This is a genomic window from Aquimarina sp. AWH4_224, assembly GCF_056160245.1.
Window position 1 is genome coordinate 230,687 of sequence record NZ_JBSWWU010000009.1, and the last position, 46,382, is coordinate 277,068.

45 protein-coding genes (1 of these 45 cut by a window edge) are annotated in these 46,382 nt (G+C 35.1%); 29 read left to right on the plus strand and 16 right to left on the minus strand.

Annotation, left to right across the window (positions count from 1 at the left end; genetic code table 11):
- The 6 genes from ACXAGJ_RS18370 to ACXAGJ_RS18395 form a co-directional block, all read right to left on the minus strand.
- A protein-coding gene (locus tag ACXAGJ_RS18370) for a PKD domain-containing protein (RefSeq protein ID WP_474841774.1) crosses the window boundary here: on the minus strand, window positions 1-1,412 show its 5' portion. The gene continues 868 nt to the left of window position 1, outside the view; the window shows 1,412 of its 2,280 coding nt (coding positions 1-1,412); it begins with the start codon at window positions 1,410-1,412; its stop codon lies off the left edge, out of view.
- Between the two features lie 107 nt (window positions 1,413-1,519).
- Entirely contained in the window at window positions 1,520-2,377 is an 858-nt protein-coding gene (locus ACXAGJ_RS18375) for a glycoside hydrolase family 16 protein (protein WP_474841776.1), read from the minus strand.
- 11 nt (window positions 2,378-2,388) lie between these two features.
- A complete protein-coding gene (locus tag ACXAGJ_RS18380) occupies window positions 2,389-3,846 on the minus strand; it encodes a glycosyl hydrolase family 16 (RefSeq protein WP_474841778.1) in 1,458 nt (485 codons plus the stop codon).
- Window positions 3,847-3,856: 10 nt separating this feature from the next.
- Window positions 3,857-4,765, minus strand: a complete 909-nt coding sequence (locus ACXAGJ_RS18385) for a hypothetical protein (protein ID WP_474841780.1) — start codon at window positions 4,763-4,765, stop codon at window positions 3,857-3,859.
- Window positions 4,713-7,043 carry a glycoside hydrolase family 2 TIM barrel-domain containing protein gene (locus tag ACXAGJ_RS18390; RefSeq protein ID WP_474841782.1) on the minus strand — a complete coding sequence of 777 codons (2,331 nt, stop codon included), beginning with the start codon at window positions 7,041-7,043 and terminating at the stop codon, window positions 4,713-4,715. The genes ACXAGJ_RS18385 and ACXAGJ_RS18390 overlap by 53 nt, the downstream gene beginning before the upstream one ends.
- A 356-nt stretch (window positions 7,044-7,399) precedes the next feature.
- The gene (locus ACXAGJ_RS18395) at window positions 7,400-10,210 is read right to left on the minus strand and encodes a triple tyrosine motif-containing protein (protein WP_474841784.1); all 2,811 of its coding nucleotides are present in this window, start codon (window positions 10,208-10,210) and stop codon (window positions 7,400-7,402) included.
- Between the two features lie 760 nt (window positions 10,211-10,970).
- On the opposite strand from ACXAGJ_RS18395, the gene ACXAGJ_RS18400 reads away from it, so the two are divergent.
- A complete protein-coding gene (locus ACXAGJ_RS18400; protein WP_073319282.1) occupies window positions 10,971-12,566 on the plus strand; it encodes an isocitrate lyase in 1,596 nt (531 codons plus the stop codon).
- A 118-nt stretch (window positions 12,567-12,684) separates the two neighbouring features.
- Here ACXAGJ_RS18400 and ACXAGJ_RS18405 read toward each other — a convergent pair whose 3' ends face one another.
- The 3 genes from ACXAGJ_RS18405 to ACXAGJ_RS18415 all read right to left on the minus strand — a co-directional run bounded on the left by ACXAGJ_RS18405 (window position 12,685) and on the right by ACXAGJ_RS18415 (window position 15,576).
- Window positions 12,685-12,831, minus strand: a complete 147-nt coding sequence (locus tag ACXAGJ_RS18405; protein WP_474841786.1) for a hypothetical protein — start codon at window positions 12,829-12,831, stop codon at window positions 12,685-12,687.
- A gap of 116 nt (window positions 12,832-12,947) precedes the next feature.
- Window positions 12,948-14,387, minus strand: a complete 1,440-nt coding sequence (locus tag ACXAGJ_RS18410) for a S41 family peptidase (RefSeq protein WP_474841788.1) — start codon at window positions 14,385-14,387, stop codon at window positions 12,948-12,950.
- A 94-nt stretch (window positions 14,388-14,481) separates the two neighbouring features.
- A complete protein-coding gene (locus tag ACXAGJ_RS18415; RefSeq protein WP_474841790.1) occupies window positions 14,482-15,576 on the minus strand; it encodes a helix-turn-helix domain-containing protein in 1,095 nt (364 codons plus the stop codon).
- Between the two features lie 229 nt (window positions 15,577-15,805).
- Between ACXAGJ_RS18415 and ACXAGJ_RS18420 the strand changes: the two genes are divergently transcribed.
- The 26 genes from ACXAGJ_RS18420 (at window position 15,806) to ACXAGJ_RS18545 (ending at window position 39,363) form a co-directional block, all read left to right on the plus strand.
- The gene (locus tag ACXAGJ_RS18420; protein WP_474841792.1) at window positions 15,806-16,369 is read left to right on the plus strand and encodes a TetR/AcrR family transcriptional regulator; all 564 of its coding nucleotides are present in this window, start codon (window positions 15,806-15,808) and stop codon (window positions 16,367-16,369) included.
- A gap of 53 nt (window positions 16,370-16,422) precedes the next feature.
- Complete coding sequence (locus ACXAGJ_RS18425; protein WP_474841794.1) at window positions 16,423-16,833, plus strand: DUF1348 family protein; 411 nt, start codon at window positions 16,423-16,425, stop codon at window positions 16,831-16,833.
- Window positions 16,834-16,866: 33 nt separating this feature from the next.
- Entirely contained in the window at window positions 16,867-17,865 is a 999-nt protein-coding gene (locus ACXAGJ_RS18430; RefSeq protein ID WP_474841796.1) for an alpha/beta fold hydrolase, read from the plus strand.
- A gap of 8 nt (window positions 17,866-17,873) precedes the next feature.
- The gene (locus ACXAGJ_RS18435) at window positions 17,874-18,293 is read left to right on the plus strand and encodes an OsmC family protein (protein WP_474841798.1); all 420 of its coding nucleotides are present in this window, start codon (window positions 17,874-17,876) and stop codon (window positions 18,291-18,293) included.
- A 40-nt stretch (window positions 18,294-18,333) separates the two neighbouring features.
- Window positions 18,334-19,614 carry an acetyl-CoA C-acetyltransferase gene (locus tag ACXAGJ_RS18440; RefSeq protein ID WP_474841800.1) on the plus strand — a complete coding sequence of 427 codons (1,281 nt, stop codon included), beginning with the start codon at window positions 18,334-18,336 and terminating at the stop codon, window positions 19,612-19,614.
- 56 nt (window positions 19,615-19,670) lie between these two features.
- Window positions 19,671-20,288, plus strand: a complete 618-nt coding sequence (locus tag ACXAGJ_RS18445) for a pyridoxamine 5'-phosphate oxidase family protein (protein WP_474841802.1) — start codon at window positions 19,671-19,673, stop codon at window positions 20,286-20,288.
- Between the two features lie 609 nt (window positions 20,289-20,897).
- The gene (locus tag ACXAGJ_RS18450) at window positions 20,898-21,449 is read left to right on the plus strand and encodes a YceI family protein (protein WP_474841803.1); all 552 of its coding nucleotides are present in this window, start codon (window positions 20,898-20,900) and stop codon (window positions 21,447-21,449) included.
- Window positions 21,439-22,335 carry a DUF5777 family beta-barrel protein gene (locus ACXAGJ_RS18455; RefSeq protein WP_474841805.1) on the plus strand — a complete coding sequence of 299 codons (897 nt, stop codon included), beginning with the start codon at window positions 21,439-21,441 and terminating at the stop codon, window positions 22,333-22,335. Before ACXAGJ_RS18450 ends, ACXAGJ_RS18455 begins: the two co-directional genes overlap by 11 nt.
- Window positions 22,336-22,585: 250 nt before the next feature.
- Window positions 22,586-23,938: a hypothetical protein gene (locus tag ACXAGJ_RS18460; protein ID WP_474841807.1), complete on the plus strand. Its 1,353-nt coding sequence runs from the start codon at window positions 22,586-22,588 to the stop codon at window positions 23,936-23,938.
- Between the two features lie 585 nt (window positions 23,939-24,523).
- Window positions 24,524-25,363, plus strand: coding sequence for a hypothetical protein (locus ACXAGJ_RS18465; RefSeq protein ID WP_474841809.1), 840 nt, complete (start codon window positions 24,524-24,526; stop codon window positions 25,361-25,363).
- A 374-nt stretch (window positions 25,364-25,737) separates the two neighbouring features.
- A complete protein-coding gene (locus ACXAGJ_RS18470; protein ID WP_474841811.1) occupies window positions 25,738-27,705 on the plus strand; it encodes a TraM recognition domain-containing protein in 1,968 nt (655 codons plus the stop codon).
- 138 nt (window positions 27,706-27,843) lie between these two features.
- Entirely contained in the window at window positions 27,844-28,278 is a 435-nt protein-coding gene (locus ACXAGJ_RS18475; protein ID WP_474841813.1) for a M23 family metallopeptidase, read from the plus strand.
- A gap of 29 nt (window positions 28,279-28,307) precedes the next feature.
- On the plus strand, window positions 28,308-29,483 hold the full coding sequence (gene traM, locus ACXAGJ_RS18480; protein ID WP_474841815.1) for a conjugative transposon protein TraM: 1,176 nt from the start codon (window positions 28,308-28,310) through the stop codon (window positions 29,481-29,483).
- A gap of 1 nt (window position 29,484) precedes the next feature.
- Entirely contained in the window at window positions 29,485-31,833 is a 2,349-nt protein-coding gene (locus ACXAGJ_RS18485) for a TraG family conjugative transposon ATPase (protein WP_474841817.1), read from the plus strand.
- 13 nt (window positions 31,834-31,846) lie between these two features.
- Window positions 31,847-32,692, plus strand: coding sequence for a DUF4138 domain-containing protein (locus ACXAGJ_RS18490; RefSeq protein ID WP_474841819.1), 846 nt, complete (start codon window positions 31,847-31,849; stop codon window positions 32,690-32,692).
- 2 nt (window positions 32,693-32,694) lie between these two features.
- Window positions 32,695-33,231: a hypothetical protein gene (locus ACXAGJ_RS18495; protein WP_474841821.1), complete on the plus strand. Its 537-nt coding sequence runs from the start codon at window positions 32,695-32,697 to the stop codon at window positions 33,229-33,231.
- A gap of 20 nt (window positions 33,232-33,251) precedes the next feature.
- Entirely contained in the window at window positions 33,252-33,929 is a 678-nt protein-coding gene (locus ACXAGJ_RS18500) for a hypothetical protein (protein WP_474841823.1), read from the plus strand.
- 75 nt (window positions 33,930-34,004) lie between these two features.
- Entirely contained in the window at window positions 34,005-34,547 is a 543-nt protein-coding gene (locus ACXAGJ_RS18505; protein ID WP_474841825.1) for a hypothetical protein, read from the plus strand.
- 7 nt (window positions 34,548-34,554) lie between these two features.
- Window positions 34,555-35,103 carry a hypothetical protein gene (locus ACXAGJ_RS18510; RefSeq protein WP_474841827.1) on the plus strand — a complete coding sequence of 183 codons (549 nt, stop codon included), beginning with the start codon at window positions 34,555-34,557 and terminating at the stop codon, window positions 35,101-35,103.
- Window positions 35,090-35,677, plus strand: a complete 588-nt coding sequence (locus tag ACXAGJ_RS18515; protein ID WP_474841829.1) for a hypothetical protein — start codon at window positions 35,090-35,092, stop codon at window positions 35,675-35,677. Before ACXAGJ_RS18510 ends, ACXAGJ_RS18515 begins: the two co-directional genes overlap by 14 nt.
- A gap of 7 nt (window positions 35,678-35,684) precedes the next feature.
- The gene (locus ACXAGJ_RS18520; RefSeq protein ID WP_474841831.1) at window positions 35,685-36,572 is read left to right on the plus strand and encodes a hypothetical protein; all 888 of its coding nucleotides are present in this window, start codon (window positions 35,685-35,687) and stop codon (window positions 36,570-36,572) included.
- A gap of 2 nt (window positions 36,573-36,574) precedes the next feature.
- Window positions 36,575-36,856 carry a hypothetical protein gene (locus tag ACXAGJ_RS18525; RefSeq protein WP_474841833.1) on the plus strand — a complete coding sequence of 94 codons (282 nt, stop codon included), beginning with the start codon at window positions 36,575-36,577 and terminating at the stop codon, window positions 36,854-36,856.
- Window positions 36,857-36,892: 36 nt separating this feature from the next.
- Complete coding sequence (locus ACXAGJ_RS18530; RefSeq protein ID WP_474841835.1) at window positions 36,893-37,258, plus strand: hypothetical protein; 366 nt, start codon at window positions 36,893-36,895, stop codon at window positions 37,256-37,258.
- A 241-nt stretch (window positions 37,259-37,499) separates the two neighbouring features.
- Window positions 37,500-38,126, plus strand: a complete 627-nt coding sequence (locus ACXAGJ_RS18535) for a hypothetical protein (RefSeq protein ID WP_474841837.1) — start codon at window positions 37,500-37,502, stop codon at window positions 38,124-38,126.
- A 6-nt stretch (window positions 38,127-38,132) separates the two neighbouring features.
- Window positions 38,133-38,570 (plus strand): PH domain-containing protein, encoded by a 438-nt coding sequence (locus ACXAGJ_RS18540; RefSeq protein WP_474841839.1) that lies wholly within the window; start codon window positions 38,133-38,135, stop codon window positions 38,568-38,570.
- A gap of 34 nt (window positions 38,571-38,604) precedes the next feature.
- Window positions 38,605-39,363, plus strand: a complete 759-nt coding sequence (locus ACXAGJ_RS18545; protein ID WP_474841841.1) for a LytR/AlgR family response regulator transcription factor — start codon at window positions 38,605-38,607, stop codon at window positions 39,361-39,363.
- Between the two features lie 67 nt (window positions 39,364-39,430).
- Here ACXAGJ_RS18545 and ACXAGJ_RS18550 read toward each other — a convergent pair whose 3' ends face one another.
- Window positions 39,431-40,060, minus strand: a complete 630-nt coding sequence (locus tag ACXAGJ_RS18550; RefSeq protein ID WP_474841843.1) for a hypothetical protein — start codon at window positions 40,058-40,060, stop codon at window positions 39,431-39,433.
- A 585-nt stretch (window positions 40,061-40,645) separates the two neighbouring features.
- Between ACXAGJ_RS18550 and ACXAGJ_RS18555 the strand changes: the two genes are divergently transcribed.
- Entirely contained in the window at window positions 40,646-40,960 is a 315-nt protein-coding gene (locus tag ACXAGJ_RS18555) for a hypothetical protein (protein ID WP_474841845.1), read from the plus strand.
- 82 nt (window positions 40,961-41,042) lie between these two features.
- On the opposite strand, the gene ACXAGJ_RS18560 is transcribed toward ACXAGJ_RS18555, so the two are convergent.
- The 5 genes from ACXAGJ_RS18560 to ACXAGJ_RS18580 all read right to left on the minus strand — a co-directional run bounded on the left by ACXAGJ_RS18560 (window position 41,043) and on the right by ACXAGJ_RS18580 (window position 44,126).
- Window positions 41,043-42,146: a LytR/AlgR family response regulator transcription factor gene (locus ACXAGJ_RS18560; RefSeq protein ID WP_474841847.1), complete on the minus strand. Its 1,104-nt coding sequence runs from the start codon at window positions 42,144-42,146 to the stop codon at window positions 41,043-41,045.
- 96 nt (window positions 42,147-42,242) lie between these two features.
- Complete coding sequence (locus ACXAGJ_RS18565) at window positions 42,243-42,716, minus strand: hypothetical protein (protein ID WP_474841849.1); 474 nt, start codon at window positions 42,714-42,716, stop codon at window positions 42,243-42,245.
- Between the two features lie 174 nt (window positions 42,717-42,890).
- Window positions 42,891-43,385: a hypothetical protein gene (locus ACXAGJ_RS18570; RefSeq protein ID WP_474841850.1), complete on the minus strand. Its 495-nt coding sequence runs from the start codon at window positions 43,383-43,385 to the stop codon at window positions 42,891-42,893.
- A gap of 24 nt (window positions 43,386-43,409) precedes the next feature.
- Complete coding sequence (locus tag ACXAGJ_RS18575; RefSeq protein ID WP_474841852.1) at window positions 43,410-43,691, minus strand: SemiSWEET family sugar transporter; 282 nt, start codon at window positions 43,689-43,691, stop codon at window positions 43,410-43,412.
- A 27-nt stretch (window positions 43,692-43,718) separates the two neighbouring features.
- Entirely contained in the window at window positions 43,719-44,126 is a 408-nt protein-coding gene (locus ACXAGJ_RS18580) for a hypothetical protein (protein ID WP_474841854.1), read from the minus strand.
- Between the two features lie 304 nt (window positions 44,127-44,430).
- Here ACXAGJ_RS18580 and ACXAGJ_RS18585 point away from each other — a divergent pair, with 304 nt between their 5' ends.
- A complete protein-coding gene (locus tag ACXAGJ_RS18585) occupies window positions 44,431-45,432 on the plus strand; it encodes a hypothetical protein (protein ID WP_474841856.1) in 1,002 nt (333 codons plus the stop codon).
- Between the two features lie 485 nt (window positions 45,433-45,917).
- Here the strand turns inward: ACXAGJ_RS18585 and ACXAGJ_RS18590 are convergent.
- On the minus strand, window positions 45,918-46,382 hold a 465-nt coding region (locus ACXAGJ_RS18590; RefSeq protein ID WP_474841858.1), incomplete at its 5' end, for a hypothetical protein.

A 46,382-nucleotide genomic window follows, 5' to 3' on the forward strand; every position in this document is an offset into this window, starting at 1 on the left:
TGCCCTACTTTACAAGAAGTATTCACTGCATTGTCAAAATCTGGATTATCCACAAAGGATAGACCTGCATCAAAAGAAGCTATGCTAGCTGTTGGATCTGTTTGGAAGGTTAAATTAAAATCTGCAGCATCCAAAGATTGAGTGGTCTCTGGAGTACAAGGATCTGGAACCATTACCGAAACCTGGTCGATATCGTCTACAAAGAATGTTCCTGCTGCCGTACCCGGACCATCTACAAAAATCACCATGTCATTATACGATCCCGAAGAATTAAGGGTGAAAGTCAATTCTTCCCATCCAGAACCACTGTGGTTTTGTACATTTTCAACCGGTGCCTCTGTACCATCTTCAAATTTCAATAAAATAGGTAAGGCCTGATCTGAATATAATTTCAGTCTTACCCCTTTATCCATAGCAAAGTCGATAGCCGTATCCAAATTAAAGAAAGCATTCTCCCAGTTTACTCCTGCATTTGTAATTTGCCCTACCATAGTAGGATCGCTGTTTATTCCTGATAACTGTGGATTGTCTACTACTGTAAATGATACATTACCTATAATCTTGGTTACATAATCAATCCCTTCACAATCAAAATCTATTGGTATTTCTAATAAAGTATCTGTACAAGGGATATCTGCGGTATTAATTTGTGAGATATCATCTATATAAAACGTGCCTGCTGTGGTACCCGGACCATCCACAAATAAGGTGAATCTTGAAAAAGCATCTGGAGAATCGAAAGTAAAGTAGATTACTTCCCAACCTGTTCCTCCGTGACTAGCAGTAACCTCTACATCGGCTCCGGTACCTTCCTCTAGTTTTAGTAAAACATCTATTGGAGTATCCGACCAAAAAAGCACTCGTACTGATTTTTGTTCTGCTAAATCTAATGGATCACCCAAATTAAAGAAGAAACCTTCAAAAGCAGCTCCGCTATTTGTGATTTGCCCCACATTTGAAGTACTGGCATTAGCTCCCGTAGGATCTGGGTTTTCTACAATCGCAAATGTAGCGCCATTAAATACACTTACTTCATAATTTACATTAGCATCATCAAAATTAACCGGAAACGTAATTGGAAGAGGAATGTTAATACGAATTTCATCTTCAAAAGTACCTTCTGCTCCTGCTCCATTTTTTGCAGTTAATATTACGGTGTAATTACCCGTAGGATATGTTTTTACAGGGTTGATCTCTGTAGAAGTCGTACCATCTCCAAAATCCCAGGTATAACTATCTGCATTTTCTGAGAGGTTGATAAAAGATACTCTTCCTGTATCTTCATTTATAGTTTGCGCAAAGCTTGCTACAACTTGCGGTAAATTGTTATCATCATCATCTTCACACCCTAAAAAGGCAACTGTTATTACCAAAAGACAAATTATCCCGGTTCTTGTTATTAATTGTTTCATGAGTGATATTATTGTTTTAGAGGTTATATGAAACTTACCGTATACTCATTTCTTTGTGAGTCAACACAATACGCTATGGCTCGTTTCATCATTTCTTCTTAATTGGTTTAATTAGTTTCTATATTTTCATATACGCGAACATAGTCGACGACCATGGTTTGAGGGAATACAGTTTCTGCATTGGGTGGACCTGGCAAGTTGCCCCCAACAGCCAGGTTTAAAATGATGTAAAACGGTCTATCGTTGAATACCCATTCTCCTTCCCCATTAGTCTCTTCTGCCAAAACTTCGGGAGTCATTTGGTAATACAACACATCATCTACATAATAATTGATATAGTCTGGTCCCCATTCTATCCCATAAATATGAAAGTCGGTATCCACTCGGCTATCCTGGAAGGTGTACGTCTTAGATATAGAATTTGCGCCAGAGTACCCAGGTCCGTGAACAGTACCGAATATTTCTGTCGGGGCATCCCCCGTATTTTCCATGATATCTATCTCGCCTATCTGAGGCCAGATGTTGCCATCACTATCATCACCTAACAACCAAAAAGCTGGCCACATGCCTTTACCAAAAGGCAGGCGTATCCGCGCCTCAAAACGACCATACTGCTGTTGAATTTTTCCTTGGGTCTGTAATCTTGCAGAAGTGTATTGCGCTCCATTAAAATCTTCCTGGCGAGCAGTGATTAATAAAAAACCATTCTCTACAGTGACGTTTTCGGTTCTATCTGTATAGAATTGTAACTCATTATTTCCCCATCCTGGAATTCCTTGTTCTGAGCCATCGCCAATATCAAAATTCCAAAAAGAGGTATCGATTTGCCCATCTACATCAAAATTATCTTCTGCTACCAAACTAGTGAATGTAGCAACTGTTTGAGTATCATCGGTCCCACAGCCTGTAATACAAAGACTGGAAACAAATAGAAATCCAATTATTTTATTTAAACTCTTATTCATTTTTCAATTTTTTATTCTCTGTAGAAGTATATATTATCGATTATAAAAGAACTCCCATTTGATATAAAGGCAACTCTTGCGATGTTATTCAAATTAGGTGAGCCTAAAAACCCACCACCTGTTGCTTGGGTAAAAGCATTAATAGGTATGTCTATCCCGACCCATGTTCCTTCTGTTAGGTCTGAACTAGGTACAACAAATCCTCCTCCCGTATCGTCTCCTCCACCATCAGCGTTATCCGCTCCAAAGTCGATTAATTCAACCGTAAGTGCTGGATTGGTAGAACTAGTCAGCTGTACATCTACATGCAGGTGAGTCATCCCTGATACGTCATTTGTACCATCCCAACCTAATCCTACAAAACCTAAATTATCATAAGTAACAATCTGATCCCCATTAAAGCTTTGGGTTTGGACCTGTACATTTGGATCATTGAATATTGCGAAGTTCAAATTAGTAACACTAGTATAGGCATCACTAAATATGGATATTACATCTCCCGGATCTCTAACCGGAGGTGTTTCTGCACCTACAAAACTGCCAAGTACTTCTAAGTTCAAAGATCCTTGGGCCAAAACCCCGTCGAGTTGCCCTGTAATGGTTGTGGTACCTTCGCCAACAATTTCAATCAACCCGAGTTCATTCACAAACGCTACGTTTGTATCGGATGACGAAAAATCAAAGTAACGAGGTGCTGGTATAACAGTAATATTTTCACCACTAGGTGCATTAAATATGGCTTCTAAACCAACCACTGGTAAGATGGTTCCCGTAAAGCCCTGCTCTGTTAAATCTTCTCCAGAAAATATTGCAGGCCTTAATTGAGCTATTGTACTTAAGTTTTCAAACCGTAATTCATCCATCCAAAAGGTAAAACCAATCTCATTCCCGTTAGGTTCTGAATCGATGATATCTAAGCCTCCGGCAGAAAAAACAAACATTCCTTTCTCTTGCACCAATTTTGAAGGATCTGGAATTGGTACAATGTATTTTCGCCAATCTGTTGATAGTGGAATGTTTCGTCGTTCGACTGCAAATTTGTTTTCTTCAAAATCTGTCCCAAAGCCTACCAAACCTATACTAGCGGTGATAGAAGCCCGAGCCCAAAAAGTTAAGGCCGTGTATTCTGTTAAATTCCTTCCTTCTCCTCTATCCAGGAATATGCCTCCTACAAAATTTCCATTAGGATCATTTGGAGCTGGTACATCAATTCTTATGGAAGAATTCCCTTCAAAGGCCACATCATCATCTGTACCAAAGGCTTCAGGATTAGCGCCAAGTGCGGGATCAAATGATCTAAAAAATTCGTCTGTTAAACCTACTGGGCTATCTGTGTAAATTTCGGCGGTATTTGGAAAAGTCGCAAAGACTGCTTCGTCTGAGAGTCCCCTCTCGCAGCTCGATAGTAGTATTAAAACCAATGTCAAAGAGAATATGGTTTTCACGTTTATATGTTTTCTATTCTTCATTTTCATTGTATTATTTTCCTATGTTAATGTGTAAATACGTTCTTATCTCCCATTCATTACCATCATCAAATCCGACTGGACTTAATACGGGTACTGGTGGAAAAGTGCCTGGTGGAACCGCTGTTGGTGAATACCTAGGAGAGAATTCATCTAATGAACGCCATGTACCTCGAACCCCTATTCTGGTGTTCGGTAAAATAAACCAGTCCGGCTTCCCTATAGAAGTAGATATATCCAACATTAATTGGACAGGATACGTTAAATTGAAATCACGATGATAATCATAAGGTCCCCAATCGTTTATTTGAAACGTATGTTGAAACTTCCATTTTTTGTAGATCACTCGAATATCTCCCCCAATTCTATCAATGGCTCTGGGATCACTTCCGTTAGATTGCCCCTTACCAGCAAACAAGTTGGCTACTAATGCCAAGTCTGGATTCATTTTGGAGACAATACGGGAATTTACTTCCCATAAATCCTTAGCAGGCACAGAATTAGGAAACGCAAATATGGTACGATCTGCTAAAAAACCGATATGTGCATCCATTGTTGTTGGCAGATGCCAGTACACGAATCCTAAATTAAATGCAAGTTTGGCATCTTCGGACCTATCACTATCCCATTGATAAAACCATGAACCAGGGGTTGGATCGTAGGTAAATAATATTTCTCCCGCTGTTGTTTTTCTGTTGGCTCTAACTACGAAAGGATCGACAAGTATATTTCTTAATCTTCCTGCTCCGCCAACATCATTGGGTATGGCATCCACTAATGGTTCTTGCCATAAAAAGTTAGGCGCTATTTGCCAGTCTCCTATGGTATAGGTAAACCCTGTTAAAAAACTATTTTGATTTCCGCTCCCATTATCTTTCAGTTTCCATCCGGCAAATGATTGTGTTTGATCGACCCCCCCCATTGGCGACCAATCCTGTGACACCTCCTAGCGCGTACCAATTAAATTTTCCTTTTGAATAGGTGACTCTCGCTTTAGCTCCCCAATTGTCGTCACTATTTACCTTATCCTGATATACTACATAATTCCCTGGTTCGCCTCTTACATCTTGATATGTAATATCATTTAGTGGGCTACCTGCCCATATTCCTCCCAGTGTCACTCCAAATGCACCAAAGTCCTTCTCTACCACTAATGTAGCTCTCTCCGTAGGCCAAGGCGGAATTACACCACTTCGTACCTGATTAGCATCCAGGATACGGCGACCATTTTCATCCAATTCTACATCCGTTTCAAAATCTCTGTGGTAAATACCTGTAATATCGAAGTCTTTGATCTTGGTAGTATACTTAAGTATTGCTGTAGGATTAGCTCCCCACCATATTTGAGGTCCAAATGCTGCTTTTAACCCGTTTAGATCTCCTTTACCATCGATTTCCATTCCCAAAATTTCACCATTATAGATATCTAGATTAGGACCATAGTTAGCCTCGGGATATAAGCCAAAAAAATCACCTTCATATCCCCAATGATAATGCCCTGTTCTGTAGAATCCCTTTATATCGGCAATTTTTGTGTTCCATTCGTATTCAGCATTATACACTCGAAGCCTGTTAAAATCTTCTATTTCAACATCCAGGTCATTCCCTCCTTCTACACCTTGCACCATAACTGGTCTACCTACACTTTCATAAAACAATTCATTGATAGGGTTTTCAGCAACATTACCGAGGATGTTAAAATTAACATTGGCCCGCATACTAGGGGAAGGTCTTCCTTCTACACCTATGTAATAGGATTCCATATGATCAAAACCCAATTGATTTGGAAATACATTTGCATTTGGATCTTCATTTTCTGGAGTTGTGATTAATGATCCCCCGGTATTAAATGTTGTGAATTCGGCTCGAAGCTGGCTCAACCTTATTTTCCCTCCTCTTTTGGATTCGAGGGCGGCTTTATCGCCACGAGCTCTAAGCACAGCATCAGTAATTTGAATATTGTTGAAATAATTAATTACAAAATCCAATGTCATTCCATCATCGTATGGATTCAATCGATGCGCCTCTTTTAGTGCGTAATATGCTGCACGCGGATATAATTCGTAAAGTCCTCTTTCGTTGGTTGGTCCTTTGGCACAGATCCCAAACCATTCTTCATTCATATTATTATCGTCGCTTTTTTCCTGGTCTCTGCTATATCCCCCATTAGACCACGAAGCGGCATTGTCATGCACATCCAAATTTTCGGTTTGCTTATATTTCCACCATCCATCACTAAATTGAAAGGTGAACCCTCCTATGGAGTTTTCTGCTCTTCCAAGTCCGGCGGCGTTTTCATAAATTTCTTTCCAATTCCCAAGATTATAGTATGCCTGAGAGTATTGATCTTCTTGGTTATCCCTAGCATTGAAAGCATCTCCTCCAAACTCTGCAAAAAGAATAGGTAATCCAAGTTCGTCTTTTACCCGTTGAAAAGCATCTCCAAAAGATATCCCACGGTACATATTCGTACCATAAATATCAATATCGGTGCATTCTTCTTTTACAATATCAGCATATAATAGATCCCCATTACAAATTGCGATGGGATGTGATTGGTCTATTGCTTTCACTTCTTTCGCTGCATCATTAAATGCTTTGTACAATGCTCGGGCGGCCAATTTAATTCCTGCACTCGTATCATTGATAGGTATGTCTTCGGTTTCTGCTCCAGTCCACGATAAGTGATAATTATTTTCGTTTCCTATCATGTAGAGTAACAACCCTGGCGTGTTTTTGTAGGTATTCGCCATAGTTCTGGCCTCTTCCATTAACACCTTTCTTGTATCGGGATCGGCATAGTCTGTTTGTGGTACCCAAGCACCGTTTATGGTAAGTCCATACGCTCCAAAAGTGATATTGAGCATGGTATAAATCCCATAATTTTCATAGATATACTTGATCCATTTGGGCTTAAGATTATACGTACGTATAGCATTAACCCCCATATTTTTCAAAAGGGTCATTTCGCCATCGATCGCAGCTTTAATAATGTCGTCGGATTTTGCCCATATTCCCGGGTCAGTAATGGTGGTACCAATGGGAACATAATCCCAATTTACCCCGTTGACCATGAAATCTTTTCCGTTGACTACCAACTTGATCCCACTATTATCGGTAACCACTGATACCTGATCAGCTTGTGCGCTTACAATTACGGTACCCAAAAACAGTATGAATTGTAGAAAATTAGTTCTCATAGAGTTTATTGACTTTAAGAATGACTTTAAAAAAATGTGAAGAAATTTTGTTTAGTGATGGTAACTAAAATCATGCTTCAAGTGATGTTCAGCATATCAATTTTGTTATTGTTTGTTTTTTTGTTAAAAATTTCCCCGATAGAGTAAACTTATCCTAAAAAGGTAGGAGATCCACAAAATACACCTCAACAAAAAACATACATCGCAACAAAAAAGGTGTTTTATTGCGTTATTCTCATTCTTAAGGCTATTGTTTAAAGGATCTCGCAACGGTGATTAAACAAGCGTTAAAAATTGTCTCCCCACTCTTGTTGTATAGGTAATGTATAGGTGATTGTTTGATCCGTATAGGTAGTCTACAACTCTAGAATGTAGTTAACCAGGTTTTCTTCGTGCTGAAGATTTAGTTTTTTCCGAAGCCTGTAGCGTTTAATTTCTACACTTCGCGCAGAGATATTAAATAAAGGTGCGATTTCTTTTGAAGAAAGATTAAGGCGTAAATACGCACAAAGTTTAAGATCGTTTGGGGTTAGGTCTGGATGAGTTTTTTTGAGTTTTTTCAAAAACTTTCTATCTACATTGTTAAATGCTTCTTTGAAAAATTCCCAATTATCGTGATGATTTAGATTTTCATCAATAATATCTACAACAGGTTTCACTGATCTCTCATCTGAAATCGCAACGAGATGATTCTTAATTTGAGTAAGTAGTTCATTCTTTTTGGCTACATCGATAGTGGACGCCGCTAGTTCTTTGCTCTTACTCTCAAACTCTTTTTTGAGCTGTTCATTCTTGATGCGAATGATTTCCTTTTCGTTTTGGATATTGGTTAGCTCTATTTCTCGCTGGTTGTTTTCAATTAATTCGGTTTGTTTTCTTTTATAGTATCGCTTGTACATGATATGCATAAACACAGAAAACAAAAGAACTGCTAACACATAAAAACCTAACATAAGATTCGTAACATACCAGGGTTTAGCTATTGTAAACGAATAACTTCCAACATTGGCAGATACTTTATTACCTATTCTGGACCTCACATTAAATGTGTATCCTCCAGGTGGTAGGTTTTGAAAGGATACCAAGGAGGTTTCTGACCATTCGCTCCAATCATCATAAATCCCCTGTAATTGAAACTGATATCTTGGTTTCAAATATCGATTATACTCTGGAGCATAAAAGGAAATCCTGAAGTTATTCTCTGAACTCTTGAAATCTCCTTCTAAAGTATGATCGACCCTAGTTATCCCTTCCTGCTGTTTTTTGTTGGATGTTGGAATAACACTTTCTAAATAGACCTTAAAATCTCTAACACTTAATTTATCGATATCAACAGTTATATACCCAGAACTGGTACCAAACAAATAAGTGCTTTTGTCACCCAAACTCATCGCACTTTCGTATCCGGTAACACTATTTCTTTCTTCTGTGGTAAAAGGGATATTACCAATCTTTGGGGTTTTGCTCAAAGTCCCCTGAGTAACAAAACTAATATTGGATTTGGTAAAAACCCATAGATTATCTTGTTGATCCAGAACCAACTTCCCAGAAGTATAGTCTTGCTCTGTATATATAGAACTTAAAAGGCTATCTCTATTAAATCTTGTATTTTGGGAATCATATTTAAAGATTCCATCTTTGTAGGCATACAGCAGATCTCCCTTGTAAGTTACCAGTCCAGAATTAGATCCTATTATCGTAGTATCAATTGTGATGTTCTCTATTTCTGAAAAGTTAGGATTCACAGCGATCCTAAATACTCCTTTATATTCGTGATTCACAAAAATATCCTTTTCAACAACTTCAAAATACCGTGAAGAGTTATTAAAGCCTTCAATTTTGTTCTTTAATTCCCAATTCCCATTCACGTTTTCCAAAACATACAAACCGTCATAATTTCCTTGCAAGATTGTATTGGGATATTTTTCGAGAGCGCTGATTTTCCAGGTTCCTGGCACATTAGATATTTTGGTTACCTCATCATTTTCAACCAAAAATGTTCCCGCATTATGCCCACAAAAAAGCACATCATTAATCTTTTGCAAACACCAGACTTGTCCTTGAGTTCCTTTTACAAATTCAAAATCATCCTTGCTCTCAAGGTTTTTATAAAATAATCCTTGATTAGTCCCTAGATATAAGTTATTGCTGTGGATAGCGGCCGCATAAACACTCCCCAAGATTCCTCTTTTATTGCTATAAATTCTAAAGGGTGAATCTATATTGATATAACTGATACCGCTGTCGAGTCCTAACCAAATATTGTTATCCGTATCCTCAAAAACAGATAAGACGGTATTATTTATCAAGCCTTTATTCTGATCGATTTGATATACTAACTCTCCTTTACCATCTAGATAAATAAGCCCATGAGAAATCGTTCCTAAAACAAAACTTTTATCTGATAACCTAATCGCATTATAGATACTTATTTCGGACAACAAGGGATTATTAAATGTGTTCCAGGAGGCAACTTCATCATTTTTCAAGCGATAAAAACCATTATCTCTAGTCAGGAACAATAGTTCATTATTTTCAGGAAAGAGAGCAACTACTTCGTTATTTTTAACAATAGGATCATCGGTAACCAGAATAGCTTTGCCATTCTCAATTCGAAATATTCCTTCTTTTAAGATTTGGAAATAAATATATCCGTTAACCTCTACCACTTTGGTGATGGTATTACTAGCATCAATAATGTTTACAGAACTATCATTTAGATCATAAATGTAGATTCTGTTTAGGGATTGAAACACGATCCAATTTTCGATATCTATAATATTCCAAAACTCTTCATCTTCTAACAGACCTTTATTGATCTTTTGAGATATCGAGGTGTACTGCAACATCCCGTCTCCTGCTCTTGTCCAATATCCAAACTCCATGTAGCAACCCGTATAGATTTTATCATTTACTACTTTAACTGACCTAAGAATGGATTCATTTGGTGAAGGATATAATTTCCAAATCGCTCCGTTGAATTCTAACAATCCTTTATTGTTAGCCACATACATGAGTTTATCTGAAGCTTGAGAAATGGACCAATTTTGGTTTTCGGCATTGTATTCCTTTGGAGAAAAATTTTGTATAGGGGGTAACTCCTGTGCATTACCAAAAGTACAGAAGCAAACCAATAATAAGAGTACTATGCGTTTATACGATCCCAATTAAGAAAAGAAATATATTGTTAATACAATAATACAAATTATTAATTCAACGACTATTTTACTCTTTTTAAGACAGTTGAAACACTTCATCCATGAAAAAAGGGTAATCCTTGTGCACACAACTATATTTTGTTTTCATGGTGGGTATTGAGAAAATTCCTTTTTAAAGAATACCCCTCAAATCCTTTTTATTAATTTTTTGATGCAACAAAAACGGATACAAAAGTTCATCAACATCGTTCAAAAAGATAAAAGGAACTATTTTTCCTTACGTCACTCTATTTTTTTTCATCTTTTTTCAAAAATAAATTTCAGCAAAAAACTCACAGTTCAAAAAAATCAAAAAAAACAAATAAGCACCTGATTACTAAAATATTACACTATCATTCGATATCAAAATCTACTTTCCAAAAACTTCTTTTCTGCATTTCGCGAACAATCATTTTTTATATTTTTATAACATTTTAGCGAACGTTCGCTTTTTTAATCAAAAACTTTTTTTTAATATTGTCCTGTAATTAATTTACTGCGATACAATAAGAATCGTATTTCAAAAAGAGAATCTGGGAGACGATGTTAAGTATCTATTTGCATTCTAATTATTAATAAAAACAAAAATCTAAAGGATGAAATCTCAAGTAAAAACTAAAACACTGGTTACAAGTTGGGCTATTAATAATACTATTGATTACAACACAGAGAAAACCAACAATTCGAAATAAGCATTAACCCTTAAAATAAAATTTTAAAAAACTTAATTATGACTACTTATAATTCAGCTCTTGATACGGTTCGTAGATTAAAAGCAAAACATGGAAATACCTGGACTACTATAAGTCCAGAAAATGCAGCTCGTGTTGCTACGCAAAACCGATTTAAAACCGGATTGGACATCGCTAGATATACTGCCGCTATTATGCGCAAAGACATGGCAGAATACGATGCAAACCACGTAAACTACACACAATCTTTAGGTTGTTGGCATGGTTTTGTGGCCCAACAAAAAATGATCGCAGTAAAAAAGCATAGAGGGACCACAAACAAAACGTATTTATACCTTTCGGGTTGGATGGTTGCCGCATTACGTTCTGAGTTAGGACCTTTACCAGATCAGTCTATGCACGAAAAAACTGCTGTACCTAAATTGATCGAAGAGATCTACACTTTTTTACGCCAGGCAGATGCAGTAGAACTAAATGACCTTTTCCGTCGTTTGGATGCTGGTGAAGATGTGCAAGATCAAATCGATAATTTTGAGACTCACGTGGTGCCAATTATTGCTGATATAGATGCTGGTTTTGGTAATGAAGAAGCTACCTACCTTTTGGCTAAGAAAATGATTGAAGCTGGTGCATGTGCACTGCAGATCGAAAATCAAGTATCTGATGCTAAGCAATGTGGTCACCAAGATGGAAAAGTAACCGTTCCGCATGAAGATTTTATCGCTAAGCTAAATGCACTTCGATATGCATTTTTGGAATTAGGAGTAGATGATGGTGTAATTGTAGCCAGAACTGATTCTGAAGGAGCTGGTCTTACTCAAAAACTACCGGTTTCTGTAGAAGAAGGAGATTTGGCATCACAATACATGGATTTTATTGATGCTGAAGAAGTAAGCCTGGAAGAAGTAAATGAAAATGATGTACTTTTTAGACGTAACGGTAAATTGGTTCGCCCAGTAAGGTTACCAAACGGTTTATATAAATTTAAAGAAGGATCTAATATTGATCGTGTAGTATTGGACTGTATTACGAGTTTACAAAATGGTGCTGATCTACTATGGATCGAAACACCAACACCAAATGTGAAGCAAATCGCTCACATGGTAAATAGAGTGAAAGAAGTGGTACCAAACGCAAAGTTGGTGTATAACAACTCACCATCTTTTAACTGGACGATCAACTTCCGTCAGCAAGCATTTGATCTAATGGTAGAAAATGGTGAAGACACTACAGGATATGAACGAGCAGAATTAATGGATGCTAAATACGACGGAACTGAATTAGCAGATAGAGCAGACGAAATGATCCGTATGTTCCAGGCAGAAGCATCTCGTGATGCAGGGGTATTCCACCACTTAATCACACTGCCAACATACCACACTACTGCATTGCATATGAATGATTTGGTAGAAGGATATTTTGGAGACATGGGTATGCTAGCGTATGTTGGATCGGTACAACGTCAAGAAATCCGTAAAGGAGTATCTTGTGTAAAACACCAACGAATGGCAGGTTCTGACCTTGGTGATGACCACAAAACGTTCTTTGCTGGTGACAAAGCCTTAAAAGCAGGCGGTGCCAAAAATACCAGTAATCAATTTGAATTAAAACCAGAATCGGTTCTTGATAAATAAGAACAAATTACATAACTACAACAAAAAGCCAGCTTCGATGAAGCTGGCTTTTTTATTTATTTTATAAAGAACTAATTAAAAAATCTTCAATAATAAAACTACAACTATTGCATTCTTATTATTCTTCAAAAGGATCCTCTGGTTCATCGGGTTTTGGATCAGTAGATCCGCATCCAGCCATTGGACAACCTCCACCGTGTATGATTTGTAATTGTTCTCTTCCTAATCTCTTCGTTCCTTCTAAATTTAAAACTTTGCGTAACATAAGCTTCATTTTTTATTAAATAGTACATCCCTGAACCTTTATAGACACTCAGGAAATATGTCTCATTGTACGAGAATATACTTATGAGTTCCTCAAACCATTGTTATGTTACCTGTTCACATGTTTAATAATTCCAAAGCCCTTTCGATTCCGCTATCTTTTTCTTCCTGAAAATCTATAGTTGAAAAGAATGGCACTTGATTTTCCTGATTTTCGGGTCCTATTCCAACTACTTCAAACACTTCGCCTTGTGCATCACTATATATTTCATTAGACAACCCTACTTCTGCACCATTGGGTAATATATGAGTGAGAATTGTAGAAAAAGCACCATTCGTATTTTCTCCTACAATGGTGACATACGGTAAATCTTTCATACATAGTGTAAAAAGCTCGGCCGCACTAATCGTATAAGGACTTGTGAGCAATACAATATCGTCGGTAAATTGGAAATTGCCCTTAGGCCCCACTGAAAAGGGCATATTTTCTGTAAAACCATCCCCTAGTCTGGCTTTTTTGAAATATGATACCCGTTCCTGATCTACAAATCGAGATACTATATCCAGCGCTACCGTGTCAAACCCTCCATCATTAAAACGCATATCAATAACCAATTTAGAAACCCCCGATTCTTCAAGGTCACTCATCATTTGGTCTAACACAGTATTTAAAGCTGTCAATTCATTGTCAAAACTTGTTCCATATCCTTCCATCGATCCGATAATGATATATCCAACATCATTACCAATCATCCCCCATACCATTCTCTGATTATCATCTATTTCAAAATTGCCTCCTAAGTATTCCCCGATTATAGTATTCACTTTTTGATCTACAAGATTTGAATAATCGGTTTCACTCTCTATGAGCAGTTCTCCACTTAAGTTCGCATTTAGTCTTTCTAATAGTTTTGGGTCTCCAGAATTAATTTCCACATTATTCTCTTCATCAAAAATGCTTACATGACCATCTTCTAATACATAGGCAAGCTCTTCTATCACATCATAAAAATTTTCTTCTGTAACTTGATCTCGTAAACCTTCATATTGAGACCAATCGATATTCCTAGCCTCAAAAAAGGCGTAGTAATCATTAAAAATATTCCAGAAATGATCAAAATTAACCGTTGGATCTTCGGTTTCAGAAATCATATCTGGAAGGCAGTTTGGATTCGGATTTTGCACCCTGGTAAATATGATTTCAGAATCTGATAGCTCTGAAGTCCCAATTATTTCATTTTCATTCACTTGATCCAAGGTAAATCCGAAAAAATTTTCTGGTACAAAATTGGCATCCTGTATAGCGCATCCAGCCGAATTAAAATTGTAAAACACATCTGTGCCGTTCGTAAATTCGAATACCCAACCTTTCTCGGCTACTTCCCAAAATCCATCATCTATTGAATCTCCGGATGAAACGGTATCATCATCATCAGATTGACAGGATACGATAAAAAATAGCAGAAAGACCAAACTTCCTGTTATCACCCTGGGTAAGTTGATGTTTTTAAGCAAAATGAAAAAAAAACGAATTGATTTTTGGAATGACTTTATCATTATATATCTTTTTGATTAACTCGTATAAAAGTATGTGTATCAAAAAAATAAATATGTGATTTTGATGCTCAAGAAGTACTAAAACGTAAGTGTTTTACGAATTAGGACCTTTTTGAAGTTTTCTGAAAGCCCCCGGAGACATCCCCAAACTCTTTTTAAAGACGCTATAGAATGTACTCTTAGATTTAAAACCTACCTCCATCCCAATGGCTTCGAGAGAATATTTATTGAATATTGGATTATGCAACAGATCTTTGGCAGCTTCAATTCTATATTCGTTTACAAATTGGATGACACTTTTATTGGTTTCTTGATTGATAATTTGGGATATGTACCCTTCACTTGTTTCTAATTGTGTGGCTAAGTCCAGCCTACTCAAAAGAGGGTTTTTGTATAACTCTTCCTCTTCCATTAATACATATAGCTGGTTGGTGATTTTAGAAACAGTGTCTTCGTTTATTTTCTTTTTGATCTGAGTACCGTTTGTCGTTTTTGCAACCAAATATTGGTGTATTTCTTCTTTTTGAACAACAATCTGCAGTCTAAATACTCCGTAATACAATATCCACCATGATAAGATAGAAAGCACTATCCACATCAAATTTGTAGCATATTCTGAATTGAGTATATAAAACTCTATACTCGACAAAAGCCAACACATAATAATACTTATTATGAAAAGGTTCAATCGTAATAACCAACGTTTTTTATCTTCCGAAATGGCAGCGTCTTTTATTAGTTTTCTCCCCCAAAAAATTAAAAATACATTGTACACAAATGAAGTATTATCCATAATGAAGAACACCAAATCATAATATTCTGAATCGTAAAAGTCAAAAACAGTGTTTACATAAAGAATAGTCTCTATAATGAAAGCAGCTATAAAAGGAAGATAAAGCCATTTATACCAACTTTTTTGAAGATACTCATGTTGCATTTGAATTAGAAAATAAGTAAATAGAGTAACTCCACACAGATACTCCCATACTGGATTATCTAAGACTTCTAAAACCGTATCTACTACATCAAACCACCCTAATAAGGTCAAACTGGTGAGTAAGAACAATGATAGTGAAAGATAGTTGTTGGCACGATTTCTATAAAAAGAAGTGGTGACCAAAGAGATACTTATAAAATACCCTACAATTCCACTGGCCATAATTGCAACATCTAATACAGTTTTATTCAATCTTTATAATAATTAATGATTCTCAAACTATATAACGGATTCTAAGTAAACTATGTTACAACTTTGTCATGGCTATTTACAAAATAGATTCCAAAATACGTATTAGAAGTCAATTCAAGCAAATGCTTTTGACTAGAATAAAGTAATTTTAATGCAGAGGTGTGAAATCGAAAAAACAAGTTTTTTACCAAACGTTTGGTAACTTTAATGTGTTTTGTATATTTGTCCCATGAGACCACAAAAAGTTTTGGACATCGATATGATCACTAAGTTAACGGAAGTCTTCCGTGAACGAGGTTATGAAGGAACAAGCCTGGCCGAAATTGCCAAGGCTACAGGTCTTAAAAAAGCAAGCTTGTACCATAGATTTCCTAATGGTAAACAAGAAATGGCCGAAGCTGTGTTATCTCATGTTGATGAATGGGTAGAAACTCATATTTTCAAAGTTCTTTTAGACGAAAGTCGAACACCAGAAGAACGTTTGATAGCCGGATTGGATAGCATAAGAAATTTTTATAATAATGGTGAGCAGGTTTGCGTTTTTCGTGCGTTATCGATGAAATCAGGCCTAGAACTTTTTCAGACACAAATTGAAAATGGGATGAAAAGATGGATTGAAGTTTTTGAAATTGTTGGTAAGACATTTCAAATTTCTCCGTCTAAAGCTAAAGAAGAAGCCATTCAAACCTTAGTAGAAATTCAGGGAAGTCTTATACTGGTAAAAGGACTATCCGATTTAAAAATATTTGAAAACACCCTACAAAAAATTAGAAACAGATACATAACAGTATAAAATTTTTTAACCAAATTATTTACCGTTCGTTCGGTAAAAAATAAATCATAATTATGGAACAAAAACATCCTTTACCTCCTTTTAACGAAGAGACCGCAAAACAAAAAATCCAGATGGCCGAAGATGCCTGGAATAGTCAAGATCCTGTAAAAGTATCCAAAGCATATACTTTAGACACGGAGTGGCGTAATCGAAATCAATTTATTAATGGCAGAGAAGAAGTACAAGCTTTTCTAGCCGATAAATGGAAAAACGAGTTAGACTATAAATTAAAAAAAGAATTATGGGCATTTAAAGATAACAGAATAGCCGTAAGATTCGAATATGAGTATCGAAATAAGGATAACCAATGGTTTAGAGCTTATGGTAACGAAAACTGGGAATTCGATGAAAATGGACTTATGAAAAAAAGATATGCCAGCATCAACGATCTAGCTATCAACGCATCGGATCGAAAATTATAACCAAAAACTATAAACCATTAAAAAATAGAAAACATGAAAAACTTAATGCTAACTGCTCTGGCACTACTAGTCATAGTCGCCTGTAATCAACCTGCTAACCAAAGCGACATCAATAAAGAAAATGCAACTGAAATAAGTACAGAACATCAAACTAATGGTGATAAAAAGGAAACAAATCCCACTATCGCGTATAAAAAAATGAATATTGATGGTGTAAACGTAGCCTATCGTGAAGCCGGTAATCCAAATAATCCAACCATTGTTTTACTACATGGGTTCCCTGCTTCTTCTCATCAATATCGCAAAGTATTAACACAGCTATCAGACGAATTTCATCTGGTTGCACCAGACTATCCAGGATTTGGAAACAGTGATTTTCCATCTAAAAAAGAATACACCTATACTTTTGATAATTTAGCCAAAACGATCAATACATTCCTAGAAAAAAAGGGACTAACGTCCTATGTACTTATGATCCAGGATTACGGAGCTCCCATAGGATTTAGAATAGCTACTGCTCATCCTGAACGAGTTGTAGGAATAATTAATCAAAATGGTAATGCATACGAAGAAGGATTAGGTGAGGCCTGGGCAGGTATAAGAGCACTTTGGGCAAACCGAAATGCAGAGACAGAAGCGGCTTGTTTACCAGCTTTTTCACTAGAAGGATTAGAATGGCAATATACGCATGGCACCCGTAATAAGGAAAATGTAAATCCGGACAATTGGAACTTAGATTATCTTAGACTTTCCAGACCCGGCTCTCACGAAGTAAACATCGATTTGTTTTATGACTATCAAAACAATCTAACGCTCTATCCAAAATGGCAAAAATACCTACGAGACAATCAACCACCTTTATTGATTGTATGGGGAAAAAATGACCTGTTCTTCCCGGAGAGTGGTGCAGTTGCCTTTAAAAAAGATGTCAAAAACATTGATTATAACATTTATAACACCGGACACTTTGCTCTAGAGGAGGATGGAAATGAAATTATTCAAAAGATGAGAATATTTGTAAGAAAATTATAAGCAAAATCATGAAAGAAGTCACAGCAAAAATAGGAAAAGATAAGTATCGAACTGTTTTTAACGATGGTACACATCAAATCATTGGAGACGAACCACTACCTTATGGTTCGGATCAAGGCCCAGACCCATATAGTTTTTTACTCATGGCATTGGGTGGTTGCGTAACGATGACCGTAAGGATGTATGCAGACCGAAAACAATGGGATTTGGATAGTATAGAAGTGAGTTTATCCCAGGAACGTATTCATTCAAAAGATTGTGCTGATTGTTCTTCAGAAGATGGTTTTGTGCATATTATCAAAAAGAATGTAAAATTATCTGGTAACTTGTCAGAAGAACAACGTTCAAGATTAATGGAAATCGTAGATAAATGTCCTGTTCATAAAACGCTTCAGAATGAAATAAAAATTGAAACTGTAGCAATATAATTGATCAAACGTAAGATTTTACCACTTAAAACTTAAGATTATGAGAAATGAGACCAAAAAAGTAGCCATTATAGGAGGTAGTAGAATTCCTTTTGCCAAATCGTTTAGCACATACAGTAGAGTAAGTAATAGTGAGTTGATGTCAGCTGCCCTAAATGGTTTGGTAGACAAATATCAACTACAAGGAAAACAGTTGGGCGATGTTGCATTAGGTACATTAATCCACTATCCAGGAGAATGGAATTGGGCCAAGGAGAATGTACTAAACACTTCTTTAGACCCACATACACCAGCTCATTTCATTTCTCGTGCTTGTGGCACTAGTCTTGACGCTGCAAATACCATTGCTATGAAAATTGCGCTAGGACAAATTGAGGCTGGTATTGCCGGAGGAAGTGATACCAACAGTGATACCCCTCTTGCTTTGAGTCGTAATTTTGCCCATGACTTAATAGACATTAACAATAGTCGTTCTTTCGGAAAAAGATTAGGAAAGGTGTTCAAAACAAATTGGATAAAAATGTTCAAACCTATTTACCCTAACGTGAATGAGCCCAGAACTAATCTAAGCATGGGAGATCATACAGAAGTAACCGTGAAAAACTGGAATATCTCCAGAGAAGAACAGGATGAATTGGCTTTAGTAAGCCATCAGCATGCAGAAGCTGCATACCAGGCAGGTTTTTATGAAGATCTTGTAATCAATTTTAAGGGTAATAATAAAGATACTATTATTCGTGGCAATACTTCTTTAGAAAAACTGTCTAAGTTATCTCCTGCATTTGACAAAACCCCTACTGGAACACTTACTGCAGGTAATAGCTCACCATTTACTGATGGTGCTTCTGCCGTGTTTTTAACTTCTGAGGCCTATGCAGAAGCCAACGGTTACGAAATACAGGCTTATCTGACAGATATTCAAAATGCTGCTTTTGATTATGTATACGGAGAAGACTTACTGATGGCTCCTACCCTCGCCGTGGCTAAATTGTTAAAAAGAAACAACTTAACTCTACAAGATTTTGATTTTTATGAAATCCATGAAGCCTTTGCAGGACAGGTTCTAGCTACTCTTAAAGCTTGGGAAAGCGAAGAATTTTCCAAAAATCGATTAGGAGCTACAAAGGCACTAGGATCAATAGATAGAGGTAAATTAAATATCAAAGGCGGGAGCTTGGCTATTGGACACCCCTTTGCAGCAACAGGAGCAAGAGTATTGGCAGGTGCTGCAAAGATTTTACAAGAAAATGGAGGCGGTAGATGTTTGGTATCCGTTTGTACTGCAGGAGGAATGGGAACTGCTGCCATAGTAGAAGTCTAAGATTAGAATAACAGTATTAAAAATTATATATCGATTAAATCATAAAAGCATTAAAAATGCCTAAAAAATTTATCAGTGATATCGCTTTTAGTGAATCCGTCAAAAAACAGCAAGAAAAAATGGGGTCTAGAGCGATTTACCAAAAAATGGCTGAAAAACGCGATTGGCAACAAAAACTCACAATGATTATGCCTTTTATAAGAGATAGAGACTCTTTCTATATGGCTTCGGTTAATGCAGATGGACAACCTTATATTCAACATCGCGGAGGGCCAAAAGGGTTTTTAAAAATAATTGATGAGCACCATTTAGGATTTGCTGATTATTCGGGTAATCGACAATACATTTCTGTAGGAAATTTTGACGACAATAATAAAGTACATCTGTTCTTAATGGATTATCCTAATCGAACTAGAATTAAAATATGGGGAGAAGCAACAGTAATTGATAAAAATGACCCGGAATTACAGTTTTTATATGACGAAAAATACGGTTCTCAAGTAGAACGGTTTATAAAGATTAAAGTAACCGCTTGGGATGCTAATTGCCCACAACATATTCAACAACGATATACTGTAGAAGAAATGAAACCGCATATTAATACTCTAAATCAAAAAATACAAGATTTAGAAAAAAAAGTAGAGGATTGTTGTCCTAAAGAAAACCAACTCTAATTCAAATAAATACCCAAAAAAACAGGAACATCTTTTTACATGTTATAAGATTAAACCCTTCTTCGTAAAAACTGCACAAACCTATTGTTTTAATGAGGTAAATTGAAATTTCCATGAAAAACTTCAGAACTCATTTGCAACTTTCCCTGAATAATTAGAGAATAACTTGAACCTGAATTATTTAATTAATAAGGAATAAAAAATCATGAGTTTGACTATTTGTTGATAAAGAAGTCATGTTTTAACTACAAAAACCGTAATTCTCTTATGGTCAATCTTTTGTTTTAATTGACTTTCCCTGTTGTCTACACATTGTCTATACCTAAAGTTGGATTGTCTACGCATTGTTCTGCCAGAAAACCTGTTGTTCACGTTATACACTGGTAATTACGTCCATTCTTAAATTTAATTTATTTAAATTCGCCAAAATTGTGATAGGTATATTTGGTGCCAAAACCATAAGTTTCTTGGTCCAACGAATAAAAGAACACAATATATATCCCCCTTTTCATATTAGTTAACCTTATAACAACCAAAATACTTAAAAGAGATTAGCGTTTTTTTTAAAAGTAAGCTACTATTTCTAAAGAATGTATTTATACCTAAGAGATGAATAAACTACTATTTTTTTGTTATTTGTTAATGGCATCGGTTAGCACTAGTGATGATACATCCAATAGATATATAACTCGACAGGGGCAGGTCACTTTTTTTTCCTATACCAATGTAGAAAACATTGAAGCCAAGAATAATCAGGTGTTAAGCGTTATCGATTTTGATAAAAATGAAATAGCTATAAGTATGCTGATGAATGCTTTTATTTTCAAAAAGGCATTAATGCGTGAACATTTTAACGAGAGCTATATCGAATCTGATTTATTTCCTAAAGCTACCTTTGAAGGAAGTATTGTGGATTTTGATCCTACCAACACTACTTTCCAAACCAAATTGATCAAAGGCAAACTCACCATCCGGGATATTACTAAAGATATAGAGATTAAAACCAATATTGAATATGCGGATGGCAAATATATCTTAGCTGGAGAATTCGATCTTACTGTTAAAGATTTCGATATTAAAATTCCTCCTTTATTAGCTCCAAATATTGCTAAAACAATCTCAGTAACATTTAGACTTGAATATCAGGCTTATGAAATCTAATATATATATCTTCTTTATAGTCTTAGTATATTTTGGAAATGGTATGCAAGCCCAAAGCTTATTGGATGAGCTCAATGAATCTTATACAGATCCTCCACAGTTTGAATCTGCAGTATTTAAATCATCAAGAATTTCTATTGGTCATTCTACAAAAACGTTACAAAAAGGAGTACTGGAAATCGGAGCAAGGAATCGATTTTGGAATGTAGCTGACGCAGATATACAAAGCTTTGTAGCCGATAAGATGAGTACTCGTTTTTCTCTGGAATATGGGATCAATGATCGACTTACTTTTGGTCTTGGAGGTACTACCCTGGATGGTATTTTTGACGGTTTTTTAAAGTACAAACTGGTACGGCAACAAAAAAAGGGATTCCCTTTTACCATTACATTATTACAAAATAGTGCTTACCAAAGTGAAAGACCTTCTATCCGGGATGTTCCTAAGAGTGATACCTTTGGTGATAAACTTTCTTTTACAAGTCAACTTTTGATGTCTAGAAAGATTACCTCACAATTCTCTTTACAACTCTCCCCTACTTTTATCCATCGAGCTTGTTCCAACTTTGAAGAAGATCCTAATAATCATTTTGCATTAGGTATAGGAGGCAGATATAAAGTTGGTGGCCACATATCCATAGTTTCAGAATATTACCATCTATTCAACCCATTAGAATCCAGAGATACTTACGATGCATTTGTTCTTGGAGTGAATTGGGAACTTAGCGATGTGATGTTACAATTCCAGATGACTAATGCTCAAGGTGTAGAAGAACATAACTTTATCACTCAAACCCCTAATAATTTTAACTTTAACGACGGGAATTTTGTGTTTGGGTTTACAGCTATTTTCATTTTACATACTCGTAATGGATTGAAAAAATAAGTGGTTGGTCAATCCATAATTTACTATTCCGCTATTTGCGTGCGATTTAGAGTTTCTTTTCTATACTGATTAAACATATCATAAAAATCAACATATCCCTTTTCTGATCTTTTAGGCATGGGGTTATACTCTTGATTTCCCATTTATTACCCCATTCTTCCCATTAATTACTTTTAATTAAGAAACGCATGTTTCTCAATATACATTAGTATCATCATTAATGTATCATTCATTTTAAAAACAGGTAATTATGGCACTATTAAACGATTTGCAATTAAAAAGTAAAACCAGAAGAAAACTTTTTTGGGAAATCTACAATCAGGAACGATCGAGCGATCCAAAAGACATGATAAAAACTCAAAAAAGAAGAGAACGATTGTGGCAAGAAAAAGCTATTGATGCACTACATCCAGAAAAGATAAAACAAGAGACATTAGCTAAAATAGAGTTCCTAACAAAAAATATTGAAGAAAAAAAGAGCGCCGCTATGTCTCTTGTCGCCAATTATGAACCTAATAATGGCAAGGTTTCAGAGGAGATGGACAAAATATTATCTAAAGAATTACTGGAGCTAAACACCTTAAAATTAAAGATCAAAAACCCAGAAGGAGATGATTTAAGCAATGATGAAATTCTTAAAAAAGCAATAAAAGATTTACGCAAACCCATTACCAGTGATGACGCAAAGCTATTAGAAACCCAGGATAAACTGGTAAAAGAACGCTGGAAAAAATGGGAAAGAAGATCTGTTAGAATTGGAGCAGCAACGGGCACTCTAATTGGTGCTGCTATCGGAACAGCCTTATTTCCTGGAATGGGTACCCTTGGGGGTGCGGCTATTGGAGGGGCAATAGGAGGTGTTGTTGGTGTTTTCCCGGGAGCATCTATCATAAATTCATTTATTAATAATAAGATTATCCCCTATAGAAAAGCAAAAAAACAGGCCAAATTGATTGCTAAAATCGCAAAAAAGGAAGAAAAACGATTAAACCCAAACAGACAACCTAAACATTGGAGAAAAACACGGGAAAGATATAATAAAGTAAAAGAATGGTATTATAACCGATTACACCCTACAACTGTATTAGGTTGGCGAAAACCTATAGGTACTTTTTTCAGTAATGTAAGTCAGGGGATTGCTTCAGGTACAAGCTTAATAACTGGCGGTATTTCTACAGAAATATACAATAGTGTTGGTGATTATTTTAACCCACGCATTCCAGATGTTTTAGTTCAAAATGATGATAATCCAAATCCAGATATAATGGATTCCATCAATGTCGCTTGGCAAAATCCAACTCAACCGACTCCCGTTACCAATAATGATAACGAACTAACTGAAGAAAGAAATCTCAATCCAGTACGAGAGGAAGTCAATCTCCAACCTACAACAGAGGGTGTTGTGGAACTTCGTGAAACAGTAACCCGAGAAGTAGAAGTACCGAAACAGGATGAAAAAGAAAACACCCAATTATTAGAATTTACAAAAGGTCCTGATAGAAAAGGACAAAAAAATAGAAACATATTTCCTCGTAACCCATTTAGAAAATCAAAAAAAGGAAAAACACCTAAACCAGGAGGTTTCTCGAATAACCATATCTAATATCTTTCCTAGACTGTTGAATTTCTAGATTTATCTTTTTCAAAAGAACAGTTTTTTGACAGATCTATATTATCAATTTTCATAGTACAAATTAGACAAAAGCACCGCTAAATAATAGTGGTGCTTTTTAGTATACTCTCCTTCTCATTCCCTATTTTCCATTTACGTAAGCTATTTTGATTGCTCCTCCATATATTTCTATACCGTACACAAGAGATAAACATGAATACGAAATACAGTACGCTATGGAAACCTCGATTGATTCGTACTGATGGATAAACAAAGTATAAAAAAACTCTCAAAGAGATACTATTAAAAGTTCTTTTAGATCAATAAGGCACTTAAATTTAGTTCAAAATCTCTATCTCTAACCATTTATTACCTCATTCGTACCATCTATTACTTTCTACGTTCATAATGATAATTACCTATATACATTAGCCATATAAATAATGAATAAGGAATCATATCTTATCATAATGCCTTTTGAGAGCAGATCTTGCAAAGCCGGCAAACCTAAATAACTGCTCATACACTTTAAACGTGTAAACAAGGATACTCAAAAAAAACTAAAACTTAAAAGTCATGAAAAAACTACGAGAAATATTTGACGCCATTTTTAGAAGAAGACGAAACAGAAATAACAATGTCAACGTTCAAAACAACGATAACATGGATGTTTTAAATAACATTCCAGATCTAGATCAAGCATTTACAAATAGACAAAATCCCAATCTTTATCTTTCTACACGAACAGATCTAACACGAAACAGTATGTTAATGCCCTCAGCTCCAGCTGTAGGTTCTGATAGAGAGGAAGCATTAGACCAAACGAATATAGAGAATCGAGACAACATACAAGCCGCTTTGCGGGAAGTTGAACAAGGAGGTGAGGACATGATGAAAGTAAAAAGAGAACTATTAAAAGAGGAAGGTAAAAGCTTCTTTTTCAGAAATGCAGCTAAAGTAAAAGACCTAAAAGCACAAAAGACCGAATTGGAACAAAAAAATAATGATGGAGAAATAGCGGATTTTGTTGTAGTACGCAATGAAACCAATGAAAAAACTAAAGCGCACAATCCAGAAATGCGAGATAACATTGATTTCTCTCAAATGAATAGAGATATTCTAGAGGACAAAGTGAATGTACACAAAAAACCTAAGATAGAATCAGACGCTCATAGGTTAGAAAGATTGCAGGGAGAAGCGCTCGCAAATCTAGATACAAACCATCAAAATGATGTACCTACTAAACGACAATTATGGAAAGGCAGATATGATGGACTACTGATAGAACCTACAGGAGGAACTTCTACCGGATTACTTTCTGTCCGCAGTGATTCAACCTTATCCAGAGCTTCTAAAACGAGTAAAAAATCGACGGAATCTAAGCCAAACAAAAAAAATCAACAGCGACGTTCTTAGATAAAACATCTCATGTTATACATTTCATTACCTTTTTTAAGGTCATAACGCACCACTATTATCCAGTGGTGTTTTTTTTTGATTAAAATCATATTCTACTCAGCCAAAATACTTCCTTTTTACACCTGTTTTTTTCCCTTTTACACAAGTTGTTTTGACCCTAAGCCCTTGTATAGCTTTACTTTGCGTCAGAAATAACAAACAACACAAATCCAATAGACATGAATCCGATCACAAAACTTTTTCCGATAAACTATAAGAAAATAAAACAACTTATAAAGCAATTAGCTATTGCTAGCAGCTATGCTATTCATAGATAATTGACACTCGAAAATAATCTTAAAAACAACACACAACTCATAATAATTTTAACCATGAAGGACAGTAAACTCTCTATAGATATGATCATTTTGGTAACGATGTTACTGTGCATAGTATTATTAGGAATTGATATTTATGCACATCATATAGATCAGCTTTATGGATTAAGTGTAACACATGCCTATATCAATAAAATGATCATCAAATTATATAGTGTTGCTCCTTTTTTAGAAAGCTCTATAGTAATAAGAAGTTTGGTCTTAGGAATATTTTCTTTTGCTTCCTTCGGCTTTCATGTCAAAAAGAAACCCGAAGCAGATACCAAAAACAGCCTATACTACTTAGCCTTGGCTGTAGGGACTTTAGTCTTTGTTATCGCCGGTGAATTACCAGTTCCTATGTTTCCGAACTTAGGATTAACTACAGTAGCCCTGATAGCATTTATATGGGCCTTATTTAAGATCAGAAGACACTTTAATTACTTTGGGTCTAAAGATGAGTTTAATGATGAGAATCTCATTTTTAAACAGGAGCAAGGGGTAATGACGAACCCATATTCTGTAAATTTCAAAACAGATAAAGGTTTTATTAATGTAGTAAATCCATTCAGAGCCACTATGGTTTTAGGGACGCCTGGATCTGGTAAATCCTATTCTGTAATCGAAGAGTATATCCGCCAACACATCCAGAAGCAGTTTACTATGTTGGTTTACGATTTTAAGTTTCCTTCACTGGCCAAAGAAACTTATGCATTCTATCAATTTTATAAAGAGGTATATCAAATAGAACCTACTTTTAATGTGATTTCTTTGGATGACATTCAAAAATCAAACTTTGTAAATCCATTAAGTCCAGACCTAATTCGTAAAGCTGCAGATGCTATTGAAGCCTCGCAGACGGTATTGTACAATCTAAACAAAGAATGGATTACCAAAAAAGACTTTTTTGCACAATCCGCAATATCATACTTTGCATCGTGCATCTATTTTCTTAAGATTTATGAGGGTGGGAAGTATTGTACATTACCACACGCCATTACATTAGCGTCTTGCCCAGATGAAAAGGTATTTAAAATTTTAGGCTCTTATCCAGAACTAAAATTCTTTATGACACCGTTTGCTGATGCTTTGGAAAAAGAAGCTTACGAGCAATTATCGGGACAAACGGCTTCGGCAAGGATTCCTTTATCACAATTGGCTACCAAAGAGTTGTTTTGGGTGATGGGCAATAACATCTATCCTGAACTCAATGTATCGCTAAGCATTAATGATCCCGAAAAACCTTCTTTACTGGTTTTGGCTAACTCACCTGCCACGCAAACAACCAACTCGCCGGCATTAGGTTTGATTTCAACTCAAATATTGAAGGAGATTAATACACAAGGACGTCAACCATGTTCTGTAATTATTGACGAGTTACCTACCATGTATTTTATGGGATTAGATAACCTCATCGCAACTGCTAGATCCAATAAAATATCGACCACTATCGGTATGCAAGATCTGGAGCAATTAAAACGAGATTACGGTAACGAAGTTGCTGCAACGATTTTTAATATCGTCGGTAACATTTTTAGCGGATCGGTACGTAGTGAGACTGCAACCAAACTTCAGGAAATATTTGGTAAAAAGAAACAGAAACTAAAAAACATCTCGGTAGATACTAGTAGTACTTCGTATAGCATTAATGAAAACCTAGAATATGCCATCCCAGTCGCTACGATTTCACAACTATCGCAAGGAGAATTTGTAGGGGTAGTCGCAGATAATTTTGGAGAAGAAATCAACCGAAAAATATTCAGAGGTAAAATAAAAGTAGATCAACGCAATGATCAAATAAAAGATCCTATTCCGCTTACCATAGGAGAAGATAACGATATCGATAAATTATTGGATGGCAACTTCAACAGAATTGTAGCTGAAATTGATGTTCTAGTCGCTAACGAACTAGAGAAGCTAGAAGCAAATTACCATGAATACGAACAGGAGGAGCAAGATCAGCAAATGGATCCCTCAAACTAATTGACACAATAATTCAACTCTTAAAAGCACCACACAATCATGAAAACAACACACATAAACATAAGGGTAATTATCCCAATTTTGTTGCTAGTTTGTTCTACACTGACCTATGCGCAAAATACTAAAAAAGAAAATGTAATGGATCCTCTCAAAAGTCTTCCGATCCATTTTCCATTAGCAAAAGAAGATTTTAAAAATATCTCTTCTCCTTTTGGATTTAGAAGACACCCTATTCTGCAAAAAAACAAATTACATGCAGGTATTGATCTTGTTGCACCCAAAGGAGCTGCCGTACTCGCTTCTGCAAATGGGGTAGTACAGAAATCGGTATATCAAAAAGGCTATGGCAATCACATAGTGATCGCTCACTATCCCACTCTAGAGACCCTATATGCACATTTGTGGATAACACTGGTCAAAAAAGGAGACACCGTAACTCAAGGGCAGCTTATAGGATTTGTGGGTGATACCGGATTAGCTACTGGGCCACACTTGCATTATGAAATACGCATGAATAACAAAAAACTGGATCCTATACGTTTCTGGAAAAGTTTTTTGAGAAATAAAGCATAAACACACATTATCTAAAAACATTAAAAATCATGGACAAAAAAAAGAAAATCATTGTAGGAGTTGTAGGCGTTGGATGCTTCTTACTACTCGTTATAGTGCTTAAAATGGTGGTATTTCCTGGAGACAAAAACAAATCACAGAAAAGCCAGTTGACGATAAGCACTCCAGAGGTCATTAAAAAGAAAATAGAAAACAAATCAAAAATTGAACACTACGACAAAGAATCTTTAAAAAATATTGGAAAAAATGATATTGTCAAAGGGTTTGGAAATGTCGGTAAAGAAGAAGAAGAATTATTTATAGAAGAGACGCTTATCGTAGAGGATACCACCATGAAAAATTCAAATCATTTGGTAGCGTTAGGGAAAGGTTCCTCGAACTCACAAGGTACTTCTGCATTAGCATACCAACAAAACGCCGAAGATGAAGAACTAAGGGAACTTATGGCGTTGCAAGAACAGTTAGTAAGACAGGCTAACGCTGTAAATCAATCAACAAATGATGATGCCGATATCGAGGAGATTCAAAAACTTTTGGCCGCATACAATCAATATGCTGCTCCCGGTGGAAACATGAATCAACTAACACCGGATAAAATTTCAGAAATAGGTACTAGTGTGAGTGAAAAATTAATGGGTCAAATCAACACACAATTTCAAGCACAAAACTTTTTTCACGGAGCACAATCTTCTAATGACAACAACAAAGTATTAGGATTAATTCCCGCAGAAACCATAGACGATCGATTATTGGTTAATGGTAGTACTGTTGCTATACGAACCAAAAAAGAAATACGCCTTGTCAATCCCAGAGTGGTAATCCCAAAAGGAGCTGTGGTATACGGTAAAGTTTCCTTTGGCACCAACAGACTTTTGATTGATATCGATAGCTATAAAACAAAGAACACATTGTATAAACTGGATTTTACACTGTTTGATTTTGATGGTATAGAAGGCATACACTTAGACAGCCGTACCTGGCCTAAAATTCCAGGAAAAGTAGCCAAAGATGTTTATGACTATGCTTACCAAAGAGGTACACAAGCTGCTGGTTTTGGAAACGAAAACAACAGCGTAAATCTTGAAGAAGCAAAGGATATTGCCATTCTGTCGGCAGCCAAGGAGATTGGCAACGAAGTATTTGAGAAAAGAAAGGTTTTTATGCCTAAGAAATATCACTTATGGTTTAACATCAATGCCCAATAACATGAAAAGCGAAGCGATACAAAAAATATTTCCAATCTATGCGGTAGAAAATGACATGATCATTTCTAAAAATGGAGATATTACCTTAGGATTTAAACTACAGTTACCACAGATCTATTCTTTGGATCGAGAAGGAATCAACAGAATCAATCAATTGTTTGATAAGATTATTCGATCACTTCCTGAAAATACGATCATCCAAAAGCAAGATTACTTTTTTGTGGATAAGATTAAAGAAGCGGTAACCGAAGGAGAATTGATGTTATCCAGAAGCGACAATAAATTTTTCTACGAAAAACCAACATTGAGTCATGAATGCTATCTGTTTATTACCAAAGATTCTAAAAACAAAATAAGCCTCACCAGCAACGCAAAATTATACGATAAGTATATGGAGGAGGTAAAAGATTTTATTCAGGTAGTCACTACAAGTATTTCATTTCTATCTAAAGAAGATTTTTTTACAGTAGACTCCTTAGACTCTGATACCATTATTAAGGTGTTAGGAAAATACATTTCACTGTCCCAAGAGGGGCAACAGTCCTTACAGGATCTATTTTTTGACAAGCAATTAAGAGTTGGAAACAAAGTTGCAGAGATGTATGCCATAAGTTCGTATAATCAGTTACCATTGAGTATTGAGACCACAAAGAAAAACATCGATTTCTCGACGCAAAAAACCGATTTTCAGATTCCATTTATACAACCCATTTGCTTGGGCTTAGAATGTAATCACATCTATAATCAAGTGATTTATATCGAAAATTCTGAAAAAATATTTTCGAAGCTAAAAACAAAATTGAATCAGTTTAAGAGTTTAGCCATTTTATCCAAAGAAAATGAAGTAACCTATAATCAAATCGATCAATTGGTGAATGAGGTTATCGAAAATGAATTGCGATTCGTATACCAACACTTCAATATTATATTGTGGGATATCAATGAAGAAAAACTCGAAAACCATAAAAATCAATTAGAAAATGCGTTCAAGGAGTTATCCATTACTCCCTATCAAATCAAAAACTCTTTAAAAGATTTATTCTTTTCTAATCTACCAGGGGCATGCACTTGCGTTCCTGAGCTATATAAATTTATCGGGATATCAGAGCAAACACCAATCCTACTCAATTTTGAAAGTTATTATGAAGGGAATAGAGATGGGATCCTACTTACCGATCGTAAAAACGGTGCACCAGTACGATTAGATTTATGGATAGAGCCTGTAAAAAGAGGACTAATTGTAAATAGAAACCGTTTGATTTTTGGTCCATCGGGTACGGGAAAATCTTTTTTAATTAACCATATCGCTAGTCAGTATTATGAGCAGGGTCATCATATCGTAATGATCGATATTGGTAATTCGTACAAGAAATTATGTAACCTGGTAAAAGGACAGTACTATGCTTACGATCCAGATGTTCCTTTAGAATTCAACCCTTTTCATTTTCATCATATAGACGAGGTCAATAATGATAAAAAGATATTTCTAACCTCACTAATCATCTTTTTATGGAAAGGAGATGACCCTTTTAAAAGAGAGGAAAAACAGATTATTGGCCTATATCTAGATGCGTATTACGAATCTTTTGAGAAGGAACGAAATGGCTATCCATGTATGTCTTCCTTTTATGAGTTTGTTGACCAAAATCAAGTAATGGAAGATGAAGAAAGGTACTTTGACAAAGTTAGTTTTCAATTGTCACTTCGTGATTTTCATGATGGTAAATACAGTAAAATCCTAAACTCAGAAAAACCTATAGATCTGGTACAAGAACGATTCATCGTATTCGAAATGGATAATATTAAAGATCACCCTATTCTTTTCCCATTGGTGACGATGTTATGTATAGATGTGGTGATGAGTAAGATCAGAAAAATACCCGAAGCCAAAAAATCCATCTTCATCGATGAGTGTTGGAAACCGATTTCTAAAGGAGAAATGGCTCAGTTCATCAAATACTTATATAAAACTGTGCGGAAATTCTATGGAGAAGTAGCCATTGCCACGCAAGATGTAGAAGATATTTTGGATACTCCAGCAGGACCAGCAATGATCAATAACACAGATACGATGATCTTGTTATCGCACAAAAAGAAAATGGCCACCAAAGACAAATTTGCGCAATACTTATCCTTTAGCGAATCTGATCTGGAAAAACTATTCTCTACCGACAAAAGAGAAGTTTTTGTCAAGGTTGGTAGTGTATCTAATGTATATAAAGTAACTGTTTCTCCCGAGCGATATGCCTGCTATTCTTCTAATGCAGACGAAAACAAGGTCATTTTTGACACCTACAAGGAGAAAAAAAATATGGAATTAGCTCTAAAAGAATTTGTAGAAAAACTCTAAAAACAAAAACAAAATGAAAAAGCAACTCTTTCTATTACTTATAGTATTTTTTGGGATAAGTAATACCATTAACAGTCAAAACCATCTGGTTCCTTTAAAACAACTGGACACCATAAAAGTATCAGATATAAAAACAACACATTTAATATTTGATCAACAAATTGAATATCTAGACGTAGGGTCTCCATTTTTTGTCGCGGACACCACAAAACAAATGGTCAAACTAAAACATATTGGTCAAGAACTAGTAGACGGAAGAACCCAACTTTCTAACCTAACGGTTATTACCAAAGATGGAGGATACTATTCTTTTATTCTTGGATATCAAAGGGTTTTACAGCACCTAACATATAAAGTAAAAAGAACTGAAGAATTTGCCGATGCCGTACAGGATAAAATTCAAAAAGAAGAGGAAGCGGCCAGAGCATTGGAAGCATTATGTAACAAGTTAGACAAAAATTTCAACAACAAAATTCACCTCAAAAACGGAAAATCAGGGGATATCAGAGTTCGGGTTACAGGGATTTTTTACGTAAACGAAAAAATTGGACTCCGTATCGAACTCAAAAATGAATCTACCATTGATTTTGATATTGATCATATCCTGTTCAGAACCAAATTAAAGAAACGGTTTGCAAAAGATTATTTATATCAGGAACGTGTAATTCATCCTTCAGGAATATGTTCTGACAATTTTGAAATCGCCGGTCAAGGACAGCAAAATATCACGTTGATATTCGACAAGTTTATGCTTAACGAAAAGGAAAAATTAAGCATCGATATTTTCGAAACCAACGGGGGTCGATCTGCCACGATGATCATTCCAAGAGAAGAATTGTTGAACCCTAAAGTACTGTAGTCATGAAAAAGCAACAAATTCTTGCGGTTCTTGTATTCCTCTTGGTTATCAACAACAGTTGGGCACAGTTTCCATATTTTGATGTCGCGGGAAAGGAATTACGAGATGGTTTGATATTCCTAAACGGTACGGAAAAAAAATCGGTAAAAGATTTTCAAAAACAAAATCTAAAGACAACAGTTACTTATGGGGCTGCTGCTACCTTATCAGGAACTGAAAGATTAACAAGAACGAAATTTCGGGTTAATCCAATAAACCTAGCATTTATAGACTATTCGAAGTATAGCAACATGTGCAGGAGTTATCTCAATCCATTTCAAAAAGCAAAGTGTACAAACAAATATAATTATCTAAAAAATGCACATCAGACCGTGTTGTTCTTCGTAAACACTCCAATTCAAAACGAAGTAAATAATGGAGTTAAAGAACAAATTTTGGCAAAATATACCGCCATTACCAACACCATTTTGAAAGAATTGGAGCTACTAAAGCTAAAAGCCGAAAAAGATAATTTTTACACACGATTAATCATCAAATAAACGCTTAAAAACAAACACCCATGAAAACGATACGCACACTAGTACTATTATTTCTGTTGGTAGGACAACATACATTTGGGCAATTTTTTCATGTTCATACACACATTGATAATAACGACGCAAACACTCGAAAAAAACTAACTGCCCTTATACCTATTTTGGGAGGAAGAAATATTTCTTTGACCACATCAAATAACAAATTAAAGACAGCCTTAGACAATCATAAAGAACAATTAAGACTTCAATACACAAAAAATCGGTTTGATGGAGGTACTGGTTATACTACAACCGCTGGAATTTCTGCGCTATTAAGCTTAGGAGCTTCTGGATTAGCAAGAATTCCTGGATTACCCTATATGACTTCAGAAAAACAAGCATACCTAGATGAAGTAACCATGGATAAAGCGCTATTACTGGCATTAAAATCGGTAAGTAAAACCAATATAAAGTCGGCCAAACGGCAGGAAATTTATCGATTGCGAAGCAAATTACTGAGAGAATTTGCAAAAAATGATACTGATGTACGGCAGACCTTATTTATGTCGGCAGCTGGTATAGCCGTACTTAATTATGATCAGTTTGTCAATATATACAACCAATTGAGTATAAATGAGAATGATGATAATACTGGGCAAATGGACACCGATCCTAATACGCTTGATTTTAACCAGTTCATAGAGTTTTTTGATAAGCTGTAACGCATAGAAATAGACTTGTAGATCCTTAAAGAAACGTATTTAGCCATATACAATAATTCATAAAAATCAATACCCATGAAGACGAAAATATTGAGTTGCTTACTCACACTTATCGGAGCATCCGTGCTAAATGCCCAGCAGTTCCCTTTTTTAACAGATCCGTTGTCATTAGCAGGATCCGGGGCAGCATTGGCACTATATAATAAATTGGATGATGAGGATAAGAAAAACAGAAATAAAATGAAGGCTTTTAACTTTGATTATGCAAAGCGTCAGGCATATTTTATGGGGTTTTCTCTGGCAGTAGGAGAAAGAATCACCAATGAGATTGAAACTTCTGTTACACGCTATACTACATTAAAGAACAGAAACTCCTCCCTGAGCTTGCTCAACTATTCTAAAAAAAAGGAAAACACAAAAATGTTGGCACTTATAGAAACGATGCTCAACAATATACAACAAGAGGCAAGGAATCAAAAAGGTCTTTTTGTCATCTATGGAGAAAAGATGAATCTGCTGCAGAATATGATGGAATCTCTGGAAGAAATCAATCGAGTGTTAGATGTCGTAGAAGATAACATAGAACAAACCAAGCTATACAATCGAATTTTTAATTAGAAAGAAGATGAAAAAAATACTGATACATATATGTTTCTCAATGATTATGTATTTGGGAAATGCGCAGGTACTAATTAAACTAAAGGTAAAAGGAAACTTAGAAGATCATCTTTCACAATCGGCTTATGACCAAATCAATACTTCGAACACAACGCTTGCAGGTCAAGAACTATTAAATAAAGGAAGTATTGAACTGCTAACACCAATTTTTAATGAGCAATTAAAAGAGTTGACATCGTTTAACTCTAGGTTCGAATTCCAGAAAACTGCGATAAGAACCTTTATTAGCAGTCCTGTTTTTAGCAGTGCTGGAGGATTTAATAGCTACGGGTATATACAAGAAAAATACCCAATAGTAAACCCTTTGAGTCCCTCATCTGTTGTTCGGAATACGGTAACCCGAGCCCGTTTCAGAAAAAAACTAAATAAAGAAAGGGATAAGATGATGAAGTACCTTGATAAAAACAACCCTATCCCAGAAGGAGAACGAGTTTTCCTAGTCCTGTCAACCTTAGAAAGTGTAATCAATTTAACCTTAGAAAATGGAAAATTTTAAATACTTATTCCTGTTCATATGCGGTTTTGCCTTTGCACAAACTCATTCTGAGAGCATTGCAGATATTCAAGTAGGAATCCTGAAGGGAACCATAAGCACAACACTAGGTGTCGAATTGGACTTAAGAAAAAAGCAAGGAGATTTAATCAAAGATCTAGAGGATACCGAAGAGGATTACGATTCGAAACGAAATGTATTCGGCAACTTCAAAACAAATACAATAGTAGTAGCTGCAGTACAAGCTAAACTCGTATTTCTCAACCAAAAAGTAGCGAATATTGAATCTACAATAAATACGTTAAAAGTCGCCTCCTTTGGTTTTGGACAAGGGCTCTCCAGATATCAAGATCAACTAGAAACCGAAAAAAGATATTTACAAAAATTACAAGAAGAGAGCGTATTAATAGGCGGAGGTGGAATGTTGGTGAGCGGAGGTACAGGTCATGTATATACCGCATACCTAAAATTATTAATCAGATTAATCAGGGTAAAAAACAACATCCTAAAAATCGATAAAGAAATAGCGGCAAAAAACAAAGTTGTCACAACACTAAAAAGATTAACATCAAACTGAAAACATCATGGATATTTTTGAAGTATTAGAAACATTAGGAGATTTTATCTTCGACGGAGACGGAACGATTACCGCGTTAAACGGTTTTATTGATGCAATTATGCCCTACTGCTATCTATTGGCAAGCATTATCATGGTGATACTGGTAGCGACAAAGGTAATTACCTATTTTGCTAATCCCTCTAGCAACATGGACCCATATGTATTGGTGAAGCCTATTTTGGTATTATCTGCACTGTTTTTATATCGACCTCTAGTTGATTTTCTAATTGTGCAGCCGGTTGATTTGGTAACCGATGCTGTAGAAGCTGCAAGTCTAAAAGCTACCAACACCAGAGATCTGGATAGTTTTAGAAATATTGTAGGGCAAGGACTTACGGCATTTGCGGATGGCGATAATAATGATGGGATTAGCATTTATGATTTTCTACAAGTATCTGCTGCGCTAGAATTTATACATCTACTTATCCAGATCGTTGCCTTGGTAATTATAGGGTTCATATTACTAAAACAGCTGGTCATGAAAGCCATTTACCTCATACTAGGTGTCTTGGTCCTGCCACTATCTTTAATCCCATCCAACTTTGAGATCCTAAAAAAATGGTTTTTTGGTTTTTTATCGGTGATGTTATGGTTACCGGTATTAAGAATTTTCCAAACCATTATAGCACTCATTCACAATGCTCCGGTTGATGGATTTGCACAACCATTATTTGCGGTAGTACTGCAGGTAGTAATGATTTACTATATATGGAATGTTCCTAAATACGCCAACTTCCTGGTAAGCAGTGCAGGTGAAAGCGGAGGAAGTATTGTATCAGACGGAATAAATACAGTATCCACGATGTATCAGATCAATGGATTTAGATCAATGGGGAAAAATCAAAATAAATAATCATGGAATATAAAACACCTAAAGTACTTGAAAAAAAACCTGTAATCGGCGGTTTTGATTTGATGACTATCGTCATCATAGCAGGATGTTTTTTAGCCTTTTTGTTTACAGTATTTGCTTCATTTTTAGGATCATTAGTATTTATACTGATAGGAATGGCATATGTAAAAATTCAAAAAAAATATCCTAAAAAAGGAGAGTTAAGTACGCTGCTGAAATACAATTCTAGCATAAAATGCGTACAGGTAGATCAACCGATAACAACTTTAATAAAAACGAAATAAAATTTTAAATCATAAACACTTAAAACAAATGTAATTATGGAAACTAGAACATTAAAAACAAGCACAAACATTAATGTAAAATCATTAAAAACAAAATTGAACAGCACTAAATGGATTTGCACGCTTCTTTTAACGGTATTGTATATCGCACCAACCTTTGCGCAATCCGATGATATCAACGCGCAAATAAGTACTTGGGGAGATCAAATCAAAGTCATACTTAATGCAGTAGTAGGGATTTTCTCTATAGCAGGAGGTTTCTTAATCTTTATTCAGTATATGCAAGGTAATGAACAAGCGCAAAAGAACTTTATTCGATTTATTATTGGTCTAGCCATTTTTGGACTAGTAGCCCTAATCGCAAATGTTTTCTTGCCAGATGTAGGATCAGATCTGAACTAAAACAATCAAATGATGCATTTACGCTATAAAACACTTATGTTTTATCCATTAGGGTAAATTTCAGAAAAAGGGTCACCCATGTTCTAAGGCAGACCTATTCAAAAAATAACAAGTTGTAAACCCTCATTTTGTGAGGCACCTAATATTCCCTTATCCAAGGGAACAAGGAGCTTCTTGTTTAATTTTTTAGGGTGGCCCTTATCAAAAAACACTAAAAAAAAACATTATAAAAACATAAATCATGGATTTACAAACCTTAAAAAATATCCCAGCCAGTTTTGCTCTGGCAAAACGTTCATTACTCTATTGTTTACTGGTATCTATTATAATATCAGTAAGTAGTCTAGTCTGGGCTTTTGTAACTACAAATACCATAAAAAACACAGCTTTTGTATTAACCAAAGACGGACAAGCGGCCATGATGAAAGGAATCTCATTGACCGAAGTAGATGAGTTCAGGAAACCAGAAATCAGAAATCATATTAAAATGTTTCATGAAGGTTTTTGGGAAATTGATCAGTTCAATTATGAAAGACGGATTAACAAAGCCTTATACCTATCAGGAAGATCTGGTAAACAATTGTATCAGACCTTACAGGCTAATGGACACCTGGCAAAAATCGTAAGTCAAAACCTAACGCAAAGCATAGAAATAGATTCGGTTAAGATCAATGACAAGGTGACCCCTTATAAAGCAAAACTATACGGAAAGTTACGCGTGTCTAGAACCGATCAAAAGGCTGAAACCGTTAATGATTTCAAAGCTCAATTCGTATTGCACAATGTCTCTAGAACCGATCAAAACCCTCATGGACTTTTGATTGAAAATTACTTACTGCAATCAAAGCCTGTTACCATTCCAAAATAAAACAATATGCAAACTGAAACTGAAAACAATATTTGGGAGGGATCCCCCTCCCAATGGATGCATTTTCCATTCTATATCGGTTGCAGCCTACTACTCATCATCTACGGTTTAGGATTAGTATTAGCGTTTTATAAATATATAGAAACCAAATGCATTCGACTTCGGATTACTGACCAACGGGTGATTGAGAAACGAGGGGTTTTGTCTGTAACTACGAACCAGTTAGAATTATACAGAGTAAAAGACATCAAGCTAGAACAACCGCTGATGCTACGCATTTTTGGATTAGCAACCATTGTTCTAATCACCTCAGATAGTACAAATCCCATCTATAAAATCAAAGGAATCGAAAACGGTCACAAACTCATCGAAAAAATCAGGATATCTATAGACAAAAGAAGAGATGCCAAGGGGGTTAAAGAATACGATTTTATCAACCTGTAATGACCTTTTTAAGATCAATTAAAACAACAGAGACATGAACACACAACATATAAATGCCATTATCATCGAAAATGATATCGCAGAGGCTCACCAAATAAAAGCGATTATAGAACAAGAGTGTCCAAACATTACCATAGCCGCAATAGGATGCAACCCAATTGAAACGCAAAATGTTATTCAAACTAAAACATATGATATGATTATTATGCGTCAAAAAACAGGAATAGCATATGCTTTCAAAATGTTAGAAAATGCCGCAGTCGATTTTGATGAAAAAGAATTGATCTTAATTTCTACACAGGAAGAACATTATATTCAAAAATTTACCAAAGCTGCTGCGGGGAGCATTCTTCCATCATTTGATTCTAAAGGAATTCAGCAAGTAATCCAAAAGGCAACACAAAGTATTGCTCATCAAAAAGAGGCTACTTCATTTTTACAACAAACGACTGTACAACCAAAACCTTTGAACCTACTGGCTATTCCCTCTACCGACGATGTTAAGATCCTAAAAATAAGTGATATTCTTTATTTGCAATCCGAAGGAAAATATACCGTGTTTCATACTACTCATGAGAAAAAAATTGTTTCGAGCACCAACCTGGGAGAATACGAAAAGAAGTTGGCGCATAACAATTTTTTTCGGATTCATAATTCCTTTTTGGTCAATATGGATAATATCGTTAATGTTCAAAAAAGAGACGGTGTATATATCGAAATGAATAACCGTGAAATGATCCCAGTAGCTAAACGCAAAAAAGATCCCCTTTTTCAGTTTTTGGGAATCAAGTAAATACTATCATTTCTCTACAAAAAAAAATTGATCTACATAAAGATCAATTTTTTATATATCTATTCAATTAATAACGCATTTTTCTTGTACTAATAATTGGCTCTGCATATGTGTCTTTTTGCTTGGGTTTATTTCTATTTGATTTGACAGGCTTTTTGCTTAAGACATTTTCATTTGAAGGTTTGTGAAAATCGGAAAAATCTAAGCCTTGGTATTTAATGTTAGCATTATCGTATTGTAATGCTTTTTGATTTTTACCCTTCGCTATTCCAGAAGAATCATTTAAAACATTATTAGCTTTTTTCAAACTCTTATCTATTATTATTTGATCCACTAGGCTCTTTGTCTTATCCACTTTTTTTATTGAATTTAAGATTAATTTTCCAAGCTTAGAATGAGTAGACTTATGCTTTTTTAACATTGCAATTCGCTTTGTAAGAGCTTTAAATACATCGTCCTTTTTTATTGCTTCTATATCTTCACCTTTACTTTTCAACAATTTAGCACGATCAAGAAGTTTCTGTTTATTGGTTTTAATTTTTTTATTAAGCGATTTGATCGTCTCTACTTCTCTTCTACCATTTGCTTTCAACTCATTAAGTACTTCTGCTAATTCACCACTATAATTTTGTAATTTTTTAAGGGGACTCTTTTTTCTTGTGATAAAATCCCAAAACGTTTTTATTCTTTTAATCATGATATTCGTTTTTTAATATTCGTTGTGCTATTCATCAAACCCTTCATCGTATTTCCTATGTTTTAGAAAAAGAGATGTTTATTATCTATTGATGGCATAACTACATGCTGCCGGTAATTGCTTTAATAGTTGTACTAATCTTTGCCATCCTTGTACTGTAAATAATTTTGTGCTATTCATAATATGTTGTTTTAAGATTATTTATTCTTTACGAGAGCTAAATAACCTCTTTTATAGCCTTATTGCTAAGGTGAAGTAACAACCGGTCGGTTTGAAGTAATAACTGCCCATGTGTATCTGTTTTCTAAGGTGAGGATAGTAGATTATGGGTCAGGATGCCAATAATAGCCGTTTAGGAAACGTAATTGATTAAATGATCGGTACATTAATGAGTTTTGATGGTTTATATTACCCTTATTTTATTAGTAGCATCAAATATTACTTCAATTACACCATCATCAATCTTGTGGATAAAGCCTCTTAATTTAGCCTTGTGATTGAAAAACAATCCAGCTGATCTGAAGTATCGTAGGGTCAATACCAGATCAGTTAAAAAAATAATTAATAATCATAAAACTCAAAATCATGTTTAAAAAAATCAAAGAATTCTTTAGCGGGGTAATCAATAAATTAGGAGGAACAAGAAACCCACAAAGAGATCGAGCCAACACTCACGCGTCACCACAGTTTGATTCGGATGCATGGAAACTACACTCTCAAGGAAATGAAAGAGGTTCGAACATCTCGGCAGACTTAGAAAAATTAATAAGTTCAGACAAATCACTATCAAACCAAGAAAAGAATGAAAGAAGATATTCTCAAGCTCCTTCAGACTTAAAAAAGAAATTTAAAAATAAAAAGCCCAGAAAAAAATCAACCGGAAGTAAGATGTCAGTTTAATGTTTAAAAGTGTACCATATTTATTGCAAAAAATCAGAAGTAGTTACTTCTGATTTTTTTTATGGAAGTAATTATCGTATATCTATATACTTAACCACTGTCTAAACTCTGCCGCTCTATTTTTACTGATAATAATTTCAACATCCTCATTACCCGTAATCAGAATTTTGAGCTGACTGTTTCCATATCGTACAATCTTTTCGATGGCACTAATACTGATAATAAATTGTCTGTTGGCTCTAAAAAATAAGGAAGGATCCAGACTTTGATATAGCTCATCTAAGCTCAGATTTGAAGTCGATCTTTTACCGTCAATTCTAAAAATATACGTAATGCTATTTTCTGTCTGTGCATAAGCTAACTGGTCTATAGAAATGGGTACCAATTCATTTCTGATATAGGTTAGAATCCTTTGTTTATCGGTTTTTGTAGTAGTTCCTTCAGTTTGTGGTTGATTGGCTTGCTCTGTAATAATTTGTTGTTGATGTGCAATCAAATCTGTGTTTAACTTGGATAAATTAAACAACTCACTCTCTAGTGCACTATTTTTGGATTCTAATTGTTTCTCGTATAAACCTCCAAGGATTCGTACTGCAAAAAAGGAGAGTAAAACAATAAATCCTCCCATCAAAAGGAGAATTCTGTAGTAACGGTTTTTAAGTTGTTGGGTTTGGATAGTGATCTTATCCAGGTTAAAATTGGCTGCTACTAATAAGTCACTTTCTTTTACAGGAGAGATGTGTACCACTTCAGACTGATGTATTAATTCATCATCCTTTTTTTGACTTACCAATATGTCATACAATTGATCTGTTCGGTCTTCTTTCTCAAAAGCATCCAAAATATTTTGATTAGAATTTACCTTCTCTCCCACTTTGGTCATTTTGGGATGACAGATCAACTTTCCTGACCAATCCATTACCGAAATAAAAGAAGTCATCTCATCGGTATCATTAATGGCAGATTGTACATTTTCCCGTATCACCTTAAGTTCGACACCGCTGGTTAACTGGGTAAATATCAATTGAGCCATCTCATCGGCTTCTCGGGTACTGGATTCTAGCTGAATGGTAATCAACTGATCAGAACTCTCCATAATAAAATGCTTCACACTAAAAGAGGCAACGATCAAAAAGATAACCGTAATTGCGATGAAGGTTAGTAAATGGAGTTGGTCCTTTCTCATAAACAAAATATTTATGAGTAAAATTACTACATTTTTTATGCAAAAACCGAGCTAAAGGAAAAGAATAAAGCTACTACTTGCAAATATTACTAATTCTTAAAATTTGGGCTTATTTATTTTCTTTTGCCCATTTTGCTGCAAGTTTCTATGGTTTTTTTGAGGCAATGGCTTCTTTTCTGGAATTTTGGTAAAATCACTCCACCCTGGTTCTTGTGCATTAGTCTGTGTATGATGTTGTTCTTTGGTATGCTCAAGAGGTTGTCGAAGTTCATGAAATAACTTCTCTGTATGATACATTTTGGCCGAAGTATCTTTTATAAATGTATCCAGGGCTACTTTCATGCCATCCAAATGTTGATGTTGTATTCCTTCCAGCAATTCTTTTTGATTGGCGTTAGAAAATTCTGGCAGCGTTTGTTTGATGTCATTTTGCATCCTATATATTTGATCCACCAACTTGTCTCCAAAATGTTCTTTAAACTGATCAACCTGATGAAATATATCCTGATATTGCTTTGCGATTTGCTGCATTATTTCGTTTGGTCCTTTATGTTCAACTTTCTTGCTCATATTCTTTTATTCTGAAATCAACTTTTATAATTAAGATGATGGTACACTAAGATCTCTTTTTAGTATTCCTGAATCTACAGTACGAATCTAAAGATTTGTTTATCTAGTATTACCCAGCGATTAATAAATGGGGTATTTGGGGTAATAGCTGGTCAAATCGTATCAGCTCTATCTCTAAAATGATATTCTACTTATTCGGTTACTGTTTCGGTAAGAGTTTTCCCTTGATTGCTCCAAAGCATTACTTTTGTTTTTCCTAGGAGGTAAAGGTGGAGCAGGCTCTTTATATCCCTCTGGAACTTTTGAAAAATTAGCAAAATTAATTTCTTTATCTTTTTTTGGTCCAGGATTCGAGAATAGCATTTCTTCCAACTCTTTGGAGAGCTTTGGTTTTTTACCTGCTTTAAGATCTTTAATCATCTCCTTAATCTCTTTGTAGAGTGGAGAGCTTGGATAAATGATATGTGCATACCTCCCATCTTTTAATTCTACCAGCTCTACTCCATTTTTCTTACCATAGCTTTTATCAATGTTTTTTTGAAAAGCAGCAAAATTTTTAACATCATGTAAGACAATATCTGCTTTTTTACCATCTACAGATTCTAATCTATAGATCATCTCCAGATTTTTGACTCTTTTTTCTTCTTGATTGTTTTCTTCTAGTGCCATATTACTAATACATTTATGTGTTTTTTATCTCCGTAATTCTTTAATCACCCTTTTGTGATACCAATACTTTTGCCAGATCAAGAAAAGACCTACCAAAGTGGTAATCGCATTACAAATAAGGATAGGAAGACTTTGGATCATCGTTCCATAACTTAACCAACATAACCCTGCCAAGGTATATAAGAGCAGCATTGGAAGCGATAAACCTGTTGTAGATTTGCATTTCCAGGTTTTGTATACCTGGGGCAAAAAGGTGGTAGTGCTTAATGCTGCCGCCAAAAAACCCATGATTTTTACTGTTTCCATAACTTTGTTTATTTATCGGTTGTTGAATCATGAACTGATTCCAAAACCTTGATTAGGTTTTAATTTTTGAATTTTCTTTTTTGTCTTTTTAAGTAAAGCCTGTTTTTTAACTTCTTTCCCATTATTGACCGTTTTTTGTGCGTTATAAGGCAGCTCACTATTCAGTTTGATAAACTTTTCCAAAAGTCTCTTTTCTTTCAGTCGAGCTTCACTCAAATCACTGACTTTGCCTTTCTCTAGCTTCGCTATATTGGGTTGAACTGTTTGGCTTTTTACTTCCCGAACAGCAATACGCTCTTTCAAACGACTATGCTTTTCTTTTTGTGTTTTGGGATGTAGTTCTTCTTTTTTTACCAATCCTGCCATAAGTTGTATCAACTCTTTTTGAGTGACTTTCCTTTTTTCTGATGCTGTATTTGTTAAAGCTTTTTTCATCCCTTTTGTAATTCCGAAACAGTAATAATGTTTATAAATGCTATCACTCTAATTCAGGAATCAACATATCTAATTTGTCTCCAAGATATATACAGAAACAGAAATCTGTATGTCAGAAGTAATAAGTGGTAGGACTGAAGTAATATTCGATCATCAAAAATACAATCAACCAGTACATAAACAACGATAACCCATCTATTCCCGTAATTATCCCAGGTATTACTTTGTGATATGTATTAGAGTAAAGACCCCCTAATTTGGTTCCAGAATTTAAAATTATAATAACCTAAAAAATTAAGAAATTATGGGATATAGAGATGATTTTTATACGAAAGATAATATTGTAGGGTATACCGGTGATATTGCCAACAATCCAACGGTCTATTTTATGACTGAAAAAGATGGAATAAAAACTTATGGGCGTATCACACTTAACTATCCAAAGGACAAAAAAAATGAAGGCCGGGAATTAGTAAGATCAAGAAAAGACTATACCAGGGAAAACCTGTCTGTTCATAAGGAAAATTTAGGAGGTGAAACAAAATACACCTTAAAATCCAAAATAAAAGCTCACAATATTAAAAATATGTCAAGGAAAGGGGATACAACAACAATCACAGACAACAATGATAAAATATGGGTATTTGAGAAACATTGCGTAGAAAGAGTAAATGGTATAATAGAGCATGTAAGTCGAGGTAAAATTAACGAGAATTTGACTGAACTTGAAAAAGTAAATCTATTCAAACTTGTTACAGAATGCAGACCAGAATTGAAAGAAAGAAAGAAAATGTATAAGGACAAAGACGAAATAACAGAACTAGAATTTCAAGATGTTGATCAAAATGGTGATAAAATCTTCAATTTTGATAAAAAAGTAAATTCTAATTTAGAACCTCCAAAAATCATTAGTACAAAAAAAGAACAAGAACTTGAACAATTAAAAACTTCTGGCGAAGAGAAAATGGTGCCGAAAACAAAATCAACGCCAGACAAACAAGTTGATAAAGAGATATTAGCTGTTCTTTCATCAGACAAAACCAAAGAAAAAGATCTTCAAAAACCGGGATCATCCAAAGATCCACAACTTGAGAAACCTATTGCACAAAATAACGGATTGGACTTAGATGCTTTAGCCTCACCAAAATTCAAAGAAAAGAAAAAAGAATTAGAATTATTAACCTCTCCAAAATTCAGAAAAAAGAAAAAGTCAAAACAAAATACAAGGTCCACAAACCCCAACAAAAGTGGAGATAATAAAACCAGACAAACTAGACAAAGACGAAGAAGTTCTATGGGTCAATAATAGAAGATAGGTTTTACCGTAATTACGAGATCAACCAGCAAAACTGTCTGAAACTTATTTCAGACAGTTTTTTTATTACTTAGTTTATAAGATAAAGCTGCAACTCTTACCACAAATATTATCTCGATACTTTAATGTTTACAAAAATGCTGTAAAGTGTATCCTTAAAATTCAATAAACGAATACAACACGGTAAAATCATAACTTAATGATGGGAGCAATCCTCCTAAAAACTCAGAGAACAAATAAAACGAACAAAAAATAGCATCCAGAGTAGTAAAGTGCTACTCAAAAAGCTTATTAAAAAAACATATAGAAACTATAACGTAATTCATTTCCTGCCTTGAATGATTTTGAAAACCCCAAAGGTTCACAAAAATCTATTCTCACTAATGCATAAGTTTAGATCTTGGGCAAAAAAATATCGAGGATCTAAATCCTCGATATACTTCTATTAATTTGACTCTACTTATTTGCTATGAATGCTACCTGCCAGGTCTTCTCCCTCTTCTAACATTGCGGTTCTGAGCATTATTATTCCGAACATTGTTGTTCTGAGCATTATTATTCTGAACATTATTATTCTGAACATTGTTGTTCTGAGCATTATTATTCTGAACATTGTTGTTCTGAACATTGTTGTTCTGAGCATTATTATTCTGAACATTGTTGTTCTGAGCATTATTATTCTGAACATTGTTGTTCTGAACATTGTTGTTCTGAGCATTGTTATTCTGAGCATTATTATTCTGAACATTGTTGTTCTGAACATTGTTATTCTGAACATTGTTGTTCTGAGCATTATTATTCTGAACATTGTTGTTCTGAGCATTATTATTCTGAACATTGTTGTTCTGAGCATTGTTGTTCTGAGCATTGTTATTCTGAGCATTATTATTCTGAACATTGTTGTTCTGAACATTGTTATTCTGAACATTGTTGTTCTGAGC

What these genes read in the sequence shown, in the direction of transcription:
- ACXAGJ_RS18375 (WP_474841776.1), bottom strand. Translation starts at nt 2,377, where the DNA reads ATGAATAAGAGTTTAAATAAAATAATTGGATTTCTATTTGTTTCCAGT.
- ACXAGJ_RS18380 (WP_474841778.1), bottom strand. Translation starts at nt 3,846, where the DNA reads ATGAAGAATAGAAAACATATAAACGTGAAAACCATATTCTCTTTGACA.
- ACXAGJ_RS18385 (WP_474841780.1), bottom strand. Translation starts at nt 4,765, where the DNA reads ATGGGGGGGGTCGATCAAACACAATCATTTGCCGGATGGAAACTGAAA.
- ACXAGJ_RS18390 (WP_474841782.1), bottom strand. Translation starts at nt 7,043, where the DNA reads ATGAGAACTAATTTTCTACAATTCATACTGTTTTTGGGTACCGTAATT.
- ACXAGJ_RS18400 (WP_073319282.1), top strand. Translation starts at nt 10,971, where the DNA reads ATGACTACTTATAATTCAGCTCTTGATACGGTTCGTAGATTAAAAGCA.
- ACXAGJ_RS18405 (WP_474841786.1), bottom strand. Translation starts at nt 12,831, where the DNA reads ATGTTACGCAAAGTTTTAAATTTAGAAGGAACGAAGAGATTAGGAAGA.
- ACXAGJ_RS18410 (WP_474841788.1), bottom strand. Translation starts at nt 14,387, where the DNA reads ATGATAAAGTCATTCCAAAAATCAATTCGTTTTTTTTTCATTTTGCTT.
- ACXAGJ_RS18420 (WP_474841792.1), top strand. Translation starts at nt 15,806, where the DNA reads ATGAGACCACAAAAAGTTTTGGACATCGATATGATCACTAAGTTAACG.
- ACXAGJ_RS18425 (WP_474841794.1), top strand. Translation starts at nt 16,423, where the DNA reads ATGGAACAAAAACATCCTTTACCTCCTTTTAACGAAGAGACCGCAAAA.
- ACXAGJ_RS18430 (WP_474841796.1), top strand. Translation starts at nt 16,867, where the DNA reads ATGAAAAACTTAATGCTAACTGCTCTGGCACTACTAGTCATAGTCGCC.
- ACXAGJ_RS18435 (WP_474841798.1), top strand. Translation starts at nt 17,874, where the DNA reads ATGAAAGAAGTCACAGCAAAAATAGGAAAAGATAAGTATCGAACTGTT.
- ACXAGJ_RS18440 (WP_474841800.1), top strand. Translation starts at nt 18,334, where the DNA reads ATGAGAAATGAGACCAAAAAAGTAGCCATTATAGGAGGTAGTAGAATT.
- ACXAGJ_RS18445 (WP_474841802.1), top strand. Translation starts at nt 19,671, where the DNA reads ATGCCTAAAAAATTTATCAGTGATATCGCTTTTAGTGAATCCGTCAAA.
- ACXAGJ_RS18450 (WP_474841803.1), top strand. Translation starts at nt 20,898, where the DNA reads ATGAATAAACTACTATTTTTTTGTTATTTGTTAATGGCATCGGTTAGC.
- ACXAGJ_RS18455 (WP_474841805.1), top strand. Translation starts at nt 21,439, where the DNA reads ATGAAATCTAATATATATATCTTCTTTATAGTCTTAGTATATTTTGGA.
- ACXAGJ_RS18460 (WP_474841807.1), top strand. Translation starts at nt 22,586, where the DNA reads ATGGCACTATTAAACGATTTGCAATTAAAAAGTAAAACCAGAAGAAAA.
- ACXAGJ_RS18465 (WP_474841809.1), top strand. Translation starts at nt 24,524, where the DNA reads ATGAAAAAACTACGAGAAATATTTGACGCCATTTTTAGAAGAAGACGA.
- ACXAGJ_RS18470 (WP_474841811.1), top strand. Translation starts at nt 25,738, where the DNA reads ATGAAGGACAGTAAACTCTCTATAGATATGATCATTTTGGTAACGATG.
- ACXAGJ_RS18475 (WP_474841813.1), top strand. Translation starts at nt 27,844, where the DNA reads ATGGATCCTCTCAAAAGTCTTCCGATCCATTTTCCATTAGCAAAAGAA.
- traM (WP_474841815.1), top strand. Translation starts at nt 28,308, where the DNA reads ATGGACAAAAAAAAGAAAATCATTGTAGGAGTTGTAGGCGTTGGATGC.
- ACXAGJ_RS18485 (WP_474841817.1), top strand. Translation starts at nt 29,485, where the DNA reads ATGAAAAGCGAAGCGATACAAAAAATATTTCCAATCTATGCGGTAGAA.
- ACXAGJ_RS18490 (WP_474841819.1), top strand. Translation starts at nt 31,847, where the DNA reads ATGAAAAAGCAACTCTTTCTATTACTTATAGTATTTTTTGGGATAAGT.
- ACXAGJ_RS18495 (WP_474841821.1), top strand. Translation starts at nt 32,695, where the DNA reads ATGAAAAAGCAACAAATTCTTGCGGTTCTTGTATTCCTCTTGGTTATC.
- ACXAGJ_RS18500 (WP_474841823.1), top strand. Translation starts at nt 33,252, where the DNA reads ATGAAAACGATACGCACACTAGTACTATTATTTCTGTTGGTAGGACAA.
- ACXAGJ_RS18505 (WP_474841825.1), top strand. Translation starts at nt 34,005, where the DNA reads ATGAAGACGAAAATATTGAGTTGCTTACTCACACTTATCGGAGCATCC.
- ACXAGJ_RS18510 (WP_474841827.1), top strand. Translation starts at nt 34,555, where the DNA reads ATGAAAAAAATACTGATACATATATGTTTCTCAATGATTATGTATTTG.
- ACXAGJ_RS18515 (WP_474841829.1), top strand. Translation starts at nt 35,090, where the DNA reads ATGGAAAATTTTAAATACTTATTCCTGTTCATATGCGGTTTTGCCTTT.
- ACXAGJ_RS18520 (WP_474841831.1), top strand. Translation starts at nt 35,685, where the DNA reads ATGGATATTTTTGAAGTATTAGAAACATTAGGAGATTTTATCTTCGAC.
- ACXAGJ_RS18525 (WP_474841833.1), top strand. Translation starts at nt 36,575, where the DNA reads ATGGAATATAAAACACCTAAAGTACTTGAAAAAAAACCTGTAATCGGC.
- ACXAGJ_RS18530 (WP_474841835.1), top strand. Translation starts at nt 36,893, where the DNA reads ATGGAAACTAGAACATTAAAAACAAGCACAAACATTAATGTAAAATCA.
- ACXAGJ_RS18535 (WP_474841837.1), top strand. Translation starts at nt 37,500, where the DNA reads ATGGATTTACAAACCTTAAAAAATATCCCAGCCAGTTTTGCTCTGGCA.
- ACXAGJ_RS18540 (WP_474841839.1), top strand. Translation starts at nt 38,133, where the DNA reads ATGCAAACTGAAACTGAAAACAATATTTGGGAGGGATCCCCCTCCCAA.
- ACXAGJ_RS18545 (WP_474841841.1), top strand. Translation starts at nt 38,605, where the DNA reads ATGAACACACAACATATAAATGCCATTATCATCGAAAATGATATCGCA.
- ACXAGJ_RS18550 (WP_474841843.1), bottom strand. Translation starts at nt 40,060, where the DNA reads ATGATTAAAAGAATAAAAACGTTTTGGGATTTTATCACAAGAAAAAAG.
- ACXAGJ_RS18555 (WP_474841845.1), top strand. Translation starts at nt 40,646, where the DNA reads ATGTTTAAAAAAATCAAAGAATTCTTTAGCGGGGTAATCAATAAATTA.
- ACXAGJ_RS18560 (WP_474841847.1), bottom strand. Translation starts at nt 42,146, where the DNA reads ATGAGAAAGGACCAACTCCATTTACTAACCTTCATCGCAATTACGGTT.
- ACXAGJ_RS18565 (WP_474841849.1), bottom strand. Translation starts at nt 42,716, where the DNA reads ATGAGCAAGAAAGTTGAACATAAAGGACCAAACGAAATAATGCAGCAA.
- ACXAGJ_RS18570 (WP_474841850.1), bottom strand. Translation starts at nt 43,385, where the DNA reads ATGGCACTAGAAGAAAACAATCAAGAAGAAAAAAGAGTCAAAAATCTG.
- ACXAGJ_RS18575 (WP_474841852.1), bottom strand. Translation starts at nt 43,691, where the DNA reads ATGGAAACAGTAAAAATCATGGGTTTTTTGGCGGCAGCATTAAGCACT.
- ACXAGJ_RS18580 (WP_474841854.1), bottom strand. Translation starts at nt 44,126, where the DNA reads ATGAAAAAAGCTTTAACAAATACAGCATCAGAAAAAAGGAAAGTCACT.
- ACXAGJ_RS18585 (WP_474841856.1), top strand. Translation starts at nt 44,431, where the DNA reads ATGGGATATAGAGATGATTTTTATACGAAAGATAATATTGTAGGGTAT.